Source organism: Sphingomonas sorbitolis (assembly GCF_036663875.1).
Taxonomy (GTDB): domain Bacteria; phylum Pseudomonadota; class Alphaproteobacteria; order Sphingomonadales; family Sphingomonadaceae; genus Sphingomonas.
In genome coordinates this window covers 229066-285589 of sequence record NZ_JAXOJS010000002.1, presented here as the reverse complement: position 1 = coordinate 285589, position 56524 = coordinate 229066, and the positions used below count along the sequence as shown (strand labels likewise).

The 56524-nt window shown below is 66.0% G+C and carries 53 protein-coding genes and 1 pseudogene (2 of these 54 running past the window's edge); 26 read left to right on the top strand and 28 right to left on the bottom strand.

Features of this window, described 5'->3' with window-relative positions; all coding sequences use genetic code 11:
• The 3 genes in view from U1763_RS06610 to U1763_RS06600 are tightly spaced (at most 52 nt apart) and all read right to left on the bottom strand, a layout consistent with a single transcriptional unit that may run on beyond the window.
• Positions 1-1891: the 5' portion of an NAD(+) synthase gene (locus U1763_RS06610; protein ID WP_332754597.1), read on the bottom strand. Its footprint begins 155 nt before the window's first position; only the first 1891 of its 2046 coding nucleotides appear in the window; it begins with the start codon at positions 1889-1891; its stop codon lies off the left edge, out of view.
• 52 nt (positions 1892-1943) lie between these two features.
• Positions 1944-3158: a kynureninase gene (kynU, locus tag U1763_RS06605; protein ID WP_332754596.1), complete on the bottom strand. Its 1215-nt coding sequence runs from the start codon at positions 3156-3158 to the stop codon at positions 1944-1946.
• Complete coding sequence (locus tag U1763_RS06600; RefSeq protein WP_332754595.1) at positions 3155-4069, bottom strand: alpha/beta hydrolase family protein; 915 nt, start codon at positions 4067-4069, stop codon at positions 3155-3157. Before U1763_RS06600 ends, kynU begins: the two co-directional genes overlap by 4 nt.
• 142 nt (positions 4070-4211) lie before the next feature.
• On the opposite strand from U1763_RS06600, the gene U1763_RS06595 reads away from it, so the two are divergent.
• The 3 genes from U1763_RS06595 (at position 4212) to U1763_RS06585 (ending at position 9484) form a co-directional block, all read left to right on the top strand.
• On the top strand, positions 4212-5432 hold the full coding sequence (locus tag U1763_RS06595) for a glycosyltransferase (RefSeq protein ID WP_332754594.1): 1221 nt from the start codon (positions 4212-4214) through the stop codon (positions 5430-5432).
• Between the two features lie 33 nt (positions 5433-5465).
• Entirely contained in the window at positions 5466-7718 is a 2253-nt protein-coding gene (parC, locus tag U1763_RS06590; RefSeq protein WP_332754593.1) for a DNA topoisomerase IV subunit A, read from the top strand.
• 107 nt (positions 7719-7825) lie between these two features.
• Positions 7826-9484 (top strand): putative bifunctional diguanylate cyclase/phosphodiesterase, encoded by a 1659-nt coding sequence (locus U1763_RS06585; protein WP_332754592.1) that lies wholly within the window; start codon positions 7826-7828, stop codon positions 9482-9484.
• A gap of 491 nt (positions 9485-9975) precedes the next feature.
• Here the strand turns inward: U1763_RS06585 and U1763_RS06580 are convergent, their stop codons facing one another.
• Genes U1763_RS06580 through U1763_RS06565 form a run of 4 tightly spaced genes read right to left on the bottom strand, consistent with a single transcriptional unit; the run spans position 9976 to position 12875 of the window.
• Positions 9976-11154, bottom strand: coding sequence for a CCA tRNA nucleotidyltransferase (locus U1763_RS06580; protein WP_443026888.1), 1179 nt, complete (start codon positions 11152-11154; stop codon positions 9976-9978).
• A complete protein-coding gene (locus U1763_RS06575; protein ID WP_132735565.1) occupies positions 11145-11741 on the bottom strand; it encodes a CoA pyrophosphatase in 597 nt (198 codons plus the stop codon). Before U1763_RS06575 ends, U1763_RS06580 begins: the two co-directional genes overlap by 10 nt.
• Positions 11738-12316: a DUF1285 domain-containing protein gene (locus U1763_RS06570; protein WP_132895303.1), complete on the bottom strand. Its 579-nt coding sequence runs from the start codon at positions 12314-12316 to the stop codon at positions 11738-11740. Before U1763_RS06570 ends, U1763_RS06575 begins: the two co-directional genes overlap by 4 nt.
• 43 nt (positions 12317-12359) lie before the next feature.
• A complete protein-coding gene (locus U1763_RS06565; RefSeq protein ID WP_332754590.1) occupies positions 12360-12875 on the bottom strand; it encodes a GNAT family N-acetyltransferase in 516 nt (171 codons plus the stop codon).
• A gap of 282 nt (positions 12876-13157) precedes the next feature.
• Here U1763_RS06565 and U1763_RS06560 point away from each other — a divergent pair, with 282 nt between their 5' ends.
• Together U1763_RS06560 and U1763_RS06555 are read left to right on the top strand one after the other, a co-directional pair.
• Positions 13158-13529, top strand: a complete 372-nt coding sequence (locus U1763_RS06560; protein ID WP_132735556.1) for a dihydroneopterin aldolase — start codon at positions 13158-13160, stop codon at positions 13527-13529.
• A 4-nt stretch (positions 13530-13533) separates the two neighbouring features.
• Positions 13534-13815, top strand: coding sequence for a Rossmann fold domain-containing protein (locus U1763_RS06555; RefSeq protein WP_332754589.1), 282 nt, complete (start codon positions 13534-13536; stop codon positions 13813-13815).
• A 43-nt stretch (positions 13816-13858) separates the two neighbouring features.
• On the opposite strand, the gene U1763_RS06550 is transcribed toward U1763_RS06555, so the two are convergent.
• Entirely contained in the window at positions 13859-14755 is an 897-nt protein-coding gene (locus tag U1763_RS06550; protein WP_332754588.1) for a hypothetical protein, read from the bottom strand.
• A gap of 223 nt (positions 14756-14978) precedes the next feature.
• On the opposite strand from U1763_RS06550, the gene U1763_RS06545 reads away from it, so the two are divergent.
• The 5 genes from U1763_RS06545 (at position 14979) to U1763_RS06525 (ending at position 18111) form a co-directional block, all read left to right on the top strand.
• Positions 14979-15659 (top strand): energy transducer TonB, encoded by a 681-nt coding sequence (locus U1763_RS06545; protein ID WP_132735548.1) that lies wholly within the window; start codon positions 14979-14981, stop codon positions 15657-15659.
• 54 nt (positions 15660-15713) lie between these two features.
• Positions 15714-16505 (top strand): MotA/TolQ/ExbB proton channel family protein, encoded by a 792-nt coding sequence (locus tag U1763_RS06540; RefSeq protein ID WP_332754587.1) that lies wholly within the window; start codon positions 15714-15716, stop codon positions 16503-16505.
• A 94-nt stretch (positions 16506-16599) separates the two neighbouring features.
• Complete coding sequence (locus tag U1763_RS06535; protein ID WP_132735542.1) at positions 16600-17076, top strand: ExbD/TolR family protein; 477 nt, start codon at positions 16600-16602, stop codon at positions 17074-17076.
• 46 nt (positions 17077-17122) lie between these two features.
• Positions 17123-17551 (top strand): ExbD/TolR family protein, encoded by a 429-nt coding sequence (locus U1763_RS06530; protein ID WP_165886455.1) that lies wholly within the window; start codon positions 17123-17125, stop codon positions 17549-17551.
• Between the two features lie 200 nt (positions 17552-17751).
• Positions 17752-18111, top strand: a complete 360-nt coding sequence (locus tag U1763_RS06525) for a tetratricopeptide repeat protein (protein ID WP_132895299.1) — start codon at positions 17752-17754, stop codon at positions 18109-18111.
• Positions 18112-18676: 565 nt separating this feature from the next.
• On the opposite strand, the gene dcd is transcribed toward U1763_RS06525, so the two are convergent.
• On the bottom strand, positions 18677-19231 hold the full coding sequence (gene dcd / locus U1763_RS06520; RefSeq protein ID WP_055878967.1) for a dCTP deaminase: 555 nt from the start codon (positions 19229-19231) through the stop codon (positions 18677-18679).
• A gap of 248 nt (positions 19232-19479) precedes the next feature.
• Here dcd and U1763_RS06515 point away from each other — a divergent pair, with 248 nt between their 5' ends.
• Entirely contained in the window at positions 19480-20919 is a 1440-nt protein-coding gene (locus U1763_RS06515) for a porin (RefSeq protein WP_332754586.1), read from the top strand.
• A gap of 193 nt (positions 20920-21112) precedes the next feature.
• Here the strand turns inward: U1763_RS06515 and cdd are convergent, their stop codons facing one another.
• Genes cdd through U1763_RS06500 form a run of 3 tightly spaced genes read right to left on the bottom strand, consistent with a single transcriptional unit; the run spans position 21113 to position 22726 of the window.
• On the bottom strand, positions 21113-21562 hold the full coding sequence (gene cdd, locus U1763_RS06510) for a cytidine deaminase (protein WP_332754585.1): 450 nt from the start codon (positions 21560-21562) through the stop codon (positions 21113-21115).
• The gene (locus tag U1763_RS06505) at positions 21559-22236 is read right to left on the bottom strand and encodes a glycoside hydrolase family 25 protein (RefSeq protein ID WP_132735528.1); all 678 of its coding nucleotides are present in this window, start codon (positions 22234-22236) and stop codon (positions 21559-21561) included. Before U1763_RS06505 ends, cdd begins: the two co-directional genes overlap by 4 nt.
• A 7-nt stretch (positions 22237-22243) precedes the next feature.
• Positions 22244-22726, bottom strand: coding sequence for a UPF0262 family protein (locus tag U1763_RS06500; RefSeq protein ID WP_132735525.1), 483 nt, complete (start codon positions 22724-22726; stop codon positions 22244-22246).
• A 99-nt stretch (positions 22727-22825) separates the two neighbouring features.
• Here U1763_RS06500 and U1763_RS06495 point away from each other — a divergent pair, with 99 nt between their 5' ends.
• Complete coding sequence (locus tag U1763_RS06495; protein ID WP_056063049.1) at positions 22826-24316, top strand: replicative DNA helicase; 1491 nt, start codon at positions 22826-22828, stop codon at positions 24314-24316.
• A 163-nt stretch (positions 24317-24479) separates the two neighbouring features.
• Here U1763_RS06495 and U1763_RS06490 read toward each other — a convergent pair whose 3' ends face one another.
• From U1763_RS06490 to U1763_RS06460, 7 genes are all read right to left on the bottom strand, one after another.
• Positions 24480-25232: a phosphoadenylyl-sulfate reductase gene (locus tag U1763_RS06490; RefSeq protein ID WP_060527031.1), complete on the bottom strand. Its 753-nt coding sequence runs from the start codon at positions 25230-25232 to the stop codon at positions 24480-24482.
• Positions 25225-25653 (bottom strand): DUF934 domain-containing protein, encoded by a 429-nt coding sequence (locus tag U1763_RS06485; RefSeq protein WP_277983157.1) that lies wholly within the window; start codon positions 25651-25653, stop codon positions 25225-25227. The genes U1763_RS06490 and U1763_RS06485 overlap by 8 nt, the downstream gene beginning before the upstream one ends.
• A gap of 162 nt (positions 25654-25815) precedes the next feature.
• On the bottom strand, positions 25816-27447 hold the full coding sequence (locus U1763_RS06480) for a nitrite/sulfite reductase (RefSeq protein WP_332754584.1): 1632 nt from the start codon (positions 27445-27447) through the stop codon (positions 25816-25818).
• Position 27448: 1 nt separating this feature from the next.
• Positions 27449-27745, bottom strand: coding sequence for a DUF2849 domain-containing protein (locus U1763_RS06475; protein WP_332754583.1), 297 nt, complete (start codon positions 27743-27745; stop codon positions 27449-27451).
• Complete coding sequence (gene cobA, locus U1763_RS06470; RefSeq protein ID WP_332754582.1) at positions 27742-28533, bottom strand: uroporphyrinogen-III C-methyltransferase; 792 nt, start codon at positions 28531-28533, stop codon at positions 27742-27744. Before cobA ends, U1763_RS06475 begins: the two co-directional genes overlap by 4 nt.
• Before the next feature lie 81 nt (positions 28534-28614).
• Positions 28615-30027 carry a succinylglutamate-semialdehyde dehydrogenase gene (gene astD, locus U1763_RS06465; RefSeq protein WP_332754581.1) on the bottom strand — a complete coding sequence of 471 codons (1413 nt, stop codon included), beginning with the start codon at positions 30025-30027 and terminating at the stop codon, positions 28615-28617.
• Between the two features lie 202 nt (positions 30028-30229).
• The gene (locus U1763_RS06460) at positions 30230-31588 is read right to left on the bottom strand and encodes a protein adenylyltransferase SelO family protein (protein ID WP_332754580.1); all 1359 of its coding nucleotides are present in this window, start codon (positions 31586-31588) and stop codon (positions 30230-30232) included.
• A gap of 37 nt (positions 31589-31625) precedes the next feature.
• Here U1763_RS06460 and U1763_RS06455 point away from each other — a divergent pair, with 37 nt between their 5' ends.
• The 8 genes from U1763_RS06455 to U1763_RS06420 all read left to right on the top strand — a co-directional run bounded on the left by U1763_RS06455 (position 31626) and on the right by U1763_RS06420 (position 39110).
• Complete coding sequence (locus tag U1763_RS06455; RefSeq protein WP_332754579.1) at positions 31626-32507, top strand: alpha/beta fold hydrolase; 882 nt, start codon at positions 31626-31628, stop codon at positions 32505-32507.
• A 55-nt stretch (positions 32508-32562) separates the two neighbouring features.
• The gene (locus U1763_RS06450) at positions 32563-33321 is read left to right on the top strand and encodes an SDR family oxidoreductase (protein WP_132735500.1); all 759 of its coding nucleotides are present in this window, start codon (positions 32563-32565) and stop codon (positions 33319-33321) included.
• A gap of 137 nt (positions 33322-33458) precedes the next feature.
• Entirely contained in the window at positions 33459-34568 is a 1110-nt protein-coding gene (locus U1763_RS06445; RefSeq protein ID WP_332754578.1) for a glycoside hydrolase family 130 protein, read from the top strand.
• 116 nt (positions 34569-34684) lie between these two features.
• Positions 34685-35041, top strand: a complete 357-nt coding sequence (locus U1763_RS06440) for an endonuclease domain-containing protein (RefSeq protein WP_332754577.1) — start codon at positions 34685-34687, stop codon at positions 35039-35041.
• Positions 35042-35207: 166 nt separating this feature from the next.
• A complete protein-coding gene (locus U1763_RS06435; protein WP_332754576.1) occupies positions 35208-36356 on the top strand; it encodes a glycosyltransferase family 4 protein in 1149 nt (382 codons plus the stop codon).
• A gap of 69 nt (positions 36357-36425) precedes the next feature.
• The gene (locus U1763_RS06430) at positions 36426-37829 is read left to right on the top strand and encodes an NAD(P)H-dependent flavin oxidoreductase (RefSeq protein WP_132735491.1); all 1404 of its coding nucleotides are present in this window, start codon (positions 36426-36428) and stop codon (positions 37827-37829) included.
• A 231-nt stretch (positions 37830-38060) separates the two neighbouring features.
• The gene (locus U1763_RS06425; protein WP_332754575.1) at positions 38061-38687 is read left to right on the top strand and encodes a LysE family translocator; all 627 of its coding nucleotides are present in this window, start codon (positions 38061-38063) and stop codon (positions 38685-38687) included.
• Between the two features lie 105 nt (positions 38688-38792).
• A complete protein-coding gene (locus U1763_RS06420; RefSeq protein WP_132735485.1) occupies positions 38793-39110 on the top strand; it encodes a hypothetical protein in 318 nt (105 codons plus the stop codon).
• Between the two features lie 160 nt (positions 39111-39270).
• Here the strand turns inward: U1763_RS06420 and U1763_RS06415 are convergent, their stop codons facing one another.
• Together U1763_RS06415 and U1763_RS06410 are read right to left on the bottom strand one after the other, a co-directional pair.
• Positions 39271-39462 carry a YMGG-like glycine zipper-containing protein gene (locus U1763_RS06415; RefSeq protein ID WP_332754574.1) on the bottom strand — a complete coding sequence of 64 codons (192 nt, stop codon included), beginning with the start codon at positions 39460-39462 and terminating at the stop codon, positions 39271-39273.
• Positions 39463-39548: 86 nt separating this feature from the next.
• Positions 39549-40547 (bottom strand): 2-hydroxyacid dehydrogenase, encoded by a 999-nt coding sequence (locus U1763_RS06410; RefSeq protein ID WP_132735480.1) that lies wholly within the window; start codon positions 40545-40547, stop codon positions 39549-39551.
• Between the two features lie 131 nt (positions 40548-40678).
• Here U1763_RS06410 and U1763_RS06405 point away from each other — a divergent pair, with 131 nt between their 5' ends.
• Positions 40679-41170, top strand: coding sequence for an SH3 domain-containing protein (locus U1763_RS06405; protein ID WP_332754573.1), 492 nt, complete (start codon positions 40679-40681; stop codon positions 41168-41170).
• Between the two features lie 15 nt (positions 41171-41185).
• Here U1763_RS06405 and U1763_RS06400 read toward each other — a convergent pair whose 3' ends face one another.
• The 6 genes from U1763_RS06400 to U1763_RS06375 form a co-directional block, all read right to left on the bottom strand.
• A complete protein-coding gene (locus tag U1763_RS06400) occupies positions 41186-42658 on the bottom strand; it encodes a flavin-containing monooxygenase (RefSeq protein WP_332754572.1) in 1473 nt (490 codons plus the stop codon).
• 70 nt (positions 42659-42728) lie between these two features.
• Complete coding sequence (locus tag U1763_RS06395; RefSeq protein ID WP_332754571.1) at positions 42729-46970, bottom strand: translocation/assembly module TamB domain-containing protein; 4242 nt, start codon at positions 46968-46970, stop codon at positions 42729-42731.
• Entirely contained in the window at positions 46970-49168 is a 2199-nt protein-coding gene (locus U1763_RS06390; protein WP_332754570.1) for a BamA/TamA family outer membrane protein, read from the bottom strand. Before U1763_RS06390 ends, U1763_RS06395 begins: the two co-directional genes overlap by 1 nt.
• A 94-nt stretch (positions 49169-49262) precedes the next feature.
• Entirely contained in the window at positions 49263-49679 is a 417-nt protein-coding gene (locus U1763_RS06385; RefSeq protein WP_332754569.1) for a hypothetical protein, read from the bottom strand.
• Between the two features lie 14 nt (positions 49680-49693).
• The gene (locus tag U1763_RS06380) at positions 49694-50449 is read right to left on the bottom strand and encodes a prepilin peptidase (protein ID WP_332754568.1); all 756 of its coding nucleotides are present in this window, start codon (positions 50447-50449) and stop codon (positions 49694-49696) included.
• Complete coding sequence (locus tag U1763_RS06375) at positions 50442-50693, bottom strand: hypothetical protein (RefSeq protein ID WP_055879041.1); 252 nt, start codon at positions 50691-50693, stop codon at positions 50442-50444. Before U1763_RS06375 ends, U1763_RS06380 begins: the two co-directional genes overlap by 8 nt.
• Positions 50694-50780: 87 nt before the next feature.
• Between U1763_RS06375 and U1763_RS06370 the strand changes: the two genes are divergently transcribed.
• Positions 50781-51974, top strand: coding sequence for an acetyl-CoA C-acyltransferase (locus tag U1763_RS06370; protein WP_503676872.1), 1194 nt, complete (start codon positions 50781-50783; stop codon positions 51972-51974).
• A 606-nt stretch (positions 51975-52580) separates the two neighbouring features.
• Positions 52581-53942: an EAL domain-containing protein gene (locus U1763_RS06365; RefSeq protein ID WP_332754566.1), complete on the top strand. Its 1362-nt coding sequence runs from the start codon at positions 52581-52583 to the stop codon at positions 53940-53942.
• A gap of 115 nt (positions 53943-54057) precedes the next feature.
• On the opposite strand, the gene U1763_RS06360 is transcribed toward U1763_RS06365, so the two are convergent.
• Positions 54058-54312: a hypothetical protein gene (locus U1763_RS06360; protein WP_332754987.1), complete on the bottom strand. Its 255-nt coding sequence runs from the start codon at positions 54310-54312 to the stop codon at positions 54058-54060.
• Between U1763_RS06360 and U1763_RS06355 the strand changes: the two are divergent.
• From U1763_RS06355 to U1763_RS06345, 3 genes and pseudogenes are all read left to right on the top strand, one after another.
• Positions 54197-54724 (top strand): annotated as a pseudogene (locus tag U1763_RS06355) (tetratricopeptide repeat protein); the annotation flags it as partial. The gene U1763_RS06360 and the pseudogene U1763_RS06355 overlap by 116 nt on opposite strands.
• 21 nt (positions 54725-54745) lie before the next feature.
• A complete protein-coding gene (locus tag U1763_RS06350; protein ID WP_332754963.1) occupies positions 54746-56422 on the top strand; it encodes an ATP-binding response regulator in 1677 nt (558 codons plus the stop codon).
• Between the two features lie 64 nt (positions 56423-56486).
• A protein-coding gene (locus tag U1763_RS06345; RefSeq protein ID WP_132735457.1) for a response regulator crosses the window boundary here: on the top strand, positions 56487-56524 show its start. 355 nt of this gene lie beyond the right edge of the window; 38 of the gene's 393 nt are visible here — the first part of the coding sequence; its start codon is at positions 56487-56489; the stop codon falls past the right edge of the window.

The window sequence follows — 56524 nt, the reverse complement described above, 5'->3', positions numbered from 1 at the left end:
GGAACAGGAATTTTTCCAGCCATTTCCGGATCGTCGGCAGGTCGTAGGCGATGCGCGCATCGGCGGGCAGGTCCTCCGGCCACGCGCCGACGCTCGCGTCGCGCCATGCGTGCCACGCCAGAAACGCGATCTTCGAGGGGGCGAGGCCGTGGCGGATCACGCAATGCGCGAAGAAGTCGTTGAGCGCGTACGGCCCGATCATCGACTCGGTGCTCTGCAACGCGCCGTCCGCGCCTGCCGGCACGAGCTCGGGCGAAATCTCCTGCGCAAGGATCGTCGACAGGATCGCATCGGTCGCCGCGTCATACTGGTCGGTGCGGATACACCAGCGGATCAGGAACTGGATCAGCGTCTTCGGCACGCCGCTGTTGACCGCGTAATGGCTCATCTGGTCGCCGACGCCGTAGGTGCACCAGCCAAGCGCCATCTCGCTGAGGTCGCCGGTGCCGAGCACGATCCCGCGGCGCTGGTTGGCGAGACGGAACAGGTAATCGGTGCGCAGCCCGGCCTGCACGTTCTCGAAGGTGATGTCGTAGACGGGTTCGCCTTCGCTGAACGGGTGGCCGATATCCTCCAGCATGCGGCGGGCGGCGGGCTTGATGTCGATCTCTTCGGCGGTGATGCCGAGTGCGCGCATCAGCGCCCAGGCGTTCGCCTTGGTCCCTTCGCCGGTCGCAAAACCGGGCATCGTGAAACCGAGGATGTTGGCCCGCGGGCGGCCGAGCCGGTCCATCGCCTTGGCCGCGACGATCAGCGCGTGCGTCGAGTCGAGCCCGCCGGAGACGCCGATGACGATCGTCTCGGCATGCGCGGAGACCAGCCGCTTCGACAGCGCCTCCACCTGGATGTTGAACGCCTCGTAGCAATCGTCGTCGCGCCGCGCGGGGTCGTTCGGGACGAATGGGAAACGGCGGATTGCGCGCTCGAGACCGCCGTCGGTCAGCACCGGCGCGTGATCGAACGCGATCCGTCGGAAGCGCGTTTCGGGGTTGCCGGCGAATATCGCCGCATCGTTGAACGTGCCGTTGCGCAGACGCTCCTGCGTGATGCGTTCGCAGTCGATGTCGGCGATCACCAGTTCGGGTTCAGTCGAAAACCGCTCAGACTCGGCGATCTGCTCCCCGAGTTCGTGGATCAGGCCTTGGCCGTCCCAGGCCACTTCGGTCGTGCTCTCGCCCGGTCCCGCGGCGGAATAGATATAGGCACACGCCGCGCGCGCGGATTGCGACGCCGCCAGCATCGCCCGCTCGCGTGCCTTGCCGATGACGATGTTCGACGCCGACAGGTTGCAGCAGATCAGCGCACCCGCGAGCGCGCCCGCGGTCGAGGGCGGGGTGGGGGCCCAGTAATCCTCGCAGATCTCGGCATGGACCACGAAGCCGGGCAGGTCGCGCGCGGCGAAGATCAGGTCGGTGCCGAACGGTACCTCTTCACCGTCGAGGTCGATCGTCAGCCCGGTCAGGCCGGCGCCGCTCGCGAACCAGCGCTTCTCATAGAATTCGCGGTAGTTGGGTAGGAACGTCTTCGGCACCACGCCCAGCACGCGCCCGCGCGCGATCGCCAGCGCGCAGTTATACAACCGCCCGTTGCGCACCAACGCCGCGCCGACCAGCAACACCGGCCGCAAGGTCGCGCTCGCCTCGACCACGGTCGCGATCGCGGCCAGCGTCGCGCGCTGCTGCGCGGTCTGGAGATGCAGGTCGTCGATCGCATAGGAGGTGAGGTTCAGTTCGGGGAACACGACGAGGTCGACGCCCTTCGCGTCCGCCTCACGTGCCAAGGCGATCGTGGCCTCGGCATTCGCGGCGGTATCCCCTACCGACGCGCGCGGCGTGGCGGCGGCGACCCGGATCAGGCCATGGCTGTGGATCGCGTAGAATGGGTGCGTCATGTCACACCGATACAAGTGCACGGCCGCACGCGCTACCGGCTTGCCAAGGCGCTCACGTCACTGCGAGGCGTTCGGCAAAGGCCGGATCGCGCCAGGCTTCGGTGTCGAGAATGTCCCGCAGGATGTCGCCCGCGCGCCAGACGTCTTCGTGGCTGAGATACAAGGGCGTCAGGCCGAGGCGGAGGATGTCGGGATCGCGGAAGTCGCCGATCACCCCGCGCGCGATGAGCGCCTGCGTCAGTGCATAGGCTTCCGGGTGGCGGAAGCTGATGTGGCTGCCGCGTCTGGCGGAGTCTCGGGGGCTGACGCAGTCGAGGCCCAACGCGTCGCCGGCGGCGGCGAGGATGGCGAAGAGCTGTGCGCTCTTGGTGGCGACGGCGTGCTGGTCGATGTCGGCCCAGAGGTCGAGTGCGGTTTCCAGCGCGGCGGTCGAGAGCATCGCCGGGGTACCGGCGAGCCAGCGCTTCATGCCGGGCGCGGGGCGGTAGGCATCCTCGAACGCGAACGGCGCGGCATGGCCCATCCAGCCGGAGAGCGGGCTGGCGAACGAATCCTGCCAGCGCTTGGCGACGAAGAGGAACGCCGGCGCACCGGGGCCGCCGTTGAGGTATTTGTACGTGCAGCCGACCGCGAGATCGGCGTTCGCGCCGGTCAGGTCGATCGGGACGGCGCCGACGCTGTGGCTCAGATCCCAGAGCATGAGCGCGCCGGCATCGTGCGCGCGGGCGGTCCACTCGCGCATGTTGAAGCGGTCGCTGGTCTTGTAGTGGACATGTGTGAGCAGCAGCACCGCGGTGTCGTCGTCGAGCGCGGCGGCGAGATCTTCGCGCGCGACCACCTTGAGGCGCGCGCCGGGGACGCAGGCGACCGCGCCCTCGGCGATGTGGAGGTCGGTCGGGAAGTTGCCGGCTTCGCTGACTACGGTGTGGCGGTCGGGGTTGCTGCGCAATGCGGCGACCAGCGCCTTGAACAAATGCGTCGAGGTGGTGTCGCCGATGATCACCTCGTCCGTCGCTGCGCCGATCAGCGGGGCGATCTTGGCGCCGATCCGTTGCGGGGCGTCGATCCAGCCTTCGTTCCAGCTGCGGATGAGGCGGTCGCCCCATTGGCGGGTAGCGACATCGGCGAGTGCGGCGGGGGTCGCCTTGGGCAGCGCGCCGAGCGAATTGCCGTCAAGGTAGATCACGCCGTCGGGAAGCGCGAACCTGTCGCGGTAGGCGGCGAGCGGGTCGGTCGCGTCGAGCGCGCGGGCGTCTTCGAGGGTCACTTGGTCATTCCCAGGTCGGTAAGGATCAGACGCTTTGCTTCTGCCCAGGCGGGCGTTTCGGGGGCGATCAGTTCGACATGGCCGGTCGCGGGGATCGTGTGCAGCGTGGCGGTATCGCCGGCCGCGGTCGCCTTGGCGACATAGTCGGTGGCCATGACGAAGGGGATGATCCGGTCCTCGCGGCCGTTGATCAGGTCCTGCTTTACGCCGAGCGGGAGCAGGCGCGGGACCGACGTGTCGGGATAGATGTCGGGGTGCTGCGGCGTCGGCGTACCGACGAGCTGGGTAACGACCTCGGTGCCGCAGCCGTTTTCGGGGTTCGCCGCGGTGGCTTCGAGATCGGGGAGACCGCCGAGGCTGATGACATGATGGATGCGGAGCGGATGCGCGCTGTAGAGTGCGCTGGTCTTCGCAATCCGCGGGCGGGCGGCGAGCCAGAGTGCGAGGTGACCGCCCGCGGAATGGCCGATCGCGACGACGCGGCGTGTGTCGAGGTTGAACGTCTTCGCGTTTACGGTGAGTTGGTCGGCGGCTTTCGCAGCGTCCTGGAACGTGCCGGGATAGCCGCCACCACTCCGGTCGACGCCGCGATAGTCGATGTTCCACACCGCAACGCCGGCGTTGCGCAGGTCGTCGGCGACCCAGTTCATCAGGCTGCGATCGGCGATGCTGGTCGTCCAGCAGCCGCCATGGACCATCACCACCACCGGCAAGCGGCCTTTGCCGCCGGTCTTGCCCTTGGGGAGCCAGACGTCGACCTTCTGCATCTGGTCGGTTCCATAGGCGATCGTCGCGTCTGGCGTCGGCTTGGGGCGGGCGGTGAGCACGGACCAGGTAAGCAGGTCGGCGGCGGCGGGCATCGGCATCGTGGCCAATGGTAGCAGCAAGGCGGTGGCGAGGAATAGGCGCATCCGGCGACGCTAGCCGACCGTCATCGACCTGTCCCGTCCGTAGACGCCGCGTCGTAAATTTTGCCCCGAACCGGGCGAAAGTCGGCGTAGAGAAGATGTAGAAGTGATCTGCGGCCACGCGGATCGAGCACGGGGGTGCGCCTTGAAGATCCTGGTGTTGTCGAGCCTGTACCCGAATGCCGTGCAGCGGCGTCACGGGATCTTTATCGAGCACCGTGTCGGTCATGTCGCCCGGCCCGGCGACGAGGTTCGCGTGGTCGCGCCCGTGCCGTGGTTCCCGAGCGCCGATCCCCGGTTCGGGCGCTATGCCGAGTTCGCGAACGCGCCGCATGCAGCGGTGCGCCGCGGCGTGGCGATCACGCATCCGCGCTATCCGGTGGTGCCGAAGATCGGCATGGTCGCCGCGCCGTGGCTGATGGCGGCGGCGCTGTACCGGCATATCGCGCGGATACGGCATGAGTTCGATTTCGACGTGATCGATTCCTATTATCTCTATCCCGACGGCGTCGCCGCGAGCCTGCTTGCGCGGAAGTTCGATCGGCCGTTCGTGATGAGCGCGCTCGGGTCGGATGTCAGCCAGATCGCGCAGTATCGCGCCGAGCGGGCTATGATCCTGGCGGCGATCGATCGGGCCAGCGCGACGACTGCGGTGGCGGCGGCGTTGCGCGACGAACTGATCGCGATCGGTGCGGCGCCCGGGAAAGTCTGTGTGGTCGAGCACGGCGTCGATCTCGCCCTGTTCTCGCCGCCTGCCGACCGCGCGGCGTTGCGACAGCGGATGGGGATCACGGCGCCGACGGTGTTGTCGGTCGGGCATCTGATCGATCGCAAGGGGCATGACTTCGCGATCCGCGCGATCGCGACTTTGCCCGACGTGCGGTTGATGATCGCCGGCGATGGGCCGCGCGAGGGGGCATTGCGCGCGCTGGCGGCCAAGCTGGGCGTTGCGGGGCGGGTGGATTTCCTCGGCCATGTCGACCAGCATCGGCTGCCCGACCTGTACGGTGCGGCGGACCTGACCGCGAGCTGCTCCGACCGCGAGGGGATCGCCAACGTCCTGCTCGAGTCGCTCGCCTGCGGAACGCCGTTGGTGGCGACGCCGGTGTGGGGTTCGCCCGAGGTGGTGCGCGTGCCCGAGGCTGGCGTGCTGACCGCGGATCGGTCGGATGCGGCGATCGCCGAGGGGATCGCGCGGTTGCTTGCGGACCTGCCCGATCGGGGCGCGACGCGGACTTTTGGCGAGCGCTACGACTGGCGCGAGACCGGGCGGCAGCATCGCGCGTTGCTCGCCGCCGCGGTTGCCGGGCATGTCCCCAAGGCACCACGAGAACAAAAGGTGACGATGACGCGCGGGATGCTTTGATCGTTACGCGCGCGGCTGCTATCGATGCGCGCAATGGCCAGCAGTGATTTCAAAGACCCCTTCGACAGCATCGTCGACGCCCCCTTCGATAGCGCGCTCAGCGAGCGGTATCTGGTCTATGCGTTGTCGACGATCACGGCGCGGTCGCTGCCCGACGTGCGCGATGGGATGAAGCCGGTGCATCGGCGGCTGCTCTGGGCGATGCGGCTGCTTAAACTTGATCCGGCGCAGGGCTACAAGAAGTGCGCGCGGGTCGTCGGCGACGTCATCGGTAAATATCATCCGCATGGCGACCAGTCGGTCTACGACGCGATGGTGCGCTTGGCGCAGTCGTTCGCGATGCGGTATCCGTTGGTCGACGGGCAGGGCAATTTCGGCAACATCGACGGCGATAACGCGGCTGCCTACCGCTATACCGAGGCACGGCTGACGCAGGTCGCGATCGACCTGATGGATGGGCTGGACGAGGACGCGGTCGCGTATCGCCCGACCTATAATGGCGAAGACCACGAGCCCGAGCTGTTCCCGGGGCTGTTCCCGAACCTGCTGGCGAACGGCGCGAGTGGGATCGCGGTCGGGATGGCGACGAGCATTCCGCCGCACAACGCCGCCGAGTTGCTGGAGGCGGCGATCGTGCTGATCGACCGGCCGGATGCAGACGACGCGGCGATCCTGGAGCATGTGAAGGGGCCGGACTTCCCGACCGGTGGTCTCGTGGTCGATCCGCCGGCCGTAATTCGCGAATCCTATGCGACCGGGCGGGGCGGCTTCCGCGTTCGTGCGCGCTGGGAGACCGAGCGCGAGAAGGGCGGCGGCTGGCAGCTGATCGTCACCGAGATCCCGTACGGCGTGCAGAAGGGCAAGCTGATCGAGCAGATCGCCGAGCTGATCAACGCCAAGCGCCTGCCGATCCTCGCCGACGTGCGTGACGAATCGGATACCGAGATCCGCATCGTGCTGGAGCCGCGTAGTCGCACGGTAGATCCGCAGATCCTGATGGACGGGCTGTTCCGGCTGACCGACCTCGAGACGCGAATCAGCCTCAATCTCAACGTGCTCGACAAGGATCGCACGCCGCGGGTGATGAGCTTGCGCGAGGCGCTGGCGGCGTGGGTCGATCACCAGTTCGTGGTATTGCGCCGGCGGACCGAGCACCGGCTGAGCAAGATCGCCGACCGGGTCGAACTGCTCGACGGCTACCTGATCGCGTATCTCAACCTCGACCGGGTGATCGAAATCATCCGTACCGAGGACGAGCCCAAGAAGGTCATGATCGACGAGTTCGCGCTCACCGATCGTCAGGCGGAAGCGATCCTCAACATGCGGCTGCGCAGCTTGCGGCGGCTGGAAGAGTTCGAGATCAAGACCGAGCGCGACAAGCTCGACAAGGAGCAGGCGACGCTGGCCGCGTTGCTCGCCGATCCGAAGAAACAGCGTGCGCGGATGAAGCGCGACATGGCGAAGATCCGCGATCGCTATGGGCTGGAGACGGTGCTCGGCAAACGCCGTACGACGATCGAGGAGGCCGCACCGACGCGCGACATTCCGCTCGAGGCGATGATCGAGCGCGAGCCTATCACCGTGATCCTGTCGCAGCGCGGCTGGATCCGGGCGATGCGTGGCCACAACGATCTCGCCAGCCCGGAAGCGCTGAAGTTCAAGGAGGGCGATGGCCCGGCGTTCGCGTTCCACGCGCAGACGACGGACAAGCTGCTGCTCGCGGCGGAGAATGGGCGGTTCTACACGCTGGCGGCGGACAAGCTGCCGGGCGGGCGCGGGTTCGGCGAGCCGGTGCGGGCGATGATCGACCTCGACGGCAGCGTCGGGATCGTCGCGCTGCTGCCCGCGAGCAGGCATCCGAAACTGCTGATCGTCGCGACCGATGGGCGTGGCTTCTCGGTGAGCAGCGCGGACGTGATTGCAGAGACTCGCAAGGGCAAGACGGTGATGACGCCGCGGCCGGGCGCGCAGTTGAAGATCGTCCGGCCGATCGGGCCGACCGACGATTACGTCGCGGCGATCGGCGACAATCGCAAGATGCTGGTGTTCCCGCTCGCCGAACTGGTCGAGATGACGCGCGGGCAGGGGCTCCAGTTGCAGCGCTACCGCGATGGCGGGCTGGCGGATGCGATCACCTTCACCTTCGCCGAGGGTTTGAGCTGGGCGATGGGCGGCGGTAGCGGGCGGCAAAGAACCGAATCGGACTTGGGGCCGTGGCGCGCGGCGCGCGGTGCGGCGGGAAGAATGCCACCGACGGGCTTCCCTCGCGACAATCGTTTTGCCTGATCCAGCGGATAGCGCGCTGTAAAATCGTGCGATTGGCTAAAACTGACAGATAACCGGTCTATTCGGTTCCTTCAGGACGTCTTAACGAAGGTCGGCTAGGCAGGGGCATGGCATCGATGGCCCCGGAAGCGATAGCGCAGAACATTGTTGCGACCGACCTGGTCGCACGGGCGCTTGAACTTATCCCCATTCCCGCGGCGCATCTCGTGCTGACCGGAGGCCAGTTCGAGCTGTTCGCAATGAATCGTGCGTACCGGCTCGCGGGCCTCGGTGTCGTGGCGGAACGGTCGCCGATGATCGTCGACCTTGCGCCGCGTATCGTCGCCTTCCTCGAATCCCAGCTGATCCGGACGGATTTCGAATGGGTGCTCGGCGACGCGATCGACTGTCGCTATTACCGCGTGACGATCGCCCGTTCGTTCGCCGCATTCCGCGACCGCTGTACGATCAGCTTCGTCGACCAGACGTCGCAGGTTCAGACCGAGCGCAGCCTCCGGCGCGAAATGACCACCGACAGCCTGACCGGGCTGCCCAACCGCGAAGGGTTCGAGGACCTGATCGAGGGGGGCGAGGATCGTAGCGCCAACGCCGTCCTGGCGATCGATATCGACCGGTTCGGGCGGTTGAATTCGTGCCTCGGTTCGCTGGCGGGCGACGAATTGCTGATCACCGTGGCGCGGCGGATCAAGGGCGCGCTCCGCGCAGGCGATACGCTGGCACGGATCGGCGGCGACCAGTTTGGCATCCTGATGGCGCTCGACGGCAATCGTGGCGAGGCCCATGCGCTGGCCGAGCGGATCCAGCGCACGCTGACGGCACCGTTCCGCCTGACCGATTACGAGATCAGCGTCGAATGCTCGGTCGGGATCGCCTATGGCGCCGACGAAGCCGAGGACGTCGCGGAACTGATCCGCCACGCGCAGTTCGCCGTGAAGCGCGCCAAGGCCAGCGGCCGCGCCGAAAGTTACCTGCCGCAGGACCTTGCGATCGCACGCGCGCAGTTCAGCATGGAGACCGCGCTGCGGCGTGCCATCGCGAACCGCGAGTTGCGGCTGGCGTATCAACCGATCTGCGATCTCGCGACCGGGCGGATCGTATCGTTCGAGGCGCTGGCGCGCTGGACCGATCGAGACGGCCACGTGCATTGTCCGACGGATTTCATCCCGGTGGCCGAGGAATCGGGGTTGATCGTTCCGCTCGGACGCTGGGCGATCGACGAGGCGGCGCAGACCTTGGCGCGCTGGGACGAACGCTTCGGGGGTCATTGCGGCGTCAAGGTCGCGGTCAACCTGTCCGCAATCCAGCTGCAGCGCGACGACATTGCTCCGGTCCTGAGCGCTGCGTTGGACTCGACCGGCCTGACCGGTGACCGGTTCACGCTGGAACTGACGGAAAGCGCGATCGTGTCCGATCCCGACCGGATCGCGGGGACGATGCATGCGCTGAAGGCGCTCGGTACGACGCTGGCGATGGACGATTTCGGGACCGGCTATTCGAACCTGGCGTATCTCCAGAAATTGCCGATCGACGTGTTGAAGATCGACCGGAGCTTCGTGACGGGGATGCTCGCGGACCGCGACAAGGTATCGATCGTCCGCGCGATCCTGAGTCTTGCGCAGGCGCTCGGGATGAAGACGACCGCCGAGGGGATCGAGACCAACGAACTCGCGCAGACCCTGGCGGCGCTGGGGTGCACGTTTGGGCAGGGATATTTCTATGCGAAGCCGCTCGAGGCGGATGCGGCGTTTGCGATGATTGCGCCGTAGGCGGGGGCGCGCATCGATCGGCTTTGTTCTGAGCGCCGCCAACGCAGCTGCCACTGTCATGCCCGTGGCGCGCTCTAGTCCAACCGCTACCGTCGCTTCAACGGCTACCGTCGTCCCTACAGCTCACCGTCCGAGCAACACCTGCCGTCCCGACAGTCCACCGTCTCGACAGCCGGACATCCCAACCGCGCCCGTCATCCCAGCGAAAGCTGGGATCTCCTCGTGGAGCGTCCAGCACGCGCCAACCGGGATACCCCAGCTTTCGCTGGGGTGACGGTCGAGGGGCGGGCGAGTCCGAAGGGGCAGGCGAGTCCCACGGGTCGGGCGAGTCCGACGAGGCGGGCGAGTCCGGCGGCGTGGGGGTCTGACGGGATGGGCAGAACTGAGGGGACGGGCGGGGCGCTGCGGTGAAGCGGGTGGAATACTTGGTCCACACCCCCACGATCCTCCCCCGCCAGGGGGAGGATTGCGGATCCGGCAGGTCTGCCGCGCTAGTTCAGCGCCGCTGCCACCATTTCGTCGGCGATCACGGCGACCCGTGCCGCGTCGGGGAAGCCTTCGACGATCCACTGTGTCTCGACCCTGCGCAGCATCGCCGCGACATCCGGACCCTTGCGCAGGCCGCGTTCGACCAGGGCACCGCCCGAGAACGGGAATGCGGGTGGTGTCCAGTCCTTGATCGTGGCCACGTCGTCGCCCGCGATCAGTAGCCGATCGATCGCGCCGGCCGTGCCTGCGCGATAGGCGAGCGCCTGGGGGCCCTCCTCGCCGGGCCCGGCGGTGGCGGCGATCAGGCGTTTGCGGTCGGTGTTCGATAGCTTCAGCCGCGCGCCGACGGATTCGGCTGCAGCGGGCGCGATCGTCATGGCGAGGCGGCGGATCGGGTCGGGGGCGATCCCGGCCGCGGCTTCGCGGTCGGCTAGGAGGGCGAGACGTTCGGCTCCGGCGGCGTCGATCTCGGGGAGGACGGCGCGGAAAATGCCGCGCTCTACCATCAGCGCGACGACCGGCACCGCATTGGCGGCGACCAGCAGTTTGAGCACTTCGCTCGCGATCCGTTCGCGGGAGAGCGCCATCAGGTCGTTGGCGCGCGCGGTGCAGGCGTCGAGCCCGGCTTTGTCGATCATGGTGCCGAAGCGCGCGTGGAACCGGAAGAAGCGGAGGATGCGGAGGTGATCCTCGGCGATCCGCTGCAACGGGTCGCCGATGAAGCGCACGCGTCGTGCCGCGAGATCGTCGAGCCCGCCGAAATAATCGAAGATCTCGCCGGTCGCGGGATCGGCGTAGAGCGCGTTCATCGTGAAGTCGCGCCGCGCCGCGTCTTCGCGCCAGTCGTCGGTATAGGCTATGATCGCGTGGCGACCGTCGGTCGAGACGTCGCGGCGCAGCGTCGTCACCTCGACCGGCCCGGCGGCGGTGACCGCGGTGATCGTACCGTGCGCGAGTCCGGTCGGGACCGCCTTGATCCGCGCGTCCTGGAGACGCTCGATCACCTCCTGCGGGGGCAGGCGGGTGGCGATGTCGACATCGGCGACGTCGATCCCGAGCAGCGTATCGCGCACGGCGCCGCCGACGAAGCGCGACTCGCCCTCTGCCGCACCCAGAACCTTGGTCAGTGCTGCAAGGCCGTCACGGTCGCGCCACGGCGCGGACGGGAGGATCAAGACCACCTCAGGCGGCGGGCGAGGTTGACGATCATCGCCGCGGTCGCACCCCAGATGCGGCGCTCGTTCCACATGATCTCGTAATAATGCCGGTCATGGCCCTGCCATTCGAGCGTCGCCTCGACATGGTTCGCCTCGTCGAGGAGAAACGCGAGCGGGACTTCGAAGACGCTGGCGACCTCCGCCTCGCTCGGCGTGAAGATCAGGTCCGGCGGGATGATGCCGATGACGGGCGTTACCTGGAAGCCGGTGACGGTGCGGTAGCTGTCGGCCTCGCCGATCACCTGCACCCTGTCGCGGGGGAGTGCGATTTCCTCCTCCGCCTCGCGCAGCGCGGCGGTGACGACGTCCTCGCCGGGATCGATCCGGCCGCCGGGGAATGCGATCTGGCCGGGATGGCGGCTCATCGTGTCGGTGCGCTGCGTCAGGATCACGCCGGGATCGGCGCGATCGGTGACCGCGATCAGCACCGCCGCGGGGAGCAGCGTGTCGGCGGCGGTGAGATCGCCGTCATGCTGGTCGCCGGTGAGCAGGATCATGTGCGATCCGGCGCCCTTGGCCAGTGCCGCCGCCAACCGTTCCGTCAGGCTCATGCGGCGGGCTCCAGCGGAAAGAACGCGCCATCGCTCCACAGACCGGCGGGCGTTTCCCCATCGGCGATCGCGCGCTCGGCGAGGTCGTAATAGACCGAGCGGACCACCAGCGCCTCCATCCCACCGCGGACGGCGAGGTAGGGTCGCGGGCCGCCATCGCCATCGGCTGTATCCTCGACGAAGCGCAACGGATGCTCGGGGCCTGCGGTGACGAGGTCGCCGGTGTTGAGCCGGAAGGCGAGCTTCGAGTCCCGACCGCTGCCCTCCGCCTTCATTTCGACCGCGATGAACGGCGCGTCCTCGACCTCGATATCGAGCTTTTCGACCGGGGTGACGAGGACGTGGCTGCCATCGGCCTCACGACGCAGGATCGTCGAGAACAGCCGGACCATCGCCGGACGCCCGATCGGCGAGCCCTGATGATACCAGGTGCCGTCACGCGCGATCCGCATCTCGCTGTCGCCGCAGTGCGTCGGGTTCCATTTCTCGACCGGCGGCAATTTGGCCTCTTCGACGAGCTTGGCGATCTCGGCGAGGCTGAGCGAGGCGATATCGGGAATGGGATCCATGGGCATGGCGGCGGACTAGGCGGGCAGGGGGCCGAGGTAAAGCGGCGCCTTATGCAGATGCGGTGACCGGCACGCGGGGACCAAGCATCCCGCTGCCGTCCGGCACCGCATCGCCGCGCGCGAGCAGGCGGTGACGTTCGACTGGACCGGGTGCGTCCCAGCGTGCGGTACGCTCGGCGGTGAAGCCGAAGAAGCGGCCGTAATAGTCGGGATCGCCGATCAGCATCAGCGCATCGTCGAAGCCGGTCGCCGCGGCGGCGTCGAGCGCGCGCGCCATCAACTGCCGGCCGATGCCGTCGCCCTGATGCGTCGGCTCGACCGCGACCGGGCCGACCATGACGAGCGGGATCTGGCGGGTATCGTCGACCAGCGCGATCGGCCAGCACTGGATCGAGCCGACCAGCACGCCGTCCTCGATCGCAGCGAAGCTGAGCGCGGCGATCGCCTTGCCGGCACCGCGGATCGTGTAGGCGGTGCGCGCGAACCGATCGGGCCCGAACGCGCGGTCGAGCAGGAACTCGACCGCGGTCGAGTCGATGCTGTCGAGGGGGACGAGAGTGATCACCGGCATCTCCTGCCCCTAGTGCGTCCGAGCATGGACGGCACCTGGTCGGTGGGGCAGCGCGCTTTAGCCTTGGCGAGGCTGAACGCAAGGATAACCGGCCGTCGGCGATCACGCCTGGCCGGACGGAGGGGGAGGGCAGGTACCAACCGGTTATCGCCGCCTCGCCCTCCGACGCCTCCGGCGCCACCTCCCCCTGACGGGGGACGATTGGTGGATCGGCCTCCGCACGACGCTTCGAAGAGCCGACTTTCATCTCGGCGTGCGTCTGCTAGAGGCGCGGCGATGGAAGACAGTCTTCAACTCGAAGTCCACGATCTCGAAGTGCAGGTCCTGACCGGCATCTATTCGGAGGAGACTCACCTGCCGCAGCCGCTGCGGATTTCGCTCACCGTGGATATGGTGTGCCCCAAGCGGTTCGACCCGGACACGCCGTTGTCCGCCTCGAAGAATTACCTCGATCTCAAGAACGCGGCGACCACCGCGCTGCCGGTCGGCGTGCACTTCACGCTGATCGAGGGTGTTGCGGATCACATTTGCGAGACGCTGTTCCTGCAGGATGCGCGGGTGCTGCGCGTGCAGGTGAAGATCGTGAAGCTGGCGATCGCCGAGGCGGACGAGGCGATCGGCGTGACGCTCGTCCGCCATCGCCGCTGACGCCATGCGGCTGACGCTGGAGCCGGGCGACGATGTCGCCGCGTTGGTGCGGGGGGCGATTGGCGACTCGCGAGTCGTGGCGATTGCCGCGACGCTGGACGTGCTGGCGATGGCGCAGGCGCGGGCGGCGATCGGACCGCTGGCGATCGAGCTCGCGCCTGCGACTCGGGTCAATGCGGTGGTGCAGACCGCGGGGGCCGAGCCCGCCGATATGGATGCCGCGGTCGCTTTTCTCGAAGCGGCACGGTCCACCACCGGGCAAGTGATCGAGATCCGCCGGCGCTGATCCAGAATGATCCTCCCCGGTGCGGGGAGGATCATGGGGGCGTCTAGATCTTCCGCGTGCGACCGCATGGGCCGAGCGCGGCCAGCACGAACGCATAGTCCTCGCGCGCGATCGTCGCATCGGCGGCTTCGAGCGACGTGGTGCTCCGCTCGGGCAGGGTCGGCGGCAACGCGCATGCCATCCGGTACCACAGCAGAGTCTCGGGCGCGGGGGGGGCAGCCGACTCGTCGACGATCTCGCTCAGTGCAACGGCCCAGCGTGGCTGCTCGCCGGGGCGCCGCAGGATCGAGAGCGACACCGGACGCTGATCCGCGGTTGTCAGGAAAATCTGTGTCTCGCCCTCGCCGGGCAGCGCGCCGGCGACGTGGAAGGCATTGCCAACCCCGGTGATGACCGGCGGTGCATCGCTCGCCAACGCGTCTTTGGCGATCCGTCGTGCGCGCGCATCCGACGCGGGCGTCCAATCGAGTTGCGCGTCGGGCGCGACCAGCTGGACCTGGTTGACCGCCCCCGCCACCGGTCGGGCGAAGATCAGCACGCGCGCCTTCTTGAACTTGGGCACGCGGCCCGCCGAATCGGGCATGACGTCAAGCAGATATCCGATTCGTGGCGGCAACCCGTCCGCCCCCCGAACCAGCGCGGTGACGTCCACCTCGACATATAGTCGGACAAGCCCCGGAGCCAGATTGGGCGCTTCGGCCGCTTTTATCTTACTTGTCGATCGCACCGTTGCATCGGCAATGATCGGCGCGGACAAAACGAGATCGGCGATGTCGGCATACCCGATGCCGCCGGCAGGATCCCGTTGCATCGCAGCACCCGAAACGGCGTCGTTACTGGCGGAAACCTGCGGTGCTACGGGCGCTTGCGCGGCGCGGACGGGGAGCGCGACGAGCGCCAGTGAGAGGGCCGAAGCCGTAACGGGAAACAGTGGATTCATGCCCGCAAGCTACGCGACCGTGCCTGAACGATACAGAAATAATTCTGCCATCTTGCGATTGTACGTTTGTTGCGTCTGACAAAGCGTTTGCGTGTCGCATGACGTGGCGATAGGACTTGGCGACTGCCCCGTGGTTATTCCGGCCAACGGCAGACGTATGCGTCGCGTATTCAGTACGAACCATGCGTACGGAGCAGGCAGATTAAGGGAGTGTCGTTTCTGAATGGCCTATACTGACCAGAAGATGTCCGGAGGCAAAATCGTCGCGATCGTGATCGTCGCGCTGATTCATGCGGCCTTGGGCTACGCTTTCGTCACGGGCCTCGCGTACCAGTACGTGAAAAAGGCCCAAGAAAAGATGACGACGTTCGACGTGGAGCCGCCGCCGCCGCCGCCTCCGCCCGACGAGCCCCCGCCGCCGCCGCCTGACCAGCCAAACCTGCCGCCGCCGCCGACTACGGTCGTCACGCCGCCGCCGGTGGTTGTCACGCCTCAGCCCGCGCCTGCCATGCAGACGTCGAACATCATCCCGCTTAGCCAGCCGACGGCTCCGCCAGCGCCTCCCGCGCCGCCGGCACCGCCAGCAGCGCCGCCAGCGCCCAGGGTGTCGCAGGCTGCCGGTCTGAAGGGTAATCCGGCGCAGTATTTCGGTGCGGATAACTATCCGCCATCGGCACAGCGTGAGGGTGCGCAGGGTCGCGTGTCCGCGAAGCTGACGATCGGTACGGATGGTCGCGTGACCGGCTGTACGGTGTCGTCGGGCAGCGGCAACACGACGCTCGACGACGCGACGTGCCGCATCTCCAAGGCAAGGGTGCGCTTCACCCCGGCCAAGGACGAGAACGGCAATCCGATCGCCTCGTCGTACCAGTTGAACGTCCGGTGGGTCCTTCCAGAGGATTGATCCCACCTACCCTAACCGCACCAGATAAAATTCAGTCAGAGGACTAAACCGATCATGATCACCACCATTCTTGCAGCGGCAGCGCCCGCCGCAGCCGACGCCAACCCGTACGGCCTGCAAGCCGCACTCCGCGAAGGCGGTCTGATCTCGCAGACCGTGTTCGGCATCCTCGTGCTGATGTCGGTCGTCTCGTTCTACATCCTGTTCTCGAAGCTGTTCGAGCAGCAGAAGATCATCGGTCAGGGCAAGCGCGTCCGTCAGGCGTTCTGGTCGTCGAACAGCCTTCGCGAAGGTTCGGCCAAGCTCGAGAAGAACTCGGCCTACAAGCAGATCGTCGACGACGGCCTGGCCGCTCAGGAGCAGCATTCGAAGCTGACCGATCCGGTCGAGGCGCATGACTGGCTGCACGGTTCGCTGGCGCGTTCGGAAGCCGCGATCAACTCGAAGCTGGGTGGCGGTCTCGCCTTCCTCGCGACGGTCGGTTCGGTTTCGCCGTTCATCGGTCTGTTCGGTACGGTTATCGGCATCTACCGCGCACTCGTTAAGATCGGCGCATCGGGTCAGGCATCGATCGACAAGGTCGCGGGGCCGGTCGGTGAAGCCCTGATCATGACCGCCCTCGGTCTGGTCGTCGCGGTTCCTGCCGTTCTGTCGTACAACTGGCTGCAGCGTCGCAACAAGTCGATCGCAGAGGACCTGTCGGCCTTCTCGAACGACGTGCTGGGCTTCCTTGCTTCGAACGGTGCCGTCCGCCCGTCGATCGCCAGTGCTGCAAAGCCCGTCACGAAGCCTGTTACGACGACCACGACCGCCGGCCAGACCGGTGGCGTACCGCGCGCCAACTAAGACGTGCAAAAGGCGGGGCCTGCTGTCCGCAGCGGCCCCGCTTCATTGCCGCCGGCGGTTCCGGTGGCGATTATATGGATAGGATAGTTCGCACATGGCGATGAGTGTTGGTGGCGATTCCACCGAGAGTTCGATATCGGACATCAATACGACGCCGCTGGTCGACGTCATGCTCGTGCTCCTGATCATCTTCCTGGTGACGACGACCGTCGCGGTCCAGGCAGTGCAGCTGAAGCTGCCGGATGTTCGGTTCGATCCGACGATGACCAAGCCTGAGAACGTCTCGCTGTCGGTGACGTCGGCCAATAACCAGTGCCAGGTGTACTGGGGTCTTTCGCCGGTCACGCACGAAGAGCTGTTGCAGCGCGCCGTCGACAAGCTGAAGGCGGAGATCGCACGTCAGGGCGGTGTCAACGCGGCTGGTCTCGAATTGCCCGAGGCGCACATCCGCGGCGACGTGAACGCACCGTATCGCTGCATCGGTGCGACGATCTACACGATGCAGCAGGCCGGGTTCGCCCGCGTCGGCTTCATCTCCGAACCGCCTCCAGGCGGCACCACCGAACGTTGATGCCGAACGCTGAAGGTTGCTCGGACGTATTTAGGAGTAGTATAAGATGGCAATGAGCGGCGGCAAAGAAGATGGCGCGCCGATGATGGAAATGAACATGACGCCGTTGATCGACGTCCTGCTCGTTCTCCTCATCATGTTCATCATCACGATCCCCATTCAGACGCACGCCGTGAAGGTCGACCTTCCGGTCAACAGCAAGAACCAGCCGCAGAACCCGGTCGATCCGCAGAAGAACAAGATCACAATCGATCCCGCCGGTGTCGTCGCGTGGAACGGTTCGCCGGTCGACGAAGTCACGCTGCGCCAGTATCTGGATCAGTCCGCTGGCATGACGCCCGAGCCCGAACTCCACTTCCAGCCCGATCCGCAGTCGAAGTATGAAGTGGTCGATCGCACGCTGGCCGTTATCAAGCGGTCGTCGATCACCAAGCTCGGCTTCATCGGCAACGAGCAGTATCGCAACGACTTCTAAGTCGACTCGCGTACCTATCGAACTTCAAAGGGCGGTCCTCCGGGGCCGCCCTTTTTCGTTGTGCGAGGGAGGATGTGCGGGGGCATCTGCGGGGCTCTTGCAGGACTTGATCAATGTACTTGTATGACAGTCATCGAAGTGACACACCGTTGTCATAAAAATGAAACCTTCGGATCGGCGAAGGTCCATGGAGATGAGCGATGCGCAAGACCGTCCTGTTCGTTCTCGCAACCCTCGGCGCAGTGACGCCGGCGCTGGCGGCGCCGTCCGCGACCGTCGATCGCACCGGCTACACGGCGATCGCGGCGGGTGATCTCTCGACAGCGGAACAGCGCATCGTCGCCGAGCGGAAGATTTTCCCGCAGCGTCCCGAGCTGATGTTGAATCTGGCCTCGGTCTATCATCGGACCGGCCGCGAGTCGGAAGCACGCGCGCTGTATGCCGCGGTGCTGGCGCGGCCCGCGGTCGCGATGGATTTGCCATCGGGTGCGGTGCTGTCGTCGCACGACATTGCGAGCCGCGCGCTTGGCCAGCAGACGCAGCAGATCGCGACTCGCTGACGCTTTGGTTGCGGCAGTGATCGGGAAGGGCGCGCCCTCCCTTGTTCGCCCGCGAAAGCCCAGTCTGGTCCCCCGTCTCTGGCACACAGGGTTGGCTGGTGTGTCAGGGGCGCGGAGTCGGCATCGGGTCGTGCATCGATGCGGCCTGCAACTATACGCTGTTATGCCTGGGGCGACTCTAGGACGTTTTCGCTTCGTTGGTCAGGGCAGGTCGTGGAAGCAAAGACGTCTGTGCGGTCTGCGGTCAGTTCCGGCAGGGCGGCTGGAAGGCCCGATCTGGTCATGCCGGTACGATCCCACCGGCACCACCCCGGCGAAGGCCGGGGCCCAGTTTGGGAACGTTGCCAAAGATCGGCGCGCTTCGTTATTGAGGCCTTTCCACCTGGGCCCCGGCCTTCGCCGGGGTGGGCGTGTGTGAGGCGGATGCGTCCACGACAGCCATTCAGGTGTTTGACGCAGCGCCTTAGGTAACGCGGACGCGTGTTGGGGGGGCTCAGGCACTCTGCCCTCCCGAGCGACGGCAACGTTTCAACTCGTCGCAGCCTCACTCGCCTCCCGCCAAACCCTAAAGTCGTGGCAGCGTCACCCCGCGTTGTCCCATATATTTCCCCGCACGGTCGGCATAGCTCACCTCGCACGGCTCGTTCCCCTTGAGGAACAGGAACTGGCACGCGCCTTCGTTCGCATAGATCTTCGCGGGCAAGGGCGTGGTGTTGGAGAACTCCAGCGTCACATGACCCTCCCATTCGGGCTCGAGCGGGGTCACGTTGACGATGATCCCGCAGCGCGCATAGGTCGACTTGCCAAGGCAGATCACCAGCACGTCGCGCGGCACGCGAAAATATTCGACGGTGCGGGCAAGCGCGAAGCTGTTCGGCGGGATGATGCAGACATCGGTCTTGCGGTCGACGAAGCTGTTCGCGGCAAAGTCCTTCGGGTCGACGATCGCGCTGTCGACATTGGTGAAGATCTTGAATTCGTCGGCAACGCGCGCGTCATAGCCATAGGACGACAGCCCGTACGAGATGCAGCCATCGCGACGCTGTGCCTCATGGAATGGCTCGATCATCGCGTCGCCCAGCGCACGCTCGCGGATCCAGCGGTCGGACATCACGGACATGGTAGCTCCTCTTCGCCGTGCGCTTTCGCTTGGATAGCGGGCCGCGGCAAGGGCACGTGCGCCACCCCTGCGCGATTTTGCCGCGAAAATGACATTGCTCGCGATCTTCCGGATCGTCATGGGGGCGTCATGGAATTGTCATGAATCAGGCATCGCGAACCCCAGTGCGTTGTGTGCCATCCTCCGGCGTATCGGCGAGCGTCGTGCACGCGCCCGATGGCGCGGCAATCGGTACTGGGCGGCGCTCCTTGTACCTTTCGTCCCGGTTGCTGATCGCGATCGCCGCAACGCTTACGCTACCCAACCCGGCGTCCGCGCAGACGGTGCAGGACCTGCAACGTCAGATCGACGAATTGAAGGCAACGATCGCCGAACTCAAGGCCGCTCAAGCGCCGACGACAAGCCTGGCCAGCCCCATGCGGCCGACCACCGCGCCCGAGACCGACCTGGCTAACGCCGCGCCGCCGCCTGTAGCCGTACCACAAGCACAGCCTCGCCCGGCACCGCAGCTTGCCGCTGCACCGACGGCGAGCAAGCAAGCGTGGTATGATCGCATCAAGCTGCGCGGCTACACGCAGATGCGGTTCAACGAAATTCTGTCGGGCGATCGTACCGCGCCCGATGGCCAGTCGCGGCTGCGATCGGTCCATGACGGCGCGATCGGCGACAACAGCAATTTCTCGCTGCGTCGCGTCCGCCTCGTCCTGCAAGGCGATCTGACCGACTGGGTGTCGTTCTATTTTCAGCCCGATTTCGCGGTCAACGTCAGCAACCAGTCGGGGGGCGAGCGTCGTGAGGGCTTTGCGCAGCTCCGCGATGCGTATGTCGATACCTTCCTCGATGCGGATCGCACGGTGCGGCTTCGCTTCGGCCAGTCGAAGGTGCCGTTCGGCTGGGAAAACATGCAGTCCTCGTCGAACCGCCTGACGCTCGATCGGAGCGATGGGATCAACAGTGCGGTGCCCGGCGAGCGCGACCTCGGCATCGTCGCCTTCTATACGCCACCGCAGGTGCAGCGGATTTGGGACCGGCTCGAGGACGACGGCCAGAAGCTGTTCGGCAACTACGGTGCGTTCGGGGTGGGCGTCTATAACGGACAGGGCATCAGCCGCGCGGAAACCAACGACGGCGTGATGACCGTGGCGATGGCGACATGGCCGTTCGCGCTCGACGGCTTCGGCAGCGCGTTCGCGGGGCAGGTGCTGGAAACGGGCGTAGCGGCGATCCGCAACCGCGTGCAGCCCGAACTGCGGAGCGGCGGAGTCAGCGATACGGCGTTCGCCGACGAACGGTTCGGCGTCCACGCGATCCTGTATCCGCAGCCGATCGGGTTCCAGGCGGAATGGAACTGGGGACGGGGCCCCGAATATGATGCGACGTCGCAGTCGATCACGACCAAGCGGCTGAACGGCGGTTATATCCAGACGATGGGGCGAGTGAAGACATCGCCGCTCGGCCCGTTCATGCCGTATGCGCGCTGGCAATATTACCGCGGCGGGTGGAAGGCGCTGGCCAACGCGCCGCGACTCGAGACCGACGAGTTCGAGCTCGGGATCGAATTTCAGCCGACCCCGCCGATCGAGCTGACGATCGCCTATGCACGGATGGAGCGACGCGAGGCGGACGAGCGGCGCACAGGGAGGGCGGACGGCAATCTGATCCGCACGCAGTTGCAGTGGAATTATTGAGGCGAGGTTCGAGCTGGCGCGGCTGAGCTCGGAACCAGTCGGTGGCTATCCCTTTCGAACAAGGAAGCTTTGTTTCCTCGCGAAGGCGGGGATTCAGACTGGGCTCCCGCCTTCGCAGGAGAACAAGGGCGCCGTACGATCGCCGACTTGTATGTGTTTGAAGGGGTACCGAACCTGTCCGGGTGACAAGGCTTCAGCTGATACCTAGGTCCGCCGGCCCGAATGCATCCGGCAGCAATTCCGACACGGTGTAGGTGCGAATCGCTTCGCCTTCCGCGGCGCCGCAATGGACGGGCAGGTCGCGCCCGCCCATCTGTGCGGCTTCGTTGATGACCTGGCGACAGCGACCGCACGGGCTGACCGGCGAGGTGCCGGTGGCGCGACCCTCGGCGTCCATCGCGCCGCCGATCACGCCGATCGCGACGATATCGCGGAGCCGACCTGCAGCGCTGGCGGTGGCGATCGCGACTGTTTCCGCACACAGCGACAGGCCGTAGCTGGCGTTCTCGAAATTCGCGCCGGTGATGACGGTGCCATCGTTCAGCAATACCGCCGCACCGACCGCGAACCGCGAATAGGGTGCGTGGGCGTTGCGGGCGGCGTCACGTGCTGCGGCGACGAGTTGGATTGCGTGTTCGGTCATGATGCTACCACGTCCCAGTTTACCGGTCCCTCGATCCCGTCGATGCGACGAAAATCGCTTGCGCGCCACATCCGCCACGGTCGCGCGGTGTAGTCGGGCTTGAAGATATTCTCCACCGCCCATAGCGGCCGCGGGACGGCGTCGGACAGCGTGTATTGCGAGTCCACCGCCTTGCTGATCCGTAGCATGACCGGCTGCCTGGTGTGCGTCTCGACCATCGTCACGAACTGCGCGATGTCGGCGATCAGCGTCGCGCGGTCCGGCCTCGCGGTGCAGTCGTCGTGGAACGCGATGTCGACCGCGGTCGGCAACGCGTCCGAGGTCCGCGGCACGAAGGTGTTGAACGCGTTCGCCTGCTCGTCCGCGCGCTGACACAGCGAATAGACATGGACCGCACCGCGGCGCAGGCCGGCGTCGGGCAACGCCGCCCAGTTCGCCTCGAACGTCGGCTCGCGGCGGTCGGTGCCCGAGGTCGCGACGATGTAGGCGAAGTCGGCACCGCTCGCGCGCACCGTGCCCCATTCGACTGGCCCGGGGTTTTCGGCGAGGTCGATGCCCTGCAGCGGGTAGTGCTTGACGTCGGGGTGCCAGCCGGTCGCGGCGGTCCAGCCGCAGATACCGACGAAGCCGGTCGCGGCCAGCGCGGCCGCGAATTTCAGAAGTGCGTGAGCCATGGGTCTTCTAGTTGCGGATGTGGAGAACGCAGATCAGCGTGAACAGCCGTCGCGCGGTGTCGAAATCGACCTCGATCTTGCCGTCGAGACGCTCTTTCAGCAGCTCGGCGGCTTCGTTGTGGACGCCGCGGCGGGCCATGTCGACCGTCTCGATCTGGGCGGGGGAGGATTGCCGGATCGCCTGATAATAGCTGTCGCAGATCGCGAAATAATCGCGGATCGGGCGGCGGAAGCGACCGAGCGCGAGCACCAGCGTCTCGAGATGCGTGTCGTCCTCGCGGTGGATATGGATGCCGAGGCGCCCTTCCTCCGACTGGAGCTTGATCTTGTAAGGGCCGGCATAGCCGTCCGGGTAGGCGCGCTGGGGTGCGAAGTGATTGCCCTCGATCAGGTCGAAGATCGCGATCCGGCGTTCCTGCTCGACGTCGGGCGAGCGCCAGCCGAGACTAGTCTCGTCGAGTTGCACGTCGATGATCCGCGGGTCGGCCATACCGGTTCGATAGCGGGGCGCGTTCGGCCTGTCACTTATCCCCAGCATTCCGGCGCGAGCAGCTTGGACGAGGGCCGATGCTTCGCGTAGGTGAAGGGGATGGCAACTCTCGCATTCCCCGTTCCCGCCGTGGCCGAGCCGCAGCAGCTTCCCCGCAATGTCGAGGCCGAGGCCGCGATGCTCGGCGCGATGATGATCGACAACCGGCTCGCGGACGATCTCGTGGACAAGCTCGAACCGGGGCATTTCTTCGAACCCGTCCACGGGCGGATCTTCGCGGCGATCAAGACGCTGCGCGGCAACGACATGCTCGTGACGCCAGTGACGCTGCGGCCGATGTTCGATGCGGACGAGGGTATGCGCGAGCTTGGCGGACCGGCGTATCTGGCCGGGCTGACGGGTAGCGGCGCGGGACTGATCGGCGCGCGCCAGTTCGCGCAGCAGATCTATGACCTGGCGATGTTGCGCGCGCTCGTGTCGGTCGGCCGTACGCTCGTCGATCGCGCGATGGACACGTCCGAGGAGGTCAATCCGCGCGCACAGATCGAACTCGCCGAAGAAGAGCTGTTCAAGGTCGCGGCGGATGGTGGTTCCGAGAACACCGTAAAGTCGTTTGCGCAGGCGACGACCGCGGCGGTCAAGATGGCCGAGCGCGCGTTGAACTCCGGCGGCAATCTGTCGGGCGTCACGACCGGCATCGATTCGATCAACGCCAAGATCGGCGGCATGCATCACAGCGATCTGATGATCCTCGCCGGTCGTCCGGGCATGGGCAAGACCTCGCTCGCCACCAACATCGCGTTCAACGCCGCGCGGCGCTGGATGCGCGACATGGCCGACGGGATCGCGCCGAAGGATTCGGTCGGCGCGAAGGTCGCGTTCTTCTCGCTGGAGATGTCCGCGGATCAGCTCGCGACGCGTATTCTCGCCGAGCAGTCGCAGATCAGTTCCGAATCGCTCCGCATGGGTAAGATCAGCCGCACCGAGTTCGCGCAGTTGGCGGCTGCCGCTGCCGAGTTGGAGAACCTCCCGCTGTTCATCGACGACACCGGCGGTCTCTCGATCGGCGCGCTGCATACGCGCGTACGCCGGTTGCAGCGTCGGCACAACAACGAGATTGGCCTGGTGGTGGTCGATTACCTCCAGCTGTTGTCGGGCTCGGGTAAGAGCAAGGACGGCAATCGCGTCCAGGAAATCTCCGAGATTTCGCGTGGGCTGAAGACGCTGGCGAAGGACCTCAACGTGCCCGTGCTGGCGCTGTCGCAGCTTTCGCGTGCGGTGGAATCGCGCGAGGACAAGACGCCGATGCTGTCGGATCTTCGCGAGTCGGGGTCGATCGAGCAGGACGCGGACATGGTCTGGTTCGTCTACCGCGAGGATTACTACGTCGCGTCGAAGGAGCCCAAGCGACCGGCCGAAGGGGATAGCTCGAAGATCTTCGAGGATCACGCGTCGTGGGCGGCGGAGATGGAGCGGGTCTACGGCCTGGCGGAACTGATCATTGCGAAGCAGCGACACGGCGCGACCGGCAAGGTCCGGATGAAGTTCGATCCGACGATTACGAAGTTCTCGGATCTCGCGGAGTATTGATCCCATCGTCTCCCTCGCCCCTGCGGGGAGAGGGAAGGGGCCCGCCGCCCTTGCGGTGGGAAGGGAGAGGGGCGTGAGGCTCGGGACGGTTGATCCCAACGCCCCTCTCCCTTCCGTCGCTACGCTCCTCCCTCCCTCTCCCCGTAGGGGCGAGGGAAAGCGGTCAGATCATCGGGTCGTAATCGGTGGGGGCGTGGATGCCGCATTCGACCTTGTCGAAACTCCGCCACCGGCCCGCGCGGGGGTCTTCGCCGGGGGCTACCTTGGTCGTGCACGGCGCGCAGCCGATCGAGAGATAGCCTTGCGCCTCCAGCGGGTGCCGCGGTAATTCATGCTCGGCGAAATAGGCGTCGAGCTTGGCCTTGTCCCAATCCGCCAGCGGGTTGATCTTGAGGCGGCCCTCGTCCTCTTCGAAGCGGGGGAGAGCGGTACGGGTGCCCGACTGAAACCCCTTCCGCCCCGAGATCCAAGCATCGAACGGCGCCAGCGCCCGCCGCAAAGGCTCGACCTTCCGCAGATCGCAACACCCGTCGGGATCGTACGACCACCGCAACCCCGTCTTGTCCTTGATCGCCAGCAACCGCGGATCAGGCCGGAACACGCGCAGGTCGGTGAACCCCAGTTTCTCCGCCAGTTCGTCACGATACGCCAAGGTCTCGCCGAACATCTTCTGCGTGTTCGTGAACACCACCGGCACGTCGACATCGACCTGCGCGACCATGTGCAGCAGCACCGCCGACTCCGCGCCGAACGACGACACCGCCGCGATCCGACCGCGCAACTCGCCAACCAGCAACTCGAACAGCATCTCCTGCGCAGAGACGCCCTCGAATCGCTCCTGCATCGCCATCGCATCGGCGCGCGTGAACGCCGGCGTGACGTCGATCATGTCGAGTTGGCGCGCGGGCTCACCCATGGCGCAACTTCCACACCGGCACCGCGCCGTCCGCCGCCTTCTGGTACGGCGTGTCGTAGCGCTCGAGGCTGGTGCGTAGCACGTCGATGTCGATCGGCGCCTGGGGTGCGAAGCTGTCGAACCCGCAGCGCCGCATCAACGGGATCTGGTCGACCAGCACGTCGCCCTGCGCGCGCAATTCGCCCGTGTATCCTGCCTCGCGCAGAATCCGCGCGGAGGAATAGCCGCGCCCGTCGCGGTAGCCGGGGAAGCTCACCTCAATCAGCGCAAGCTGGTCGATCTGCGGCAACAGCGCGCGCGCGTCGTCGCCTGCCTCCAGGCGCACGGCGGCGGCGTTGCTCTGGCCGATGAACGAATCGAGCGTCACCGCGGGCTCGTCATGCGGCTCGTCGTCGCGGAAGCGGAGTAGGGTGTCGCTCATGCGAAAACTCCCGTCATGCTTGCCCAAACTCCCGTCATCCCAGCGAAAGCTGGGATCTCATGGTTCGGGCCGGACGTGTTCCCCCCGGATACCCCAGCTTTCGCTGGGGTGACGGACAGAAGCGCTTGGGTGATGGACAGAGGCGTTGGGGTGACGATCGGGTTATCCATAGATCGCCTCCTTGAACGTCTCGAAGCCGACGCGGCGGTAGGTATCGAGGAAGCGCTCACCGGGGTCGCGGACCTGCAGGTACCGGTCGGTGACGCGTTCGATCGCGTCGACCACGCCGTCTTCGGAGAAACCGGGGCCGGTGATCTTCGCGAGGCTCACATCCTCTGCGCCCGACCCTCCGAGCGAGAGCTGGTAATTCTCGGTGCCCTTCTTGTCGACGCCGAGGATGCCGATGTGGCCGGCGTGATGGTGCCCGCACGCATTGATGCAGCCGCTGATCTTGAGCTTCAACTCGCCCAGATCGCGCTGGCGGTCGAGGCTGCCGAAGCGGGTCGCGATCTTCTGCGCGAGCGGAATCGAGCGCGCGTTGGCGAGGCTGCAGTAATCGAGACCGGGGCAGGCGATGATATCGCTGATCAGGTCGAGATTGGCTTCGGCGAGCCCCGCCTCGTTCAGCGCCGACCACACCGCATGCAGATCGGCGATGCGGACGTGCGGCAGGACGATGTTCTGCGCATGCGTGACGCGCAGTTCGTCGAAGCTGTAGCGCGTGCCGAGATCGGCCATCACGTCGATCTGGTCCGCCGACGCGTCGCCGGGGATGCCGCCGATCGGCTTCAGGCTGATGTTGACGATCGCGTAGCCCGGCTGCTTGTGCGCCTTGACGTTCTGGTCGAGCCAGACCGCGAAGTCGGGATCGCTGCGGTCGATATCGGTCGAGGCGCTCGGGTCGAAATCGGGCGCGCCGAAGTGGCTCGTGATGCGTTCCAACTCGGCGCGCGGGGGATCGAGGCCGAGGCCCTTCACCGCGGCGAACTCCTCCTCGACCTGGCGGCGATATTCGTCGGGACCGATCTCGTGGAGCAGGATCTTGATCCGCGCCTTGTAGATGTTGTCGCGCCGGCCGTAGCGATTGTAAACGCGCAGGCACGCCTCGAGATAGCTCATCAAATCGTCGGCGGGGACGAAGTCGCGAATCTCGTGGCTGATCATCGGCGTGCGGCCCATGCCGCCGCCGACGTAAATCTTGGCGCCGAGTTCGCCGTCGCGGACGTGCAATCCGATGCCGATGTCGTGGAGCCGCATCGCCGCGCGATCCTCGTCCGCCGCGATCACGCAGATCTTGAACTTGCGCGGGAGGTAGGTGAATTCGGGGTGGAACGTCGACCACTGGCGGATCAGCTCGGCCCAGGGGCGCGGGTCGGCGACCTCGTCCGCGGCGGCGCCGGCGAACTGGTCGGAACTGATGTTGCGGATGCAGTTGCCGCTGGTCTGGATGGCGTGCATCTCGACCGTTGCCAGCTCCTGGAGGATGTCCGGGGTCTGGCCGAGCTGGATCCAGTTGAACTGGATGTTCTGCCGGGTGGTGAAGTGCCCATAGCCGCGATCATACTTGCGCGCGATATGCCCGAGCATCCGCATCTGGCGTCCGTCGAGCGTTCCATACGGCACCGCGACGCGCAGCATGTACGCGTGCAGCTGAAGGTATAGACCGTTCATCAGCCGCAGCGGCTTGAACTGGTCTTCTGTCAGCTCACCCGAGAGGCGGCGGCGGACCTGATCGCGGAACTCGTCGACGCGCTGGTCGACGATCGCCTGGTCGTATTCGTCGTATTTATACATGTCAGATTACCCAGCTGCCGGCGTTGGGGTCGGCGGGTTTGAGAGTCAGATCGGGCCGCATCGTCGGGCCGAGCGCGCGGATGCGATCCTTGATGTGGGCGGGGCGGGGGCCTTCTGAGGTTGCGGTCGCCTCGATCAGGTAGGGGACGTTGACGCGACGCGCGCCTTCCTCGGCCTGGAGGATCGATTCACCCGACACGCCGACGTCGACCGCATCCTCGATGTGGCGCGACCAGCCGTTGCCGGTCCACCATACCACGTCGCCGGTGGGGAGATCGTTTCCAGTCAGGATCTTCATGCGGCGGCTGCCTCTGCTACGCGGGCCCAGCGGGCGAGTTTGTCTTCTGCATCAGAGAGTTCGACGACTTCGCCGACGACGATGATCGCGGGGCTCTGCACCGCTTCGCGCGCTACCATCGCGCCGAGATCGGCGAGAAGCGTGCGGATCGCGCGTGAACCCTTGAGCGTGCCGCGTTCGAGAACGGCTACCGGCATGTCCGGCGCGACGCCGTCGGCCATCAGCTTGTCGGCGATATCGGTCGCGGTGGCGATGCCCATGTAGATCACCAACGTGCGACCCTGCCCGGCAAGCCCGGCCCAATTCTGCTCGCTAAGCCCCTTGCACTGACCCGCGACGAAGCTGACCGCGCTCGAATGATCGCGGTGGGTGAGCGGGAGCATCGCCTCGGCAGCGCAACCGAGTGCGGCCGAGACGCCGGGGATTACTTCGACCGGGAGCCCGGCGGCGCGGACGGCTTCGACTTCCTCGCCGCCGCGGCCGAATACGAACGGGTCACCGCCCTTGAGCCGGATGACGATCGCGCCGGTTTTCACGTGCGCGATGATCAGCGCGTTGATCGCCTCCTGCGGCAGCGTGTGGCGCGCGCGCTGTTTGGCGACCGAGATGCGCTGCGCCCCCGGCGGCGCGATGTCGAGCACGCGCGCGTCGATCAGCCCGTCATGGACGACGACGTCGGCGGTCTTGAGCGCCTCGACCGCGCGGACGGTGAGGAGACCGGGATCGCCCGGGCCCGCCCCAACGAGGATGACGCGCCCGCGGGCGGTTGGGTCTAGGAGACTTGCCATGCGATGGGAGATGGGCGGCAACGCGCTGCGCCGCAACCGAATGATGCTTTGGCGGGGGGTAGGATTGCTTTCCTTGGCTGGTCAGCCGTCGCTGAGACCGATGCCGATCGATGCACGCGCACTTTCGGATTCGCTGCTGACGACCGGGTAGGCGCAGTAATCTGCCGCGTAATAGGCGCTGGGGCGGTGGTTGCCGGACCAGCCTATGCCGCCGAACGGTGCGCCGGACGAGGCGCCATTCGTTGGCTTGTTCCAGTTGACGATGCCGGCGCGGATGTTCGCCCAGAAGCGGTCGTAGAGCGCGGGTGTCTGGCTGATCAGCGACGCGGACAGGCCGTAGCGCGTGGCGTTTGCTTCGGTGATCGCGGCGTCGAAATCGTCGACGCGGACGATTTGCAGGATCGGGCCGAACAGTTCGATGTCGGGGCGGTCGGCGATGTCGGTGACGTCGATCAGCGCAGGTTTCAGGAACGGCAGGTCCGCGACCGGACGTTCGAGATGACGGATCGCGCGACCGCCCCGGGTAAGCAGTTCGAGGAAGCTCTCGCTGAGCTGGTCGGCGGCTTCGTTGTCGATCACCGGGCCCATGAACGGGGAGGGGGTCGCGTGCGGTTCGCCGACGATGATCCGGCCGACCATCTTGTCGAGCGTGGCGATCAGCGGGTCGTAGAGCCTGGTGTCGACGATCAGGCGGCGCGCGGCGGTGCAGCGCTGGCCCGCGGTGGTGAAGGCGGACTGGATGATCAGCACCGCCGCGGTGTGAAGGTCGGGCGTGTCCCAGACGACGATCGGGTTGTTGCCCCCCATCTCGAGCGCGAGGATCTTCTCCGGTTTGTCGGCGAACGCGCGGTTGAGCGCGAGACCGGTGCGGGCCGAGCCGGTGAACAGCAGCCCGTCGATATCGGGATGCGCGGCGAGTGCCTTGCCCTCGGCGGGGCCACCGATGACGAGACGGATGCACTCGGGTGGGACGCCAGCGGCGCGGAAGCATTCGACCAGGAACGCGCCGACGGCGGGGGTCTTTTCGGATGGCTTGAAGACCACCGCGTTGCCGGCGATCAGCGCGGGGACGATGTGGCCGTTGGGCAGATGCGCGGGGAAGTTGTAGGGCCCGAGCACCGCGAGCACGCCATGCGGCTTGTGACGGACGGCGATGCGTGTCCCCATCGTCGCCTCGAGCCGGCGCTGCGCGGTGCGATCGGCATAGGCGCTGACCGAGATGTCGACCTTGGCGATGACCGTCTCGACTTCGCCGCGCGCTTCCCAGATCGGCTTGCCGGTCTCGCGCGCGATCAGGTCGGTGAAGGCGTCGTTGCGCTGGCGGACGATGTTGGCGAAGCGGCGCATCGTCTCGATCCGGAAGGCGAGCGGTTTCGACGCCCAGCTGGACCAGCCGGCGCGGGCGGCGGCGACCTCCGCATCGACGTCGCCGGTCGGATGACGCCAGAGAATCGCGCCGGTGGCCGGTTCGTAGGAGATGATCTCATCGGACATGGCGCTGCTCTTGCCTTGATTCGCGGCGAGTTTCCACTGGTCGTGAAAAACGCTGGGAGACGGCAGCCTTACGATCCTCCCCCGCCAGGGGGAGGTGGCGCCGAAGGTGTCGGAGGGGGAGGACGGAGAAATAATGGTTTGCCTTTCCTCCCCCTCCGTCAGGCAAGTGCCTGCCACCTCCCCCTGGCGGGGGAGGATCGGGTCAGGCGAGCGCTTCGGCCATGGTGCGGATTGCGGTGACTTTGGCGTTTAGGGCGGTCCAGTCGTCGTGTTCGGCGATCGGCGCCCAGATCGCTTCTACCTCGTCGATCAGCATGCTGCATGGTTCGCCCGACCAATAGGGGTGCGAGCGGGCTTTTCGCGGTTCGTAGGCCGCGAGCGCGGTGCGGACTTCGGTCCAGGCGGCGGCGTAGGTGTCGGGCAGGTCCCCGCCGAATGCGTCGAAGAAGAAGCGGTCGATGCCGACGCCCGAGGTGCGGAATGCGCGCTCGGTGGCCTGGACGAGGTCGCGATCGGTGTCGGGATCGCGCGGGCGGACGCCGAGCCGCCAGAGGATCGCCTGCGTGACTTCGGGTTGGTAACGCGGGCCGAACTGGTCGAGCGCGGCAACGAGCGGCTCGCTCTCGGCGATCTGGCGGAGTGCGACGGCGAGTTGCATCACGTCCCAGTGGATCGCCTCGGGCTGGCGGCCGAACGCGTAGAGCCCCTGGTGGTCGAAATAGGCGGCGGTGAAGGCCGGATCCCAGGTCGGGGCGAAGCGCCACGGGCCGTAGTCGAAGCTCTCGCCGGTGACGTTGATGTTGTCGGAATTGAGCACGCCGTGGACGAATCCTGCCGCCATGTAGCGTGCGGATAGGCGCGCGGTGCGGCCGACGACGAGGTCGAGCAGGCGGACCGGGTCCTCGCTGTCCTCGTCGAACAGGTTGCGGAGCGTGTAGCCGACGAGTTTGCGAAGGCCGGCTTCGTCGCGTTCGTAGGCGAGGCGCTGGAAGCTGCCGATGCGGACGTGGCTGTGGTTGAGGCGGACGAGGACGGCGGAGCGCGTCGGACTGGGCTCGTCGCCGCGGTGGAGGTGCTCGCCGGTCTCGATCAGCGACAGCGTGCGGGAGCTCGGGACGTTCAGCGCCTCGAGCATTTCGGTGGCGAGGATCTCGCGGACACCGCCCTTGAGCGTGAGGCGGCCGTCACCCGCGCGGCTCCACGGGGTCTGGCCCGAGCCCTTGGTGCCGAGGTCCATCAACCGGCCTTGATCATCGCGCATCTGTGCGAAGGTGAAGCCGCGGCCGTCGCCGAGATCGGGATTGTAGTTGCGGAACTGGTGGCCGTGATAGCGGAGCGCGAACGGCTGGGGGAGCGTGCCGGGCAAAGGCTCGAACCGACCGAAATGGCGCGTCCACTCGTCGTCGGTCAGCGTGTCGACGCCGATCTGCGCGGCGGCGCGGTCGTTGCGGAACCGCAGCCGGGTCTCGGGGAAGTCGGCGGGTGCGACGGGATCGAAGAAGCCGTCTCCAAGGTCGAGGAGCGTTGCTTCGGGGCGATACACTTGCGGGCGGGTAGGCATGCGGCGATATGGTGGCCGCTACCCGAAGGACGCAACCATGGCCGCTCACGAAAACCTCTATTGGTGGTCCAACGACGGGCTGAGACTGCACGCGAGAGACTATCCAGGGGGCAAGGAAGGTCAGCCGCCGATCCTCTGCATGCCGGGCCTCACGCGGAATGCGCGTGATTTCGATGCGTTGGCGGCAAGGCTGGCAGGGCGCTGGCGCCTGATCGCGATCGATTTCCGCGGGCGCGGCGAAAGTGCGTACGCGAAGGATCCGATGTCGTACGTGCCGCTGACCTACGTGCAGGACGTCGAGGCGTTGCTGACCGAACTCGGTATCGACCGGTATATCGCGTTCGGGACGTCGCTCGGCGGGATCGTCACGATGCTCATGGCGGGGCCGTCGCGCGGCCGGATGATGGCGGCGCTGTTGAACGACGTCGGGCCAGAGATCGATGCGCAGGGGCTGTCGCGAATTCGCGGGTATGTCGGCAAGGCGAGCGTCTTCCCGACCTGGATGCACGCCGCGCGCTGCGTCTCCGAGAATAACGCCGACGTCTATCCCGATTGGCAGATCGAGGATTGGCTGGCGATGGCGAAGCGGCTGTACCGCCTGAACAGTTCGGGGCGGATCGTGCTCGATTACGACCTCAAGATCGCCGAGCCGTTCCGCGTGCCGGGTAACGAGGCGGGGCCGGACATGTGGCAGGCGCTCGCCTCGCTCCGCGACGTGCCGACGCTGATCGTCCGCGGCGGGCGATCGGACCTGTTGTCGGCGGCGACGGCGGAGCGGATGGCGGCATCGCTCGACCACGCGGAACTGGTGACGGTGCCGGGCGTGGGCCACGCGCCGACGCTGAGCGAGACGATGCTGCAGGAGCCGATCGACCGGTTGCTGGCGCGTGCGCTTGAGGGGGCGGCGATCCGCGCTTAGGGGAGGGCGGCGCGGCGTGTTCTGCCCGCAATCTGCTGACAAGCCGGGATACTTGATGACCGAACTCTCCGACGCCCACACGACCGTCCGCCCGCTGAAGGGCCGCCGTGCGATCATTACCGGGGGGACCACCGGGATCGGCCGGGCGATCGCGGTGCTGCTTGCCGCGGAAGGGGCCAAGGTGTTCATCTGCGGTCGCGACGAGCGCTATCTTCAGGACGCGCTCGCGCGCATTCGCGAAGTCGGCGAGGGCGACGGGATGATCACCGAACTCGCCGATCCCGACAAGGTCCGTGCGTTCTTCGATGCGGGCGAGGCGTATCTCGGCGGTTTCGACATCACCGTCGTCAACGCGGCGGTCGCGGCGGGCGGCCTCATGCAGATGAGCGAGGACGAGCTTCGCTATGCGATCGCGGTCGACTTCACCGCGTACCTGCTGAGCGCGCATCATGCTGCACACCGGATGACGCCGATCAGCGACATCGTCATCATCGGCTCGCTCAGCGCGCATATCCTCGGGCCCAGCTCGACGGTGTATGCCGGCATCAAATCGGGCATCGCTGGGTTCGCCGAGGCGCTGCGGCGCGAGGTCGGCCCGAAGGGGATCAAGGTCTCGCTGGTCGAGCCGGGCAAGGTCGGGTCGAACATGCAGTATCCGGACGTGCCCGACGACAAGCAGCGCCAGATGATCGAGGCGGAGCAGATGCTGCGCGCAGAGGACATCGCGGTGGGTGTGGAGTTCGTGCTGACGCAGCCGACGCGGACGGTGATACAGCAGATCGTGATCGTCCCTCGGGCGCTGGAGGGGGAATAGACGCCGACTAACCTCCCCAATTCCGTTCGTGCTGAGCGAAGTCGAAGCACCTCTACTCGGGGCACACCCTTCGACTTCGCTCAGGGCGAACGGGAAGAGGAGGTCCCAAAGGAAGACCAGTTACCAAGGAGTACAGCATGTTCGATCAGCTCGTCTTCACCCCCGCCGACATCGACCTGTCGCGCTCGCCGCTGGCGGGGAAGGTCGGCGCCGAGACCTATGTGCTCGGCGCGTTCAATCCGGGGATGACGCGGCTGGCGAACGGCAATCTGCTGTTGATGGTGCGCGTGGCGGAGGCGCTGAAAAAGCCGATCAGGGACGGCAACGTCCATGCGATCCGCTGGGAAGACGGCGCGTATGTGCTCGACGCTTGGCCACTGGCGATGGTCGATACGAAGGACCCGCGGAAATTCCTGATTCCCGGCGGCGGGTGGAAGGTGATGGCGCTGACGTCGCTGTCGTGGCTGCTGCCGGTCGAGCTCGATGCCGAGGGGCGCTCGGTCGTCGCGGTGCATTACGACAAGGCGATTGCGCCGCGCACGTCCTACCAATGCTACGGCGTCGAGGATGCGCGGATCTCGAAGGTCGGCGACCGCTATCTGATGACCACCTGCTCGGTCAGCCCGGAGCGGCACTCGACGACGTTGTATTCGTCCACCGACGCGCTCGACTGGCAGCTCGAGGGGATCGTGCTCGATCACCAGAACAAGGACATGCTGATCTTCGAGGGGCTGATCGGCGGGCAATATTGGGCGCAGACGCGCCCGCTCGGTGATTTGTATTTCGCCTACCCGCCGGGCAGCGAATGGCGCAGCGGCCCCTCGATCAACCTGTCGCGCTCGCCCGATGCGCTCCATTGGAAGCCGCACGACAAGCCCGGCATCCGCCCGCATGCCGCGACCGTCGCGACCGCGCGGATGGGCGGCGGCGCCCCGCCGATCCTGACCGACCGTGGGTGGCTGACGCTGTGGCACGGGGTGGAACCGTCGGGCGTGGTCGGTATCTACCGGACGTACTGGTCGATCCTCGACAAGGACGATCCGTCGATCACGGTCGCGACACAGCACACGCCGTTGCTGGAACCCAACCCCGTGCTGACCGAGCCACTGAAGGACAGCATGTACCTCGACAACGTCGTCTTCACGACGGGGATCGCGGACGCAGGCGACTTCTACGTGGTGGCGGGTGGGGAGGCGGATCTCGCATGCCGGATCACGCATATTCGCAAGGGGGTATTTGCGACGTAAAACGCTCTTGGCGTGAATGGCGGAGATGGGAGGAAAGCGGACATTCAATTTCTAGCCCTCTCCCGCCTTCGCGGGAGAGGGTTGGGTGAGGGTCTTTCTTCTTCTAGGCTCGTCGGATGTATCCGGTACGCCGCCAGATCAGTCGCCATGCCGCCCGCCTGCGGCGCGAACGTACCGATGTTGAGCAGATCATCTGGCTCGCCGTGCGCAATCGTCGGCTGGGCGGCTTCAAGTTCCGCGAGCAGCATACGATTGGTGACCATTATGTGGCCGATTTCACCTGTCTCGAAGCCATGCTGATCGTCGAACTCGACGGCAGTCAGCATGACCCGAAGATCGACGCACCCCGCACCGCCTTTCTGGAGGCGAGGGGGTATCAGGTGCTCCGCTTCTGGAACAGCGACATCATTGAAAATCGCGAAGGCGTTCTGGAAACGATCCTCGTTGCTCTCCTGGCGCGAGCCGCGAAGTAGAAGAAGACCCTCACCCAACCCTCTCCCGCGAAGGCGGGAGAGGGCTAGAATGTGTCCGCCATAGGGCGCATCGGTCGCGATAGCGCGGGTTCATCTGCTACTTTCCTAAGGCTCCATGGTTGCTGCCTACCTTGAAACCCCGTCCAGAAATCGGCATCGCTCGGGCATGGCCGCTTCCGTGAACATCCTCCACCTTCACTCCTCGTTCGACCTTGGCGGCAAGGAGGCGCGGGCGGTTCGGTTGATGAATGCGTTTGGGGATCGTGCCAGGCATACCATCGTGACGGGGGTGCCCGATGCCCTTAGCGCGCGGGACTCGATAGCGAAGGGCATTCGCTACGAGATCGCGCAGAATCCGCCGCCGCTGACCGGCAAGCCTTCGGTCAAGCGGTACGAGGCGATCGCGCAGTATATGCGGCGGTTCGACCTCGTGCTGACGTATAACTGGGGCGCGATCGACGGGGCGATGGCGCGGCGCGCATTCAGCAAGGGGGCGCCGCCGCTCGTCCATCACGAGGATGGGTTCAACGCCGACGAGGCGTCCGGGCTGAAGATCGAGCGCAACATCTACCGGCGGCTGGCGCTGAGCGCGGCGCATGCGCTGGCGGTGCCCTCCGAGGTGCTCGAAGGCATCGCGCTGAATACCTGGAAGCAGCCGCGCGCGCGCGTGCACCGGATCGTCAACGGGATCGGCACCGCCTATTACGCGCAGAAGCCCGAGCCGAAGGCGATCCCGGGGTTCGTGCCCAACGCCAAGGAGATCGTGATCGGTGCGCTCGCGGGCCTGCGCGAGGTGAAGGACCTGACCGCGCTGGTGCGGGCGGTCGGCGGCGTGTCGGGGCGGGTGCGGCTGGTGATTGTCGGCGAGGGGCCCGAACGCGCGAACATCATGCAGGCTGCGGCGGCGATGGGGATGGCGGACAAGCTGGTGCTACCCGGATTTCTCGATCGGCCGTATCGGTATATCGGCCATTTCGACATGCTCGCGGTATCGTCGCGGAGCGAGCAGTTTCCGATCTCGGTGGTCGAGGCGATGGCCGCGGGCCTGCCGATCGCGAGCTATCCGGTCGGCGACCTGAAGCGGATGGTCGCGCCTGAGAACCTGCCGTTCGTGACCGACATCGCCAACGAGGTTCGGTTGCGCGACGCGTTGCAGGCGCTGGTGTCCGATCCTGCGCTGCGCGCCTCGGTGGGCGCTGCGAACCAGGCCAAGGCGCGGGCGGAATTCGACGAAGCAGTTATGATCGCTCGCTATCGCGCGCTGTACGAGGATGCGCTCGGGCGCCCCGGTGCGCTGGGCGATATACTAACCTAGGTCTTAATATTGCTCGCGCGCTGCGTCCTTGCGATATAGGGGGCCGTATTTTCCGGGAGAGGTGACGTCGTGTTCAAGGGCCTGAAGCCTATCGTCTATAACGGTCGGGAAGTCTGGCCTCTGGTTGAGGGCGGCAAGGGCGTCGCCGCGACCAACCACGCGTCGGCCGGCGCCTGGGCTGCGGCCGGGGGCATCGGCACGGTCTCTGCCGTGAATGCCGACAGCTACGATCCCGACGGCAAGATCATCCCGCAGGTCTATGAAGCGCTGACGCGGCGTGCGCGCCACGAGGAACTCGTCGAATACGCGATCGAGGGCGCGGTCCAGCAGGTCGAGCGCGCGTACGAGATCGCCGACGGCAAGGGCGCGATCAATATCAACGTGTTGTGGGAAATGGGCGGCGCGCAGCGGATCCTTCACGGCGTCCTGGAGCGCACGCGTGGCAAGGTCGCTGGCGTCACCTGTGGTGCGGGCATGCCGTACAAGCTGTCCGAGATCACCGCGTCCTACGGCGTCAGCTATCTGCCGATCGTCAGCTCCGGGCGTGCGTTCCGCGCGCTGTGGAAGCGGGCCTATTCGAAGGCGGCCGAGTGGCTGGCCGCGGTGGTGTACGAGGATCCCTGGCTTGCCGGCGGCCACAACGGCCTGTCGAACGCCGAGGACCCGTTGAAGCCGCAGGACCCGTATCCGCGCGTCAAGGAACTGCGCGACGTGATGCGCGAGGGCGGCATCAGCGACGACGTGCCGATCGTGATGGCGGGCGGCGTCTGGTATCTGCGCGACTGGAACGACTGGATCGACAATCCGGAACTCGGCACGATCGCGTTCCAGTTCGGCACGCGGCCGCTTCTCACGCGCGAGAGCCCGATCCCCGAGGGCTGGAAGAACGCGCTGACTCAGATCGAGCCCGGCGACGTGCTGCTGCACAAATTCTCGCCGACAGGGTTCTATTCGTCGGCGGTGCGCAATCCGTTCCTGCGCTCGCTCGAGGCACGGTCCGAGCGCCAGATCGCCTTCTCGACGCAGGAGGCGGGCGACCACGTGTTCCAGCTCGACGTCGGCGTGAAGGGCAAGAACTTCTGGGTGACGCGCAACGACTTGCTCCGCGCACGGCAGTGGTTCGGCGAGGGCTATACCGATGCGCTCAAGACGCCGGACAACACGCTGGTGTTCGTCAGCCCGACCGAGAAGGGCATGATCCGCAAGGACCAGGCGGACTGCATGGGGTGCCTGTCGCAATGCTCGTTCTCGAGCTGGGCGGATACCGAGACGAACTCGACCGGACGGCTGGCCGATCCGCGTAGCTTCTGTATCCAGAAGACGCTGCAGGACATCGCGCATGGCGGCGACATCGACCAGAATCTGATGTTCGCGGGGCACGCGGCGTATAATTTCAAGAAGGATCCGTTCTATTCGAACGGCTTCGTGCCGAGTGTCGGGCAGCTGGTCGATCGGATTTTGACGGGGGATTGAGGCGCGGGTGGCCGCGCGTCTGAGCCGGACGCGTCCCAAGCGAACACTTCCCCCGTTTCCCTAAGCCGCCCCGTCACCCCAGCGAAAGCTGGGGTATCATCATGAGGCTCAAGTCGCCCGCCAAAGGGGGAGACCCCAGCCTTCGCTGGGGTGATTGGGGGCGGGGTGCAGAGTGGTCGGACGGACTCGCTGAAATCACCCGAACCGCCTCGCAAACATCAGGAGCCGTAAATGACGCTACACGCATGGTGGCTGTTCGTGGTCGCGGTGTTCCTCCTGTGCGGGACGCCGGGGCCGAACATGCTGCACGTCATGACGCGCAGCATCGCGTTTGGCGCGCGCCGCAGCATCGCGGCGATGGCGGGGTGCCTGACCGCGCTGGTGCTCGTGCTGGCCGCGTCGGCGGCGGGCGTATCGGCGTTGCTGGCGGCGTGGCCGCGGGTGTTCGATGCGCTGCGTTATGCCGGCGTCGCGTATCTGATTTTTCTCGGGATCAAGGCATGGCGCGGGGCGGGGTCGCCGATCGATCTCGGTGGCGATGCGCTGCCCCAAAGCTGGTCGGCCCGGCGGCTGTTCCGCGGCGGGTTCGCGATCGGCATCAGCAACCCGAAGCTGCTGCTGTTCGCGGCGGCGTTCCTGCCGCAGTTCGTCGATCGCGCGTCGCCGCAAGCGCCGCAGTTCGCGATCCTGGTGGTGACCTTCGCGGTGGTCGAGAGCTTCTGGTACGGCGTGTATGCAGCGGGCGGACGGACGCTTGCGAGGTCGCTGACGCAGCCGGCGTTGCGGCGCGCGTTCGACCGCGTGACGGGCGCGATCTTCATCGGCTTCGGGCTCGCGTTGCTGCGGGTGCGAACGTAGCAACGGGGTAACATTGACGGCGATGCCATTGCCGTTTGGCGTCATTGCGCGCATACTGCACGCATCGCGGCGCTTCGTACGGGCAGGCTGCGACTGAGAGATGCTTTGCGCTCCCGCTCCGAGCCGGGAATGCCGCATGACGATCTTTTCTACCAGCGCACCACGGGCGATCCGGTCATGACCACCGGTGCGGATACCGTCGTGCCGATCTCGCGCGCGGTGAATGTCAGCGTCGAGCAGCCGCAGGTCGTGGCGATGTGCAAGAAGCACGACGCGATCATCAGCGCGATCGAGACGCTGCCGTCGGGCGGCACACGCGTAGTGCTGATGAACAGTGTCGACGCCGCCAAGATCATCAAGGCGTTCGGGTCGAAGGTGCTGACTGGGACGGTCGCGCGAACGCATTGGATGCGTGCAGTCTGAGATCAAGATTGCAATCCTCCCCCGCCAGGGGGAGGTGGCTGGCATTTGCCAGTCGGAGGGGGAGGCAAGCGAAACCTCTGTTCCGTGTCCTCCCCCTTCGTCACCTTCGGCGACACCTCCCCCCCGGCGGGGGAGGATCGAGCGTTTAGGCGGCGATAGATTAGTCGGCGACGGTGCCGACCACTGCGCCACCGGCACCACCAACGGCGGCACCCTTCTCGACGCTACCACCGGTCGCTGCGGCAACGCCTGCGCCACCGGCTGCACCGATGCCCGCGCCCTTGAGCGTCGAGCACGCGCTCATCGACACGGCGGATGCGATCAGCAGGGCGGAAATGGCGAACTTCTTCATGGGGATACTCCTGTCTCTCCGGGGGTATCCAACAAATGCTGCACCGCGGGATCAGTTCCGAAACTGATCCAGATTGTATTGGGGCGTTACAGCCAGCCGTCGAGCACCTGATCGGGCGGGCGGTGGCCGTCGGCCCACATCCGGATATTTTGGATGACGCGCTCGCCCGATGCCATCCGGCCTTCGAGCGTCGCCGAGCCCATGTGCGGCAGCATCACGACGTTGGGCAGCGCGAGCAGCCGCGGATCGATCGCCGGCTCATGCGCCCAGACGTCGAGCCCCGCGCCCGCCAGTCGCCCCGCTTCGAGCGCATCGACCAGCGCGCCCTCGTCGACGATCCCGCCGCGTGCCGCGTTGATCAGATACACGTGTGGCCGCATCAGCGCGATCCGGCGCGCATCGATCAGGTCGCGGCTGTCGGGGTTGAGCGGGGTGTGGATCGTCACGATGTCGACGCTGCTGAGCATATCGTCGAGCGAGGCGTGGAAGGTCGCCGCGAGTTGCGCCTCGCGGACCGCGGGCAGGCGGGTGCGATTGTGATAATGGATCGTCAGCCCGAACGCGCGCGCCCGGAGCGCGACCGCCTGGCCGATCCGCCCCATCCCGACGATGCCGAGCGCCTTGCCGCCGATCCGGTGGCCGAGCATCCCGCCCGGGCTCCAGCCGTTCCACTGGCCCGAGCGCACCAGCTTCTCGCCCTCGGCCAGCCGCCGCGGTACCGACAGGATCAGCGCCATCGTCATGTCCGCGGTGTCTTCGGTGAGCACCCCCGGCGTGTTGGTGACGATGATTCCGCGCGCGCGCGCCGCCTTCAGGTCGATATGGTTCACGCCCGCGCCGTAGTTCGCGATCAGCTTCAGGCGGTCGCCTGCGCCCGCGATCAGGTCGGCGTCGATGTCGTCGGTCACGGTCGGGACGAGCACGTCGCAGTCGGCCATCGCCGCCGCGAGCTGCTCGCGGTCGAGCTTGGCGTCGGCGCGGTTGTTGCGCGTGTCGAACAGCGCCTCCATCCGGTCCATCAGCGTATCGGCCAGCTCGCGCGTGACGACGACCTTGGGGTTTGGACAGCGGCGTGTGTCGGTCATCGCGACGGCTTGGCGAAGGCGCGCGCGCGCGTCAACGTGCGCCGTTCATGCCGTCGTCGCTGGGCACGTCAATGCGGTTGAGGAACGGGCGGCGTCGGGATAGGACGGGGCTCGCCATTTAGGACTCGATCATGCGCATTCTCGCCGCCGCGCTTTCCGTTCTCGCTGCCGTCGCGCTGATCCCGAACCCCGCGGTCGCCGCCGATGCGAAGAAGAGCGTGCCCTATTATGCGTCGATCTCGGCGTCGCGCGCGCGGATGCGGACCGGGCCTGCGCGGACGTATCCGGCGAGCTGGCTGTATCAGCGCCAGGATCTGCCGATCAAGGTCGTCGCGATCTTCAAGGAATGGCGCAAGGTCGCCGATCCCGACGGCACCGAAGGCTGGATGCAGGCCAACCTGCTCAGCGGCACGCGCACCGCGATCGTCCACGGCGCGGGGCCGGCGGAGCTGCGCGAGAAGCCCGCCGCGTCCGGCAAATTGCTGTGGCGCGCCGCACCCGGCGTGGTCGGGCGGTTGAGCCAGTGCGGCAATGGCTGGTGTCGGTTCGACGTGAAGGGGCAGGCGGGGTTCGTCGCGATCGGCGGCCTGTGGGGCGTCGAGGCGGGCGAAACGCTGCCCTGACGCCGCTTCGACCGGCTATGCGGGCACTCTGGTTCTTGCCGTCGCCGGGTTCGAGAAGACCATCGCGTCGTCGACCGAGCCGAACTTCAACGCCATCAGATCCAGCGCGTAATTCTGGTTGAGCTTCCACGGTTTGCGTTCGCCCTGCGTCGGCAGTGCCGCGGCGGCGCGCTGGACATAGCCTGAGGTGAAGTCGAGAAACGCTTCGTTCTTCATCGTCGGGTCGTCGTTGTGCGGGGTCGCCTGGCGCAGGCCGCGCTTGGTCATCGTGTTGAGCAGGCGGCAGACATACACCGCGGTCAGGTCGGCCTTCAGCGTCCACGACGCGTTGGTATAGCCGAAGGTCGAGGACAGGTTCGGCACGCCGTCGAACATCATGCCCTTGTACTGGAGCCGACCGGCGAGCTCGATCGGCTTGCCGTCGAGGCTGAACGCGACTCCGCTCATCAATTGCAGCTCGAGGCCGGTGGCGGTGACGATCACGTCGGCGGGGAGATTCTTCCCCGAATCGAGGTGGATGCCGTCGGGCGTGATCCGCGCGATCGTGTCGGTGACGATCGAGGCGGTGCCGGCATTGATCGCGGTGAACAGGTCGCCGTCCGGCACCAGGCAGACACGCTGGTCCCACGGGTTGTAGCGCGGCGTGAAGTGGGTGGCGACGTCGTAATCGGGGCCGAGCTGGTCGCGGACCATGCCGATCATCCGCTCCTTCACGACCGCGGGCTTCTTCCGCGCCATCCGGTAGAAGAACATGCCCATCAGCACGTTCTTCCACCGGGTGATGCCGTACGCGGCCTTGGCGGGCAGCTTGCCGCGCAACCAGTTGGCGACGCCGTCCTCGCCGGGGCGCGCGACGATGTAGGTTGGCGAGCGCTGGAGCATCGTCACGTGCGCCGCGGTCTTTGCCATCGTCGGTACCAGCGTCACGGCGGTCGCGCCGCTGCCGATCACGACGACTCGCTTGCCGCTATAGTCGAGGTCCTCGGGCCAGAATTGCGGGTGGACGATCTGCCCGGCAAAGCTGTCCGCGCCCTCGAACTCGGGCGAATAGGCCTTGGCGTAATTGTAATAGCCCGCGCACATAGAGAGGAAGTTGCAGGTCAGCGTCACCGGGCCGTCGGGTCCCGTCGCTTCGACGGTCCAGCGTGCGTCCTCGGTCGACCAGGCGGCGGACTTCACGTGATGACCGTAGCGGATCTTCCGGTCGATGCCGTACGCGTGCGCCGTTTCCTCGACATAGGCGCGGATCGAGGGGCCGTCGGCGATCGACTTGGCCGCGGTCCACGGGTGGAAGACGAACCCGAGCGTGTGCATGTCCGAGTCGGAGCGGATGCCGGGATAGCGGAACAGGTCCCACGTCCCGCCCATCGACTGCCGACCCTCGAGGATCATGTAGCTCCGGTCGGGGCAGCGCGTCTGGAGGTGGTAGCCTGTGCCGATCCCGGAAATGCCGGCGCCCACCACGATCACGTCGACATGTTCGGTCATGCTGCATCCTCATGCCCCCGGCGTTACGCCGTAGGTTTCATAACCGAACCTATCCTGTTGTGATGTTTACTCAATAGTCCTTCGTATATTTGACGCTCGCGCTCTGCCCGCCGCTCGATCCCGCGGCCGACAACAGGCTCAAGGCCTTGGTCAGCGCGATCTCGAGTTGGGTCGAGGTGAAGCCCTTCGCGTCGGTCACGATCTCAACATAAATGTTCTTCGTGATGTACTTGCCGGCAGCCAGGCTCGTGCCACGCCCCGTCGCCTCGTCGGCGCCGAGCACGCGCAACCGGTCGAATCCGGTCGCCGAACGCAGCTTGCCGAGCGGGTTCAGACCGCCGCCGCCCGACCCGCGCAGCGAGTTCAGCGCAGACGCCAGCTGGATCGCCTCGGTCGCCGACAGATTGGCCGGGCTCGATCCGAACAGCAGGCGGCTGAGTACCTCGTCCTGCGGCAGCGTCGGCGTCGAGGTGAACGCGATCTGCGGACGCTGGCCGGTACCCGTCACGTTGATGATGACGGTGATGTCGCTGGTCGTGGTGGACGCCTGGATATTGATGTCCGGATCGGTCAGCGCGCCGCCACGGAAGCGGATCTGGCCCTTGGTGACCTCGAACCGCTTGCCCGAGAACGAATAGGTCCCGCGGACGATATCCAGACCGCCGGTGACGATCGGCGCGGCGGAGGTGCCGCCGATCCGCATGTCCATCTCCCATTCGGATTCGAGGCCCATGCCGGAGACGAACAGCTGGTTCGGTGCACGGACGCGGAGGTCGAGCTTGAATTTTCCGATCGCGGGCACGTCCGAACGATCGGTCGAGACCGGCGTCCGGATGTCGCTCTTGCGGCGGACACCGGTCAGTTCGGGAACCTCGGCTTGGCCCTGGCGGATGATCTGGTAGCGCGCCTCGGGGATCTGGAGATCGCCTTGGATAAGGCCACCATCGCGTCCGTTGGTGAGGTGAACCGTACCCGTAGTCGTGGCGCTGATCGCGTCGCTCTTGGCGAGCTGCGCATTGTTCAGCGTCGCGCGGATATCGATCGGGAAACCGCTGTCCGCCGCGAACCCGATCGTGCCCTGTGCCTGCACGGTGCCGTCGCCGGCCTTCGCGGTCAGCTGCGTCAGTTGCAGATCGGTGTTCGAGAACCGCCCGGCGATCCGCATCTGCGACAGACGCGTGCCATAGGTTTCGTTGTCGTAGAAGAGGTTGTCGGCCCGGACGACGCCGTTGAGTTGCGGTGCGGACAGGCGCCCTGAGAAGTCGGCGGCGACCGCGATCGGCCCCGACAGCTGCTGGTTCGGGATCGCGGCGAAGCTGAACAGTACTGCCGAGGGGCCGTTATAGCGGATCCCGCCGGACAGCGGCGCGGCCATCAGGCGCGTGCTCCACGAGCCACTGCCAGCCGGAAGCGGTCGCAGGTTCGCGACCATGCGGCCGATGACCGACGTTCCGCGACGGACCAGCGCACGGCCGGTCGCGCCGTCGCCGCCGAGCGTCCCGGCGAACACGATGTCGACGGGGTCGGAGACGGCGGCCAGGCCGGATCGGGTGAAGTTGGTGACGGTCACGCGTGCGTCGGCGGTCGGCAGTGCGGCCGAGTTCGCCTGCGAGAAGTCGAGGCTGCCGGTCGCCTTGCCGCCGATGCCGAGGTTCGGGACCAGTGCGGAGAGCGTCGACAGGTCGAGGCGATCGAGGCGGACCTGCGCGTTCGTGCCGCGGCCATAGCTGCCAGCCAGACGCGCCGAGCCTCCGCCTGCGCCACCGAAGTCGATCCGGGTCGGCGACAGGCGATACTCGCCCTTCACCGCTTGGATGCGCGCCGGGTTGACGGTGCGGAAATCGATGCCGTTCGCCTGGCCCTGGGCGGCTACGAGGTAGTTGTTGGGGCTGAGCCTGGCGTTGACCGCGAGGCGGAACGGGACACCGTTCGAACCGGTCAGCAACGCCTGCGCGGTGCCATTGCCGCCGACGTAATTCACCTTTGCGCGCGCCGCCGAGAGGACGATCGCACCGTAGCGCATGTCGGCGATCTGCGCGTCGGCGACGATCTGTGGCGTCGGGGTCAGCACTGCGGTGGCGTTGACGATCGCGCGGCCGATGGTGAAGTCGACCATGCCGGGGATCTTCGCGCCGTTGGCACGCGCCGCGACGTCGGCGCGCTGATAACCGCCCTGGTTGGCGAGGCGGACGTTGCCCGACAGGCCTTGCCCGGCGAACTGGAGCGCGCCCGCGAACGGGCCGGCCGCAGTCTGGACGATCCGACCGCTGCCGACGATCCCGGCGAATACGACGCGACGTACGTCGACCGCGAGTTGCGCGCCCGGCTTTACCAGCACGTCGGCGGTGAACGGGCCGTAGTTGGTGCCGCCGCTCGCGGTGACGGCATAGGCGCCGCCACGGCCGACGATCCGCGCGTTGAGGTTGACGAGGCCGACGCCGACACCCGGACGCGGAGCACGCAGGACGACGACCGGCGCCGTCGCGCTTCCCGTAACGCGGGCAGACAGCGGGCCATAGGCGGTCGAATACGCATCGGCATTCACCAGCACGGCGCCGGTGGCCGGATCGAACCGGCCCTCGCCGCTCGTCACACGGAACTGTGGCGCGTTCATCCGAAGATTGCGGAAGGTGACGATGCCTTCGGGGCTGTAGCCGATGTCCGAGCGGACGATCGCGTTGCCGCCGAGGAAGCTGCGCGCGCCCTCATTGAAGATTTGCGAGGTCTGCGCGACGACACGGCCGGTGATCCCGAATCCGCCCTTTGGTCCCGGCACTAGCTTGGCGTCGGTCGTCAGATTGACGATGCCGATCCCGTCGACGCGGTAGTTGTTGATCCGCCCCTTGAGCGCGCCGGTGTAGCGGCCGGTAGACATGTTCGCGACGACCACTGCGGTCGCATCGATCTTGTCCGAGCGGATCTTGAGGTTGTCGGACAGGACGTTGACGCCTGAGATCGCAAAGTCGCCATCGATCGCGACGTTGGTGGCGAGCCCGCCGACCGCGGCATTGAGCCCCGTCACGCGACGTGCGCGCGCCTTCACCGGCACCAGGATGCGGTCCGAGTTCACGCGCGCGAGACCCTCGGCGTAGAGGTTCTCGACGCCCATGTCGCCGAACGCGATCGTTGCCGCGCGGACCTTGTAGTCGACCGTCGGCGTCGCGAACGCACCGTCGAGCACGACGCGTGCCGTGACATCACGACCGCGCAGGTTCGGCAGGATCGCGCCCGGCGTCAGCAGCTTGGCATTCACCGCGAAATTGCCGAACCGGCTGTTGGCGAGATCGATCAGACCGCCGGCGTCGACCGCCAGCGCGTCCGACTTCAGCGTCATCCGGGTGTCGGCCTTGCGGTCGTTGAGCGTCGTGTCGATCGCAACGTCGAGCTGCGGCGCGGTCAGGCGCTCGACCGGGCCTTCGAGGTACAGCCCGGGCCGTGTCGATCCGCGTACTTCGATGTGGCCGTTCTTCGCGGTCAGCCCGAGGTTGGCGAGTTGCCCGCCGCCTAGTGTCGCGACGGCGCGACCCTGCCACGAGGCCCAGCTACCGCGGCCATCGACGGTCACGGTCAGCGGCGCCTTGAACGACCCCATCGTCGAGACGACGCCGCCGACCGGTGCGGTCAGCTTCACGTTGACGTCGAGCTTGTTCTGTTCGGGCACCGCGTCGAGCTTGAGCACGAGACGGTCGCCGCCCGCGATGCCCGGGCCAGTCAGCGCGGTCGCGTTGGTGGTCAACTGCGCGCGCTTGTCGGCGATGTGCACCGCGCCATCGATCTTGACGATATGCGTCTGGCCGGTGACCGGCTTGGCGATCAGGAAACGATCGATCACCAGGCGGTTCACGTCGATGTCGAGATCGGGGAGCAACGGCGCGTTGGGGTCGGTCGGCGTCGCGTTGAGTATCGGGCGGCGCTGCAACGTCACCAGCGGCGTGGTCAGCGAGCGTACATCGACATGATTCTTGGCGAACGCGAACGGGCGCCAGTCGACGGCAAGCTTCGGACTGGTGAGGAACACGCCCTTGGGATCGGATACGCGCACGTCGCTGAGCGTCATCGCGCCGTAGATCGAGCCGTCGATTCGGCCGACCTTGATGTTGAGACCGGACGCGGTGGTGTATCCACCGATCTGGTCGGCGACGAGGCGCCGGCCCGGATCGGTGTTGATCCCAAACAGCACGATCAGGACGAGCGCGACGAGGCCGACAGCCAGGATCGCGAGCCATTTCAGAAAACGCTGCCACAACGGGCGCCGCTCGACGATGATCGTTTCCTGCGTCGTCTCGACGTGCGGAGTGCCGTTTTCGGCCATCAGAATGCCTGCCCGATCGAGATGTAGAGGGCGATTTTGCCGTCGCCCTCGCGTGGGTTCAGCGGCGTCGCGACATCGAAACGCATCGGGCCGAAGCTGGTATAGAAGCGCCCGCCGATGCCCGCGCCGTAGCGCAGGGACGACATATTGGGCGTGCTGCTCTCGTAGCTGTTGCCGGCGTCGATGAACGGCACGATGCCAAAATCGCCGAACCGGTAGCGGGCCTCGAGTGCGAATTCGTTGAGCGAGCGCCCGCCGACCGGATCGCCGTTGGGATCGAACGGCCCGAGCCGCTGGTAGCCATAGCCGCGCACGGATCCGCCGCCGCCGCCGTAATAGCGCCGCGATGGCGCAAGGTCGTCGCGGGAGACGCCCTGGATCGAGCCAGCCTTGGCGCGCCCGGCGATGACGATGCTGCTGGAGACGGGGTAGTAGAACGTCCCCTCGATCATCGTCCGGATGTACGGCTTCACCGAACCCTGGACCGAGGTCTCGGGGCTGAGGTTCAGCGTCAGGCGATAGCCCTTGGTTGGATTGAGCAGGCTGTCCGAGCGATCGAACTTCACCTGGCCCGGCAACGCGACGATGCCGTAGGTGCGGCGGACGTTCTCGCCGCGACCGAAATCATAGACGCTCTCGTTCGTACCGACGAGCTCGCCGCCATAATAATAGGTCAGCGGCTTCTGCCAGATCGGCGTGGAATCGTAGCTCCAGCGAACGCCGACGCTGGTCGTGAACGCGTCGTATGCATCATAATTCGAATGGTTCGCGCCCGCGGTCAGGCTGAACGTGCGATCGCGGCGGCCTGCGTTGGCGCGGCGGAACGTGCCGGATACACCCTGCTCCTGCGTACCGGCGATCACCGATCCGATCAGCGCGCCCTCGTACGGGAACAGGTTGCGGTGCTGCCACGTTCCTTCCGCGCGGAAGCCCTGCCCGGTCGAGAAACCGACATTGCCACCGAGCGAACGCGGCTTGCCCTCGCTCTGGCGGACCAGCAGGTCGACCTGCTCGGTGCCGTCGGGGTTGATCGTGCCGGTGCGGACCGGTTCGACCGACACGGTCGAGAACAGCGACGTCGCGACCAGCGCATCGCGCAGGTCGTCGGTCATCCGGTTGTCGTAGAGTTCGCCCGCCTTGAACCGCGGGAACAGGCTTAGATGCTCGAGATTGAAGACCGGATCGCCTTCGGTGCGCAGCTGCCCGAACGACGAGCGTGGCCCCGTATCCACCGGCAGCGTGTACGCGCCGGTCGGGGTCTGGTCGTCGAGCAGGATGTCGCGCTCGCCGACCTTGACGAACGGATAGCCCTGCTGCGGCAACGTCAGACTGACGTTCGCCTCCGCGCCCTGAATGCGCGCGGCCTCGATCGGATCGCCGACCTTGAGCGGCAATTGCGTACGGACCAAGTCGGGGGGCGTCGTCGCGTCCGCCTTCACGGTGATCGACGACAGCGAATAGAGCCGGCCGGGCTGCGCGCTGACGGTCGCCTTCAGCCGCGCGGGCTTGGTCGTGTCGGCGTCGGGGATCGTCTCGATCGTCGAGATCGCGGTCGCATCGTAATAGCCGAGCGACTTCAGCAGCCGGACCGCCAACGCCTCGTCCTCACGCGCGCGCGCCGCGACCTGCGTGGCGTTCGCCGCCTTGCCCTTGCCCTCGGCGAGCGCGGACAGCGCCTTGTATTCGCCTTCGAGCCCGTCGCCCGCCTTGTCCAGCCCCTTGGTGGCGGTCTCGTAGCGGATCTCGGGCGCGTCCTTGTCCTTGATGTCCGCCGCGGTCTGAAGCGGGGTCGTGTCGAAGCTCGACAGCGGCGTCAGCGGTTGCGCGAGTTGCGGATCGCTCGGCCCAGTCGGCGGCAGCACGTCGCCTGCGACTGTGGTTGCTGGAGACGTCGCGGTTGCGGGCGTCGCGGGTGTCTGGGTCGACGGAGCGGCCAGCGGCACCATCGCTTCCAGCGGCGCGTTAAGGTCGCCACTTAGCGGTGGGAGGGCGCTGTCGAACTCGGCATCGGGGACGATCGGCGCGTCGGAGCGCGGGTCGTTTGACTGCGGCTGGTCGCTGGGTTTGGGCGCATCGGGGCCCTTGGCCGGGGCGGTGCCCGGCTTCACCAATTGGGCGGAACCGATGCCCGCAAACCCCGTTGTCGACGCTACCAACGCGAGAGCGAGCCAATGATGCCGGCTGTTCGAAGCTGTCACACGATCCCCTTTACGGACGGCAATCGTGTACGATTCACCCCCATCTTTGTCCACGTAACGCACGGAGGACGGCTTGGTTTCACCAGAATTCAGATCAGACACAGCCGATAAGGCCACCGACCGGCATGACGACGGTATCGCGGCCGGGGCGGTCGATCCGTAGCGTCGCGGACGTCACGGTCGCGCCCGCCGAGATGTCGGCGCGGACCGCGACCGCCATGTCGAGCGTCGCGGTGACGTCGCCACCGCGATACTGCGTGACGCCGCCAAAGCCGAACCCGATCGCGGGCGACTGGGTAGCCATCGCGTAATCTGTCGTCTTGCCGTCGATCGTCAGCCGGATCTGCGCGGGATCGGCGGTCGCCATCGCGACGAGCTGCCGGGCGGCGTCCATGCTCCACAGATACGCGGCGCATCCTTTGGCGGGGAGCTTCTGCTTGCCGATCGCGCCGAGCGGTCCCGGACCCGGATTTGCCGCTACTGACGGGGCCGCGGCTTGCAGCGCGAGCATAAGAGCGAGCGATATCATGGCGTCAGGCCTATCATGAACAGCCAGGCGGGATAACCCGCGATCGCCAGCAACGCGCCGAATGGAAGCGCGGTGTCCGCCGCCATGGTGCGTCCCTTGAGATGCGCGGCGAGGACGACGCCGAGGCCGATCATGCTGGCGATCAGCAGGACGGCGGGCAACATCTGCCACCCGAGCCACAGTCCGATCGCGCCGAAGAGCTTGGGATCGCCGCCGCCCATTCCGTCGCGGCCGCGGATGCGTCGATAGCCGAACGCGACCAGCCACAGCGTGGCGAACCCGGCTAGTCCGCCGATCAGGCGCTCCGAAATCGGCGGATCGATGCCGAGCGCCGCGCTCGCCAGTCCGGTGGCCGCAAGCAGCAAGGTCAACCGATCGGGCAGCCAAAAGGCGACGAGATCGAGGCTGGCGAGCGCGAGCAGTAGCCACCCGAAGGTCGCGCCCGCAAGCCCGACTGGTCCCGGCACCACGAGCCCCGCCGCGACGCCGATCGCGAGGCCAGCCAGTTCGATCCACCAGTGGACGGGGCTGATCGGTGTGCGGCACGAACGACAGCGTCCTCGCAGGACGAGCGCGCTGAGCAGCGGCACGAGGTCGATCGCCCGCAACGTTCGCCCGCAGCCATCGCACGCCGAACGCCCCTGCATTACCGATCGCCCATCGGGCCAGCGCGTCACCAGCGCCGCGACGAAACTGCCGATGATCGCCCCGAGCACCCCCAGCGACACCGCCCAGAACGCCGCCTCAGACACCCGTTTTCCGCACCAGATAGCGATACACGCCGAGGAGGTTGATCCCGAACAACACGATGTTCTGCGTGCCCAGCGCCCAGTCCCCGGTCAAGGCCGCACCGCTCAGCCACGCGATCGACGAGCCGACGAACAGCACGAACCCCCATCCCGTCACGCGCCGCCCGAAATCGAGCGATACCATGAACGCGGCGATCACCCCCGACGCGGCGGCACACCATTTGAGCGTCGTGATGAGTGTTTCCATGGTGTGAGGTCTAGGCGCATCCCGCCGCGCTTTGTATTGCCGCACATCAACCCCAGATACTGGGAACAAGAATACATGGAGAGTGAAGTGGCCGCCGATCGAGATCCCATCGTCATCCTGTCCTACGCACGTACGCCGATGGGATCCTTCCAGGGCGCGCTTGCCGGCGCGACCGCGACGCAGCTTGGTGCCGACGCTGTGCGCGGTGCGGTCGACCGCTCGGGCGTGTCGGCGGCCGAGATCGAGCGGATCTACATGGGCTGCGTGCTTCCCGCGGGTCTCGGCCAGGCACCGGCGCGACAGGCCGCGATCAACGCCGGACTCGGCGATCATGTCGAGGCGACGACGGTCAACAAGATGTGCGGATCGGGTATGCAGGCTGCGATCCTGGCGGCGGATGCGTTGGCGGCCGGCTCGGTCGACCTGCTCGTCGCGGGCGGCATGGAGAGCATGACCAACGCGCCGTATCTGTCGAAAAGCCACCGCGGCGGTGCGCGGATCGGTCATGACCGGATGTACGACCACATGTATCTCGACGGGCTCGAGGATGCGTACGAACCCGGCAAGCTGATGGGCAATTTCGCCGAGGATACCGCGCACGAATACCAGTTTACGCGGCAGCAGATGGACGACTACGCGATCGAGTCGCTGCACCGGGCGCAGCGTGCGCAGAAATCCGGTGCGTTCGACCGCGAGATCGTCTCTGTCGATATTGCGGGCCGCAAGGGCACGACCACGGTCTCGCTCGACGAGCAACCGGCCAAGGGCGACGTCGCCAAGATCCCGACGTTGAAGCCCGCCTTCTCGAAGGACGGCACGATCACCGCCGCCAACGCCTCGTCGATCTCTGACGGCGCTGCCGCTTTGGTGATGACCCGCGCAAGCGTTGCAGACCGGCTCGGCATCACGCCGATCGCACGCGTTGTGGCCCACGCTGCGCATGCCCACGCGCCGGCGCTGTTCACGACCGCGCCGGTGTTCGCAATGCGCAAGGCGATGGAGAAGGCTGGCTGGTCCGCGTCGGACATCGATCTGTTCGAGGTCAACGAAGCCTTCGCCGTCGTCGCGATGATCGCGATGCGCGACCTTGGCTTGCCGCATGACAAGGTGAACATCCACGGTGGCGCGTGTGCTCTGGGCCATCCGATCGGCGCGAGCGGTGCGCGGATCCTCGCGACTTTGCTGTCGGCGCTTGAGTCTACGGGTCAGAAGCGTGGGCTGGCGTCGCTCTGCATCGGTGGCGGCGAAGCGACTGCGATGGCGGTGGAGTTGATGCGCTAAGTCGCGAAGGGGAGGGCGTCCGTCCGGGCGCTCTTCCCCGCCGTAGCGAGGAGCCGGCGTAATTCCCGCCGCATCTGCGCGGACCGTGCGCGCGTTTCGTTTTTCTATAACCGATTAGCGACGGCGCTTTGCCTTTAAGAGGCGCTCCGTCCGCATTCTGCTGGCCGGATCGTCTCCGTCGATCCTGATCGAACGGTAGGCCCCAGCGGCGCGCCCCGCGTCGAGGCGCCATGCCAATGTTACAGCAGTGTTACTGCCGGATCAGCATCCCGCATGCCCTCTGCAAGCAACGTGTGATTCCACGCTCTGCACTTGTCGTCACCCGTGAAGTGTCGGCCCGATCAACGTGCTCGCCGCATATGAGCGGACAGCGTTGGTCGAGCCGACGTCGGCATTCACCAGGGGCGAATGCCGCTGTAGATCAGCGAGATGATGAGATTCAGCATGTTTTATGCTCCCTTATTGACACCCAACCGGGTGCAATTTCTGCATAATGGATAACAAAACGTTAAACAATCATTTTTGTAAATTGTTAACCATGATTTGCGGTGAGTGGGCGGCGTTCTACTTAAGACTATGTTTATGCGTGTCGGATATCCGTTAGGCATGAGGCAGTTTCCGCAGTCGCACTTCGTAAACGGCGCATCGCAGAGCGAATCGGCCGCCTTGTCCGGGTCGGTGACGATGACGGGGGTGGGCGGCGTCTCGACGATTCTGCCGCGCCCTGTCGCCTGGCAATTCCTGATTTTGGCAGAAATCGAGAATTTCGGCGTTCTGCGTCGGCATCTCGGGCGCCCCCGTGCCGATACGATGATCGTCGATGTCGCGGCACGGATCGGTACGGTGCTGTCGGATGCGCGGATCGTCATCGCCGGTCGCGACATGATTGAAATCGCTTTCGAGAGCGAGGCGCGCCTAGCGCTCGACGTGGCGATTGCCGCTCTCGAAGCGGCGCTGGATCAGCCCTTCGATATCGATGGCGAGTCGCACAGGATCCACGTCCAGTTCGGGGCGGCGGCCGGGGCGACGATCGGCGATCGCGACGAGGTTCACCTGATCGAGGAAGCCGAGCGCGCCTTGGCCGATGCGCGCAGCGAACGGGTGGCGGTCGCACGCGACGTGAACGCCGGCGCGGCGTCGATCGACCGGGCGCAACTGGCAAGCGACCTGACGATCGCGATCGATACCGAAGAACTGTTTCTCCAGTATCAGCCCAAGGTTCATCTCAGGCGGCAGGAGATCACCAGCGTCGAGGCGCTGGTTCGCTGGAAGCACGCGACCAGGGGGCTGGTCCTACCGGGCGATTTCATCCCGATCGCGGAGGAATCGCGGGACATCATCGCGCTGACCTTGTGGACCATCCGCCGTTCCATTCGCGACCAGAAGACGCTGGTCGCACATGGTCATGACCTGCGGATATTCATCAATATCGCGGGTGTCCTGCTGGCCGACGCACGGTTCGTCCGAACCGTCTGCGCGCTGGTCGAGGCCAGCGGCGCGCGACTTGGGTTCGAGATCACCGAAACGTCGGTCATTCGCGATCCCGAAAGCGCGATCGCAAACCTTAAGATCTTTGCCGACATCGGGATCGTGATCGCGATCGACGATTATGGCGCCGGCCTGTCGTCGCTGGCCTATCTGAAACAATTGCCGGCGCGCGAACTGAAGATCGACAAGCTGTTCGTCACGCAACTCACGAGTTCGAACCGCGACCCGCTGATCGTGCGGTCGACGATCGACCTAGCGCATGCACTCGAGATGGAAGTGGTTGCCGAAGGCGTCGAGACGCAGGCGGCGATGGCGCTGCTGTCCGTCATGGGGTGCGACATGATCCAGGGTTTCCTGATCAGCCGCCCGATCAATCTCGACGCGCTGATTCACTTCCTGGCAGACGAAAAGCACCTCGCCATCGCGGCGGACGTGCGTGCGCCGTTCAACCGTCTTGCAACCGTGTGGAAGCGCGGTTGAGCAGGCGTGCGGCCTTCTGGATCGGAATGGCCGCGAATGTCCTGCTGTTCGGCCTTGGAGTTGGCCAGCCCTGTGAAGCACAGACCGCGAAAGTGTCGGCTGAGGCTCGGTTCGATCAGACGATAGCCGACGCCAAAGGCGCGATGTTGATTGATTCGGAGGCAGCCCGGTCAAAGGCCGCTGCCGCAGAGACTATCGCCGCATCGATCCGCAATCCCGGAACTCGCGAGATTTCGATCGCCACGGCCCAGTGGTTGCAAGGCGAAGCGTATCTCCGAACCGGAAATCCGGAAAAAGCACGAATATTGATCGGCGGCGCGTTGGCGAAGGCGGCTGCGAGTGCCCCGCAATCCAAGCTGTATGCAGACATATTGCTATCGCGTGGCGGCGCCGAAAGTAGCCAAGGACGCGCTGGAGCGGCGTTGACCGATTATCAGACGGCGTTTTCTCGCTACCGGAAAATGGGTGATAATCGCGGACAGGCAATGGCGCTGATCTTCATCGCGTGGTTGTACACCGAGGCGATGGATCAAAATACCGCGCTCAAATATTACCAGCAGGCCATCGAAATATATAAGACCGATCCAAGTCTGTCGGTCTCAGTCTATAATAATCGGGCGACGGCGTTTGGTGAGTTAAAACAATACAAGCAAGCTCTCGTCGAATTCAAAATAGCATTATCACTGGCCAAGGAGTTGAAAAGCGCTCCTTTGGTCGCGCAGATATATGCGAACCTTGCCCTGCTTCAATTGTCGTCGGGAAATCTGACTGGCGCGGAACAGGCAATTCGGGAAGGCCTGCTGTTGACGGCTGACCGTGAGACGTCCGGACTGAGGGCGGGCATCATTGCAATTTCGGCACAGCTGGCACTGCAACGCGGACAAATTCCGCGTGCCGTAACACTCATCACTAAGGCGCTGGCGGATCTGGGGCCCGAGGGAACAAGCATATCCCCCAAGGACATTCATCAGACTGCGTATGACGTGTTTCTTGCGGCGAACGATCCGAAGTCGGCGCTTGTCCATCTGCAGGCGCTCAAGCGGATCGACGACGATGCGACTAAAGTTGCGACCAGTACCAAGTCGGCGCTGATGGCGGCGCGGTTCGATTTCGCGAACCAGGAATTGAAGATCAGCCAGTTGCGCGCCGACGAACTGCGGCGCGGCATCGCGTTCGAACGCGCACGGGTGCAGACCCAGCGCTATGTCTTCATGGGTATCTCGGCGGCGGTCGCGATCGTGATCGCGTTGCTGGCGATCGGCCTGTTTACGATCCGCCGCAGTCGCAATCTGGTCCGTGCGGCAAATGCGGATCTGGCGATCACCAATGGTGCGCTTGGCAAGGCGCTGGCGGCCAAGACGGAGTTCCTTGCAACCACCAGCCATGAGATCCGCACGCCGCTGAACGGTATTCTCGGCATGACCCAGGTCATGCTGGCCGACGCCAAATTATCGCCGTTGCTGCGCGATCGGCTGGGTGTCGTGCACGATGCCGGCCTGACCATGCGCGCATTGGTCGACGATATTCTCGACGTCGCGAAGATGGAGGCCGGCAACCTGACGATCGAGGCGGCGCCGTTCGATCTGTGTGCGACGGTGATGGACGCGACGCGGATGTGGGAGGAGCAGGCGCACAGCAAGGGCCTGACGTTCGAGATCGCGCTCAACGGCTGCCCCGCGATGATCATCGGCGACGCTGTGCGGATCCGGCAGATCGTCTTCAACTTGCTGTCCAATGCGCTGAAATTCACCAAGCGGGGCCGCGTCGTGCTCGCCGTCGAGGTTGCCGAGGACGGTCGGTTGAGGATCGCGGTCACCGACTCCGGGATCGGCATCCCTGCCGACAAGCTCGAACAGATTTTTGAGTCCTTCGCGCAGGCCGATGCCGGCACCACCCGTCAATTTGGCGGGACCGGGCTGGGATTGGCGATCTGTCGCAACCTCGCACGGGCGATGGGCGGCGATGTCCTGGTCGCCAGCGTCGAGGGGCAGGGCACGACCTTCACCCTGGTCCTGCCGTTCGTCCGTGCCGCCCCGGTCGCCCCGGTCGTCGTTCCGGCAGCGATCGGTACCGCGATCACCTTGGTCGTCGATCGCAATCCGATCACGCGTAGCATGTTCAAGGCCCTGCTGGCACCGCGTGCCGGAACGATCGCGTTTGCGGGATCTGCCGACGCCGCCGTGGAGCGGTTGGCGGAGGGCGAGATAGCGCACGTCCTGATCGACGATGCGACGGTCCGCCTCGGCGAAGACCCGCTGGCCGATCTGCGTATCATCGCGCAGGCGGCGCGGTCGGCCGGCGCGGAAACGAGTCTGCTATGGCCTGTATCGGCCGCGCGGGAGCAGGACGAATTGCTTGCGACCGGGGTGACCAGGGTCATCGCAAAGCCGGTCAGCGGCGCGGCTTTGGTGCGCGCGATCTATGGCGAGTCGCCCCCGCAGGACCTCGAACATCCCGTCCTTGTGTCGAACGCCGCATAAAGCGTAGATGCACGATTATGTCCGCCGTAATTCCCTCGCAAGTGCTGCTATCGACGAGGCGATGGTGAACGTTCTCTTCATCGAGGACGACCGGATGAACCG

What these genes read in the sequence shown, in the direction of transcription:
- U1763_RS06555 (WP_332754589.1), top strand. Translation starts at nt 13,534, where the DNA reads ATGCGGCTGACGCTGGAGCCGGGCGACGATGTCGCCGCGTTGGTGCGG.
- U1763_RS06385 (WP_332754569.1), bottom strand. Translation starts at nt 49,679, where the DNA reads ATGCTCGCGCTGCAAGCCGCGGCCCCGTCAGTAGCGGCAAATCCGGGT.
- U1763_RS06375 (WP_055879041.1), bottom strand. Translation starts at nt 50,693, where the DNA reads ATGGAAACACTCATCACGACGCTCAAATGGTGTGCCGCCGCGTCGGGG.
- U1763_RS06585 (WP_332754592.1), top strand. Translation starts at nt 7,826, where the DNA reads ATGGCATCGATGGCCCCGGAAGCGATAGCGCAGAACATTGTTGCGACC.
- U1763_RS06505 (WP_132735528.1), bottom strand. Translation starts at nt 22,236, where the DNA reads ATGGCTCACGCACTTCTGAAATTCGCGGCCGCGCTGGCCGCGACCGGC.
- U1763_RS06530 (WP_165886455.1), top strand. Translation starts at nt 17,123, where the DNA reads ATGGCAATGAGCGGCGGCAAAGAAGATGGCGCGCCGATGATGGAAATG.
- U1763_RS06410 (WP_132735480.1), bottom strand. Translation starts at nt 40,547, where the DNA reads ATGACCGACACACGCCGCTGTCCAAACCCCAAGGTCGTCGTCACGCGC.
- U1763_RS06400 (WP_332754572.1), bottom strand. Translation starts at nt 42,658, where the DNA reads ATGACCGAACATGTCGACGTGATCGTGGTGGGCGCCGGCATTTCCGGG.
- U1763_RS06535 (WP_132735542.1), top strand. Translation starts at nt 16,600, where the DNA reads ATGGCGATGAGTGTTGGTGGCGATTCCACCGAGAGTTCGATATCGGAC.
- U1763_RS06575 (WP_132735565.1), bottom strand. Translation starts at nt 11,741, where the DNA reads ATGAGCCTGACGGAACGGTTGGCGGCGGCACTGGCCAAGGGCGCCGGA.
- U1763_RS06560 (WP_132735556.1), top strand. Translation starts at nt 13,158, where the DNA reads ATGGAAGACAGTCTTCAACTCGAAGTCCACGATCTCGAAGTGCAGGTC.
- U1763_RS06490 (WP_060527031.1), bottom strand. Translation starts at nt 25,232, where the DNA reads ATGGGTGAGCCCGCGCGCCAACTCGACATGATCGACGTCACGCCGGCG.
- U1763_RS06450 (WP_132735500.1), top strand. Translation starts at nt 32,563, where the DNA reads ATGACCGAACTCTCCGACGCCCACACGACCGTCCGCCCGCTGAAGGGC.
- U1763_RS06425 (WP_332754575.1), top strand. Translation starts at nt 38,061, where the DNA reads ATGACGCTACACGCATGGTGGCTGTTCGTGGTCGCGGTGTTCCTCCTG.
- U1763_RS06480 (WP_332754584.1), bottom strand. Translation starts at nt 27,447, where the DNA reads ATGTATAAATACGACGAATACGACCAGGCGATCGTCGACCAGCGCGTC.
- U1763_RS06550 (WP_332754588.1), bottom strand. Translation starts at nt 14,755, where the DNA reads ATGAATCCACTGTTTCCCGTTACGGCTTCGGCCCTCTCACTGGCGCTC.
- cobA (WP_332754582.1), bottom strand. Translation starts at nt 28,533, where the DNA reads ATGGCAAGTCTCCTAGACCCAACCGCCCGCGGGCGCGTCATCCTCGTT.
- U1763_RS06495 (WP_056063049.1), top strand. Translation starts at nt 22,826, where the DNA reads ATGGCAACTCTCGCATTCCCCGTTCCCGCCGTGGCCGAGCCGCAGCAG.
- U1763_RS06460 (WP_332754580.1), bottom strand. Translation starts at nt 31,588, where the DNA reads ATGCCTACCCGCCCGCAAGTGTATCGCCCCGAAGCAACGCTCCTCGAC.
- parC (WP_332754593.1), top strand. Translation starts at nt 5,466, where the DNA reads ATGGCCAGCAGTGATTTCAAAGACCCCTTCGACAGCATCGTCGACGCC.
- U1763_RS06405 (WP_332754573.1), top strand. Translation starts at nt 40,679, where the DNA reads ATGCGCATTCTCGCCGCCGCGCTTTCCGTTCTCGCTGCCGTCGCGCTG.
- U1763_RS06570 (WP_132895303.1), bottom strand. Translation starts at nt 12,316, where the DNA reads ATGCCCATGGATCCCATTCCCGATATCGCCTCGCTCAGCCTCGCCGAG.
- U1763_RS06525 (WP_132895299.1), top strand. Translation starts at nt 17,752, where the DNA reads ATGCGCAAGACCGTCCTGTTCGTTCTCGCAACCCTCGGCGCAGTGACG.
- cdd (WP_332754585.1), bottom strand. Translation starts at nt 21,562, where the DNA reads ATGACCGAACACGCAATCCAACTCGTCGCCGCAGCACGTGACGCCGCC.
- U1763_RS06485 (WP_277983157.1), bottom strand. Translation starts at nt 25,653, where the DNA reads ATGAGCGACACCCTACTCCGCTTCCGCGACGACGAGCCGCATGACGAG.
- U1763_RS06360 (WP_332754987.1), bottom strand. Translation starts at nt 54,312, where the DNA reads ATGTCTGCATACAGCTTGGATTGCGGGGCACTCGCAGCCGCCTTCGCC.
- U1763_RS06395 (WP_332754571.1), bottom strand. Translation starts at nt 46,970, where the DNA reads ATGGCCGAAAACGGCACTCCGCACGTCGAGACGACGCAGGAAACGATC.
- U1763_RS06475 (WP_332754583.1), bottom strand. Translation starts at nt 27,745, where the DNA reads ATGAAGATCCTGACTGGAAACGATCTCCCCACCGGCGACGTGGTATGG.
- U1763_RS06435 (WP_332754576.1), top strand. Translation starts at nt 35,208, where the DNA reads ATGGCCGCTTCCGTGAACATCCTCCACCTTCACTCCTCGTTCGACCTT.
- U1763_RS06365 (WP_332754566.1), top strand. Translation starts at nt 52,581, where the DNA reads ATGAGGCAGTTTCCGCAGTCGCACTTCGTAAACGGCGCATCGCAGAGC.
- U1763_RS06445 (WP_332754578.1), top strand. Translation starts at nt 33,459, where the DNA reads ATGTTCGATCAGCTCGTCTTCACCCCCGCCGACATCGACCTGTCGCGC.
- dcd (WP_055878967.1), bottom strand. Translation starts at nt 19,231, where the DNA reads ATGTCCGTGATGTCCGACCGCTGGATCCGCGAGCGTGCGCTGGGCGAC.
- U1763_RS06600 (WP_332754595.1), bottom strand. Translation starts at nt 4,069, where the DNA reads ATGCGCCTATTCCTCGCCACCGCCTTGCTGCTACCATTGGCCACGATG.
- U1763_RS06455 (WP_332754579.1), top strand. Translation starts at nt 31,626, where the DNA reads ATGGCCGCTCACGAAAACCTCTATTGGTGGTCCAACGACGGGCTGAGA.
- U1763_RS06440 (WP_332754577.1), top strand. Translation starts at nt 34,685, where the DNA reads ATGTATCCGGTACGCCGCCAGATCAGTCGCCATGCCGCCCGCCTGCGG.
- U1763_RS06540 (WP_332754587.1), top strand. Translation starts at nt 15,714, where the DNA reads ATGATCACCACCATTCTTGCAGCGGCAGCGCCCGCCGCAGCCGACGCC.
- U1763_RS06545 (WP_132735548.1), top strand. Translation starts at nt 14,979, where the DNA reads ATGGCCTATACTGACCAGAAGATGTCCGGAGGCAAAATCGTCGCGATC.
- U1763_RS06500 (WP_132735525.1), bottom strand. Translation starts at nt 22,726, where the DNA reads ATGGCCGACCCGCGGATCATCGACGTGCAACTCGACGAGACTAGTCTC.
- U1763_RS06415 (WP_332754574.1), bottom strand. Translation starts at nt 39,462, where the DNA reads ATGAAGAAGTTCGCCATTTCCGCCCTGCTGATCGCATCCGCCGTGTCG.
- astD (WP_332754581.1), bottom strand. Translation starts at nt 30,027, where the DNA reads ATGTCCGATGAGATCATCTCCTACGAACCGGCCACCGGCGCGATTCTC.